This window comes from Methanohalophilus mahii DSM 5219 (assembly GCF_000025865.1).
Lineage (GTDB): Archaea > Halobacteriota > Methanosarcinia > Methanosarcinales > Methanosarcinaceae > Methanohalophilus > Methanohalophilus mahii.
Genome location: NC_014002.1, coordinates 1,785,573 through 1,842,258 on the forward strand (window position 1 = coordinate 1,785,573; position 56,686 = coordinate 1,842,258).

65 protein-coding genes and 2 tRNA genes (2 of these 67 only partly in view) are annotated in these 56,686 nt (G+C 44.5%); 35 read left to right on the top strand and 32 right to left on the bottom strand.

The window, feature by feature from the left end:
* The 11 genes from smc to MMAH_RS09085 all read left to right on the top strand — a co-directional run.
* Positions 1-167, top strand: the 3' end of a protein-coding gene (smc, locus tag MMAH_RS09035; RefSeq protein ID WP_013038247.1) for a chromosome segregation protein SMC. 3,355 nt of this gene lie to the left of the window's left edge; only the last 167 of its 3,522 coding nucleotides appear in the window; the start codon falls outside the window, past its left edge; its stop codon occupies positions 165-167.
* Positions 164-982, top strand: a complete 819-nt coding sequence (locus MMAH_RS09040) for a segregation and condensation protein A (protein WP_013038248.1) — start codon at positions 164-166, stop codon at positions 980-982. Before smc ends, MMAH_RS09040 begins: the two co-directional genes overlap by 4 nt.
* Before the next feature lie 17 nt (positions 983-999).
* On the top strand, positions 1,000-2,115 hold the full coding sequence (gene scpB / locus MMAH_RS09045; RefSeq protein ID WP_013038249.1) for an SMC-Scp complex subunit ScpB: 1,116 nt from the start codon (positions 1,000-1,002) through the stop codon (positions 2,113-2,115).
* A gap of 80 nt (positions 2,116-2,195) precedes the next feature.
* Positions 2,196-2,747: a TATA-box-binding protein gene (locus tag MMAH_RS09050; RefSeq protein ID WP_013038250.1), complete on the top strand. Its 552-nt coding sequence runs from the start codon at positions 2,196-2,198 to the stop codon at positions 2,745-2,747.
* A 10-nt stretch (positions 2,748-2,757) separates the two neighbouring features.
* The gene (gene aglJ, locus MMAH_RS09055) at positions 2,758-3,675 is read left to right on the top strand and encodes an S-layer glycoprotein N-glycosyltransferase AglJ (RefSeq protein WP_013038251.1); all 918 of its coding nucleotides are present in this window, start codon (positions 2,758-2,760) and stop codon (positions 3,673-3,675) included.
* 253 nt (positions 3,676-3,928) lie between these two features.
* The gene (thiC, locus tag MMAH_RS09060) at positions 3,929-5,212 is read left to right on the top strand and encodes a phosphomethylpyrimidine synthase ThiC (protein ID WP_013038252.1); all 1,284 of its coding nucleotides are present in this window, start codon (positions 3,929-3,931) and stop codon (positions 5,210-5,212) included.
* A 354-nt stretch (positions 5,213-5,566) separates the two neighbouring features.
* On the top strand, positions 5,567-5,992 hold the full coding sequence (locus MMAH_RS09065) for a peptidylprolyl isomerase (RefSeq protein ID WP_013038253.1): 426 nt from the start codon (positions 5,567-5,569) through the stop codon (positions 5,990-5,992).
* A gap of 258 nt (positions 5,993-6,250) precedes the next feature.
* Positions 6,251-7,015, top strand: coding sequence for a DUF166 domain-containing protein (locus tag MMAH_RS09070; protein ID WP_013038255.1), 765 nt, complete (start codon positions 6,251-6,253; stop codon positions 7,013-7,015).
* Positions 7,005-7,337: a CGGC domain-containing protein gene (locus MMAH_RS09075; RefSeq protein WP_013038256.1), complete on the top strand. Its 333-nt coding sequence runs from the start codon at positions 7,005-7,007 to the stop codon at positions 7,335-7,337. Before MMAH_RS09070 ends, MMAH_RS09075 begins: the two co-directional genes overlap by 11 nt.
* Positions 7,338-7,350: 13 nt before the next feature.
* Positions 7,351-7,734 carry an ATP-binding protein gene (locus MMAH_RS09080; protein ID WP_013038257.1) on the top strand — a complete coding sequence of 128 codons (384 nt, stop codon included), beginning with the start codon at positions 7,351-7,353 and terminating at the stop codon, positions 7,732-7,734.
* 10 nt (positions 7,735-7,744) lie between these two features.
* A complete protein-coding gene (locus MMAH_RS09085; protein WP_013038258.1) occupies positions 7,745-8,707 on the top strand; it encodes a formylmethanofuran dehydrogenase subunit C in 963 nt (320 codons plus the stop codon).
* 135 nt (positions 8,708-8,842) lie between these two features.
* Here MMAH_RS09085 and MMAH_RS09090 read toward each other — a convergent pair whose 3' ends face one another.
* Genes MMAH_RS09090 through MMAH_RS09110 form a run of 5 tightly spaced genes read right to left on the bottom strand, consistent with a single transcriptional unit; the run spans position 8,843 to position 12,078 of the window.
* Complete coding sequence (locus MMAH_RS09090; RefSeq protein WP_013038259.1) at positions 8,843-9,133, bottom strand: FeoC-like transcriptional regulator; 291 nt, start codon at positions 9,131-9,133, stop codon at positions 8,843-8,845.
* 1 nt (position 9,134) lies between these two features.
* Positions 9,135-9,587 carry a hypothetical protein gene (locus tag MMAH_RS09095; RefSeq protein WP_013038260.1) on the bottom strand — a complete coding sequence of 151 codons (453 nt, stop codon included), beginning with the start codon at positions 9,585-9,587 and terminating at the stop codon, positions 9,135-9,137.
* Positions 9,588-9,600: 13 nt separating this feature from the next.
* Complete coding sequence (feoB, locus tag MMAH_RS09100; RefSeq protein ID WP_048902190.1) at positions 9,601-11,607, bottom strand: ferrous iron transport protein B; 2,007 nt, start codon at positions 11,605-11,607, stop codon at positions 9,601-9,603.
* Complete coding sequence (locus MMAH_RS09105; protein WP_013038262.1) at positions 11,582-11,836, bottom strand: FeoA family protein; 255 nt, start codon at positions 11,834-11,836, stop codon at positions 11,582-11,584. The genes feoB and MMAH_RS09105 overlap by 26 nt, the downstream gene beginning before the upstream one ends.
* Entirely contained in the window at positions 11,833-12,078 is a 246-nt protein-coding gene (locus MMAH_RS09110; protein WP_013038263.1) for a FeoA family protein, read from the bottom strand. Before MMAH_RS09110 ends, MMAH_RS09105 begins: the two co-directional genes overlap by 4 nt.
* A gap of 140 nt (positions 12,079-12,218) precedes the next feature.
* Here MMAH_RS09110 and MMAH_RS09115 point away from each other — a divergent pair, with 140 nt between their 5' ends.
* Positions 12,219-12,632: an HIT family protein gene (locus tag MMAH_RS09115; RefSeq protein WP_013038264.1), complete on the top strand. Its 414-nt coding sequence runs from the start codon at positions 12,219-12,221 to the stop codon at positions 12,630-12,632.
* 44 nt (positions 12,633-12,676) lie between these two features.
* Positions 12,677-13,840, top strand: coding sequence for a S1C family serine protease (locus tag MMAH_RS09120; protein WP_013038265.1), 1,164 nt, complete (start codon positions 12,677-12,679; stop codon positions 13,838-13,840).
* Between the two features lie 106 nt (positions 13,841-13,946).
* On the opposite strand, the gene MMAH_RS09125 is transcribed toward MMAH_RS09120, so the two are convergent.
* Positions 13,947-14,522, bottom strand: a complete 576-nt coding sequence (locus tag MMAH_RS09125) for a flavodoxin family protein (protein WP_013038266.1) — start codon at positions 14,520-14,522, stop codon at positions 13,947-13,949.
* 182 nt (positions 14,523-14,704) lie between these two features.
* Between MMAH_RS09125 and MMAH_RS09130 the strand changes: the two genes are divergently transcribed.
* Genes MMAH_RS09130 through MMAH_RS09140 form a run of 3 tightly spaced genes read left to right on the top strand, consistent with a single transcriptional unit; the run spans position 14,705 to position 17,989 of the window.
* Positions 14,705-15,052 (top strand): ArsR/SmtB family transcription factor, encoded by a 348-nt coding sequence (locus tag MMAH_RS09130; RefSeq protein WP_013038267.1) that lies wholly within the window; start codon positions 14,705-14,707, stop codon positions 15,050-15,052.
* On the top strand, positions 15,049-16,158 hold the full coding sequence (locus MMAH_RS09135; RefSeq protein ID WP_013038268.1) for an SO_0444 family Cu/Zn efflux transporter: 1,110 nt from the start codon (positions 15,049-15,051) through the stop codon (positions 16,156-16,158). Before MMAH_RS09130 ends, MMAH_RS09135 begins: the two co-directional genes overlap by 4 nt.
* A 52-nt stretch (positions 16,159-16,210) precedes the next feature.
* Entirely contained in the window at positions 16,211-17,989 is a 1,779-nt protein-coding gene (locus MMAH_RS09140; protein ID WP_157198728.1) for an adenosylcobalamin-dependent ribonucleoside-diphosphate reductase, read from the top strand.
* A gap of 376 nt (positions 17,990-18,365) precedes the next feature.
* On the opposite strand, the gene MMAH_RS09145 is transcribed toward MMAH_RS09140, so the two are convergent.
* Both MMAH_RS09145 and MMAH_RS09150 read right to left on the bottom strand, forming a co-directional pair.
* Entirely contained in the window at positions 18,366-22,421 is a 4,056-nt protein-coding gene (locus MMAH_RS09145; RefSeq protein WP_013038270.1) for a beta strand repeat-containing protein, read from the bottom strand.
* A gap of 349 nt (positions 22,422-22,770) precedes the next feature.
* Positions 22,771-22,843, bottom strand: a tRNA-Gln gene (locus MMAH_RS09150).
* Positions 22,844-22,976: 133 nt separating this feature from the next.
* On the opposite strand from MMAH_RS09150, the gene MMAH_RS09155 reads away from it, so the two are divergent.
* Entirely contained in the window at positions 22,977-23,408 is a 432-nt protein-coding gene (locus MMAH_RS09155; protein WP_013038271.1) for a DUF61 family protein, read from the top strand.
* A gap of 10 nt (positions 23,409-23,418) precedes the next feature.
* Here the strand turns inward: MMAH_RS09155 and MMAH_RS09160 are convergent, their stop codons facing one another.
* From MMAH_RS09160 to ilvE, 6 genes are all read right to left on the bottom strand, one after another.
* Complete coding sequence (locus MMAH_RS09160; protein WP_013038272.1) at positions 23,419-24,510, bottom strand: OBG GTPase family GTP-binding protein; 1,092 nt, start codon at positions 24,508-24,510, stop codon at positions 23,419-23,421.
* Between the two features lie 98 nt (positions 24,511-24,608).
* Complete coding sequence (locus MMAH_RS09165) at positions 24,609-25,706, bottom strand: ABC transporter ATP-binding protein (protein ID WP_013038273.1); 1,098 nt, start codon at positions 25,704-25,706, stop codon at positions 24,609-24,611.
* A 3-nt stretch (positions 25,707-25,709) separates the two neighbouring features.
* A complete protein-coding gene (modB, locus tag MMAH_RS09170; RefSeq protein ID WP_013038274.1) occupies positions 25,710-26,378 on the bottom strand; it encodes a molybdate ABC transporter permease subunit in 669 nt (222 codons plus the stop codon).
* A 5-nt stretch (positions 26,379-26,383) separates the two neighbouring features.
* Entirely contained in the window at positions 26,384-27,181 is a 798-nt protein-coding gene (gene modA, locus MMAH_RS09175) for a molybdate ABC transporter substrate-binding protein (protein ID WP_013038275.1), read from the bottom strand.
* Positions 27,182-27,284: 103 nt separating this feature from the next.
* On the bottom strand, positions 27,285-28,481 hold the full coding sequence (locus MMAH_RS09180; RefSeq protein ID WP_013038276.1) for a molybdopterin molybdotransferase MoeA: 1,197 nt from the start codon (positions 28,479-28,481) through the stop codon (positions 27,285-27,287).
* 24 nt (positions 28,482-28,505) lie between these two features.
* Complete coding sequence (ilvE, locus tag MMAH_RS09185; protein WP_013038277.1) at positions 28,506-29,384, bottom strand: branched-chain-amino-acid transaminase; 879 nt, start codon at positions 29,382-29,384, stop codon at positions 28,506-28,508.
* A gap of 142 nt (positions 29,385-29,526) precedes the next feature.
* Between ilvE and MMAH_RS09190 the strand changes: the two genes are divergently transcribed.
* Both MMAH_RS09190 and MMAH_RS09195 read left to right on the top strand, forming a co-directional pair.
* Positions 29,527-29,601 (top strand) — tRNA-Arg (locus MMAH_RS09190).
* Positions 29,602-29,813: 212 nt separating this feature from the next.
* On the top strand, positions 29,814-30,218 hold the full coding sequence (locus tag MMAH_RS09195; protein WP_013038278.1) for a PaaI family thioesterase: 405 nt from the start codon (positions 29,814-29,816) through the stop codon (positions 30,216-30,218).
* Positions 30,219-30,220: 2 nt separating this feature from the next.
* On the opposite strand, the gene MMAH_RS09200 is transcribed toward MMAH_RS09195, so the two are convergent.
* Both MMAH_RS09200 and MMAH_RS09205 read right to left on the bottom strand, forming a co-directional pair.
* The gene (locus tag MMAH_RS09200; protein ID WP_013038279.1) at positions 30,221-30,862 is read right to left on the bottom strand and encodes an HAD family hydrolase; all 642 of its coding nucleotides are present in this window, start codon (positions 30,860-30,862) and stop codon (positions 30,221-30,223) included.
* A 20-nt stretch (positions 30,863-30,882) separates the two neighbouring features.
* Positions 30,883-31,272, bottom strand: coding sequence for a response regulator (locus MMAH_RS09205; RefSeq protein WP_048902309.1), 390 nt, complete (start codon positions 31,270-31,272; stop codon positions 30,883-30,885).
* 221 nt (positions 31,273-31,493) lie between these two features.
* On the opposite strand from MMAH_RS09205, the gene gpmI reads away from it, so the two are divergent.
* Positions 31,494-33,038 (top strand): 2,3-bisphosphoglycerate-independent phosphoglycerate mutase, encoded by a 1,545-nt coding sequence (gene gpmI, locus MMAH_RS09210; RefSeq protein ID WP_013038281.1) that lies wholly within the window; start codon positions 31,494-31,496, stop codon positions 33,036-33,038.
* Here the strand turns inward: gpmI and fen are convergent.
* The 3 genes from fen to MMAH_RS09225 all read right to left on the bottom strand — a co-directional run bounded on the left by fen (position 33,026) and on the right by MMAH_RS09225 (position 34,806).
* On the bottom strand, positions 33,026-34,045 hold the full coding sequence (fen, locus tag MMAH_RS09215; protein WP_013038282.1) for a flap endonuclease-1: 1,020 nt from the start codon (positions 34,043-34,045) through the stop codon (positions 33,026-33,028). The genes gpmI and fen overlap by 13 nt on opposite strands.
* Before the next feature lie 22 nt (positions 34,046-34,067).
* Positions 34,068-34,370 (bottom strand): hypothetical protein, encoded by a 303-nt coding sequence (locus MMAH_RS09220; RefSeq protein ID WP_013038283.1) that lies wholly within the window; start codon positions 34,368-34,370, stop codon positions 34,068-34,070.
* Between the two features lie 112 nt (positions 34,371-34,482).
* Positions 34,483-34,806 carry a hypothetical protein gene (locus MMAH_RS09225; RefSeq protein ID WP_013038284.1) on the bottom strand — a complete coding sequence of 108 codons (324 nt, stop codon included), beginning with the start codon at positions 34,804-34,806 and terminating at the stop codon, positions 34,483-34,485.
* A 107-nt stretch (positions 34,807-34,913) separates the two neighbouring features.
* Between MMAH_RS09225 and MMAH_RS09230 the strand changes: the two genes are divergently transcribed.
* Positions 34,914-35,813 carry a presenilin family intramembrane aspartyl protease PSH gene (locus MMAH_RS09230; protein WP_048902193.1) on the top strand — a complete coding sequence of 300 codons (900 nt, stop codon included), beginning with the start codon at positions 34,914-34,916 and terminating at the stop codon, positions 35,811-35,813.
* A gap of 2 nt (positions 35,814-35,815) precedes the next feature.
* On the opposite strand, the gene MMAH_RS09235 is transcribed toward MMAH_RS09230, so the two are convergent.
* From MMAH_RS09235 to MMAH_RS09280, 10 genes are all read right to left on the bottom strand, one after another.
* The gene (locus MMAH_RS09235; protein WP_013038286.1) at positions 35,816-36,268 is read right to left on the bottom strand and encodes a carboxymuconolactone decarboxylase family protein; all 453 of its coding nucleotides are present in this window, start codon (positions 36,266-36,268) and stop codon (positions 35,816-35,818) included.
* A gap of 15 nt (positions 36,269-36,283) precedes the next feature.
* The gene (locus tag MMAH_RS09240) at positions 36,284-37,225 is read right to left on the bottom strand and encodes a methanogenesis marker 7 protein (RefSeq protein WP_013038287.1); all 942 of its coding nucleotides are present in this window, start codon (positions 37,223-37,225) and stop codon (positions 36,284-36,286) included.
* A complete protein-coding gene (locus tag MMAH_RS09245; RefSeq protein WP_013038288.1) occupies positions 37,203-37,814 on the bottom strand; it encodes a methanogenesis marker 17 protein in 612 nt (203 codons plus the stop codon). The genes MMAH_RS09240 and MMAH_RS09245 overlap by 23 nt, the downstream gene beginning before the upstream one ends.
* 6 nt (positions 37,815-37,820) lie before the next feature.
* A complete protein-coding gene (locus MMAH_RS09250) occupies positions 37,821-39,065 on the bottom strand; it encodes a methanogenesis marker 15 protein (RefSeq protein ID WP_013038289.1) in 1,245 nt (414 codons plus the stop codon).
* Positions 39,062-39,517 carry a methanogenesis marker 5 protein gene (locus MMAH_RS09255; RefSeq protein WP_013038290.1) on the bottom strand — a complete coding sequence of 152 codons (456 nt, stop codon included), beginning with the start codon at positions 39,515-39,517 and terminating at the stop codon, positions 39,062-39,064. Before MMAH_RS09255 ends, MMAH_RS09250 begins: the two co-directional genes overlap by 4 nt.
* A 9-nt stretch (positions 39,518-39,526) precedes the next feature.
* A complete protein-coding gene (locus MMAH_RS09260; protein WP_013038291.1) occupies positions 39,527-39,961 on the bottom strand; it encodes a methanogenesis marker 6 protein in 435 nt (144 codons plus the stop codon).
* The gene (mmp3, locus tag MMAH_RS09265; RefSeq protein ID WP_013038292.1) at positions 39,958-41,520 is read right to left on the bottom strand and encodes a methyl-coenzyme M reductase-associated protein Mmp3; all 1,563 of its coding nucleotides are present in this window, start codon (positions 41,518-41,520) and stop codon (positions 39,958-39,960) included. The genes MMAH_RS09260 and mmp3 overlap by 4 nt, the downstream gene beginning before the upstream one ends.
* 36 nt (positions 41,521-41,556) lie before the next feature.
* On the bottom strand, positions 41,557-43,164 hold the full coding sequence (atwA, locus tag MMAH_RS09270) for a methyl coenzyme M reductase system, component A2 (RefSeq protein ID WP_013038293.1): 1,608 nt from the start codon (positions 43,162-43,164) through the stop codon (positions 41,557-41,559).
* Between the two features lie 222 nt (positions 43,165-43,386).
* A complete protein-coding gene (locus MMAH_RS09275) occupies positions 43,387-44,196 on the bottom strand; it encodes an HAD family hydrolase (protein ID WP_013038294.1) in 810 nt (269 codons plus the stop codon).
* A gap of 144 nt (positions 44,197-44,340) precedes the next feature.
* Complete coding sequence (locus tag MMAH_RS09280) at positions 44,341-45,024, bottom strand: thermonuclease family protein (protein ID WP_245526221.1); 684 nt, start codon at positions 45,022-45,024, stop codon at positions 44,341-44,343.
* 166 nt (positions 45,025-45,190) lie between these two features.
* Here MMAH_RS09280 and MMAH_RS09285 point away from each other — a divergent pair, with 166 nt between their 5' ends.
* From MMAH_RS09285 to MMAH_RS09340, 12 genes are all read left to right on the top strand, one after another.
* Complete coding sequence (locus MMAH_RS09285; RefSeq protein WP_013038296.1) at positions 45,191-45,886, top strand: matrixin family metalloprotease; 696 nt, start codon at positions 45,191-45,193, stop codon at positions 45,884-45,886.
* Positions 45,887-45,912: 26 nt separating this feature from the next.
* Positions 45,913-46,245 (top strand): methylated-DNA--[protein]-cysteine S-methyltransferase, encoded by a 333-nt coding sequence (locus tag MMAH_RS09290; RefSeq protein WP_245526222.1) that lies wholly within the window; start codon positions 45,913-45,915, stop codon positions 46,243-46,245.
* A gap of 73 nt (positions 46,246-46,318) precedes the next feature.
* A complete protein-coding gene (locus MMAH_RS09295) occupies positions 46,319-46,702 on the top strand; it encodes a translation initiation factor IF-5A (protein WP_013038298.1) in 384 nt (127 codons plus the stop codon).
* Between the two features lie 8 nt (positions 46,703-46,710).
* Positions 46,711-47,580 carry an agmatinase gene (gene speB / locus MMAH_RS09300; protein ID WP_013038299.1) on the top strand — a complete coding sequence of 290 codons (870 nt, stop codon included), beginning with the start codon at positions 46,711-46,713 and terminating at the stop codon, positions 47,578-47,580.
* Between the two features lie 40 nt (positions 47,581-47,620).
* Positions 47,621-48,274, top strand: coding sequence for an HVO_0476 family zinc finger protein (locus MMAH_RS09305; protein ID WP_013038300.1), 654 nt, complete (start codon positions 47,621-47,623; stop codon positions 48,272-48,274).
* Positions 48,241-48,894, top strand: a complete 654-nt coding sequence (locus MMAH_RS09310; protein WP_013038301.1) for a protein-L-isoaspartate O-methyltransferase — start codon at positions 48,241-48,243, stop codon at positions 48,892-48,894. The genes MMAH_RS09305 and MMAH_RS09310 overlap by 34 nt, the downstream gene beginning before the upstream one ends.
* Before the next feature lie 76 nt (positions 48,895-48,970).
* Positions 48,971-49,984 carry a phosphate uptake regulator PhoU gene (locus MMAH_RS09315; protein ID WP_013038302.1) on the top strand — a complete coding sequence of 338 codons (1,014 nt, stop codon included), beginning with the start codon at positions 48,971-48,973 and terminating at the stop codon, positions 49,982-49,984.
* 82 nt (positions 49,985-50,066) lie between these two features.
* Positions 50,067-50,702, top strand: coding sequence for an Era-like GTP-binding protein (locus MMAH_RS09320; protein ID WP_013038303.1), 636 nt, complete (start codon positions 50,067-50,069; stop codon positions 50,700-50,702).
* Between the two features lie 6 nt (positions 50,703-50,708).
* Positions 50,709-51,068: a DUF2073 domain-containing protein gene (locus MMAH_RS09325; RefSeq protein ID WP_048902195.1), complete on the top strand. Its 360-nt coding sequence runs from the start codon at positions 50,709-50,711 to the stop codon at positions 51,066-51,068.
* A 14-nt stretch (positions 51,069-51,082) separates the two neighbouring features.
* Positions 51,083-51,592, top strand: coding sequence for a hypothetical protein (locus tag MMAH_RS09330; protein WP_013038305.1), 510 nt, complete (start codon positions 51,083-51,085; stop codon positions 51,590-51,592).
* Between the two features lie 5 nt (positions 51,593-51,597).
* Positions 51,598-52,200 carry a 6-phospho-3-hexuloisomerase gene (gene hxlB, locus MMAH_RS09335; RefSeq protein ID WP_013038306.1) on the top strand — a complete coding sequence of 201 codons (603 nt, stop codon included), beginning with the start codon at positions 51,598-51,600 and terminating at the stop codon, positions 52,198-52,200.
* 3 nt (positions 52,201-52,203) lie between these two features.
* Positions 52,204-53,310 (top strand): pyridoxal phosphate-dependent aminotransferase, encoded by a 1,107-nt coding sequence (locus tag MMAH_RS09340; protein WP_013038307.1) that lies wholly within the window; start codon positions 52,204-52,206, stop codon positions 53,308-53,310.
* 1 nt (position 53,311) lies between these two features.
* Here MMAH_RS09340 and MMAH_RS09345 read toward each other — a convergent pair whose 3' ends face one another.
* Positions 53,312-54,262 (bottom strand): NOG1 family protein, encoded by a 951-nt coding sequence (locus tag MMAH_RS09345; protein WP_013038308.1) that lies wholly within the window; start codon positions 54,260-54,262, stop codon positions 53,312-53,314.
* Between the two features lie 117 nt (positions 54,263-54,379).
* On the opposite strand from MMAH_RS09345, the gene MMAH_RS09350 reads away from it, so the two are divergent.
* Entirely contained in the window at positions 54,380-55,255 is an 876-nt protein-coding gene (locus tag MMAH_RS09350; RefSeq protein WP_013038309.1) for a CBS domain-containing protein, read from the top strand.
* A gap of 4 nt (positions 55,256-55,259) precedes the next feature.
* Here the strand turns inward: MMAH_RS09350 and MMAH_RS09355 are convergent, their stop codons facing one another.
* Complete coding sequence (locus tag MMAH_RS09355) at positions 55,260-55,553, bottom strand: phosphoribosyl-ATP diphosphatase (RefSeq protein ID WP_013038310.1); 294 nt, start codon at positions 55,551-55,553, stop codon at positions 55,260-55,262.
* Between the two features lie 171 nt (positions 55,554-55,724).
* On the opposite strand from MMAH_RS09355, the gene MMAH_RS09360 reads away from it, so the two are divergent.
* On the top strand, positions 55,725-56,114 hold the full coding sequence (locus tag MMAH_RS09360) for a CBS domain-containing protein (protein ID WP_245526223.1): 390 nt from the start codon (positions 55,725-55,727) through the stop codon (positions 56,112-56,114).
* Between the two features lie 122 nt (positions 56,115-56,236).
* On the opposite strand, the gene MMAH_RS09365 is transcribed toward MMAH_RS09360, so the two are convergent.
* Positions 56,237-56,686, bottom strand: the final stretch of a protein-coding gene (locus MMAH_RS09365; RefSeq protein ID WP_013038312.1) for a 3-isopropylmalate dehydratase large subunit. It continues 837 nt past the right edge of the window; 450 of the gene's 1,287 nt are visible here — the last part of the coding sequence; its start codon lies off the right edge, out of view; the stop codon is at positions 56,237-56,239.

Genomic DNA, 56,686 nt, shown 5'->3' on the forward strand with positions numbered 1-56,686 from the left:
GAGTAAATGCTGAAAGGGTTGCCAGGCGTGTTAAAAAGGCAGCAGGCAATGCCCAGTTCATAGTTGTCTCTTTAAGGAAACCGATGATAGAAGCTGCCGAGCGCACAATCGGTGTAACAATGCAGCAGGATAATATCACAAGTATTACGGGGATGAAAATACGGTGAACAGTATATCGGTTAAAAACGATGATATCCCGTTGCTGGAAAATATGGGACAGGGTATTGACCCTGAATTCTTGAAAACGTTGAAGGAACTGGGTGTTGACGAAGACGAGCTGGAATTATCAGATGATGTGCTCTGTGAACCTGTAGAAATCCTCGTAAACCTTGCAAAAAGTGAAAGTATCAATCCCTGGGATATTGACATAGTAGAGATTACGGATAAGTTCCTGGAAAAAATAGAAGAAATGAAGATAATGGATCTGAGGATCTCAGGCAGAACACTGCTTTATGCCTCCATTCTCCTCAGGATGAAATCCACAGGTATCATACAGCAAGAAGATGAAGAAACTGATGAGGAAGAGCCTGATGATGATCTCGAATTTCAGGATGAAGAAGACTATCCCGTACCCAAATTGCCTATTCGCCGCGCTGCCACAAGACCTGTTACCCTGCAGGAACTTATAAATGAATTAAAAAAGGCAGAAAATGTTGAGTCCAGAAGAACCCAGAGACGACAAAAACGCGTCCTCCACATGGAAGAGGAGCCAACCACTGAGGATGTGCTCGGTATTGCTCATGAGGAAGATATAAAGGGGCGTGTTGAAGATCTGGAAGAAATAATTAAAGAGATTCTGCACGGGAAAGAAAAGGTCAGTTTTACTGAAATCGTAGATCCTATACCCTCTCGTTCAGAAAGGGTAATGACATACCTATCCCTCCTTTTCATGGCTTCCCAGAGGAAAATCTGTTTGAGACAGGATGAACTCTTCGGAGAATTATATATATACTCTTATGGGAATAAAGAGCAGCCGGTTTGAAGAGGTTGATTTGAAAAATGTCCGACAGGGAAATCGTTGAAGCTGCACTTTTTGCAGCAGGTAGTGCAGTCGAGATACAGAAACTGCAAAAAATACTTGCCAAAGACAAAAAGCAGGTCACAAAGGTTGTAGAAAGCCTCATTCAGGAATATGAAAAAAGGGAATCGGGACTGGAGATCGTGGACCTGGGTGAAAGATATGTCATGCAGGTCAGAACAAAATATTCTGATACCATACGCCCCTTTGCACCCCGGGAACTGAATTCCCCCATGCTACGCACCCTTTCCATGATAGCCTACCATCAGCCAGTAATACAATCGGATATTGTGGATATGCGCGGCAACAAGGCATATGATCATATCCGGGAATTGCAAAACCGGGGGTTTATCGAAACTACACCTCACGGCAGGACTAAACTACTCTCCACCACCCCTCTTTTTGCAGATTATTTCGGTCTTGAGGATAATAAGCCCGAACTTATACGCAACAAGATGATAGAACTTTCAAAACAACAAAGTGGCAAAGAGGGACTTGACCGCTGGCTTGGACGCAGGTTTGTCGGATTCACCTCCATGTATGAATCCCTGGCACAGATGTGTGGAATCAAAGATTACCGCATGGTAGATGCTTATAATCCCACCGAGGAAGAACTTCAGACCCTTGATACGGTTTACAAAATGGTTATTTCCCGGGGATATAAGGAAGAGGTGGAAAAACATTATTCAGGAGAGATTATCGAAGCCGGATCCACTACATTTGATGATCTTACTGAAGCCGTCAATATACTGAAAAGTGAAGGAGATCCGGTCAGGGTAGAGGAAACCCTGGAGATGCTCGAGGAACTTAAGAGTGAATACCGATCAAGAGCCATGACCATAAGTGTCAGGGTCACTCCGGAAACCGAGATGGTGGCACGCATTGTGAAAGACCTGCATATAGGTGTTTCAAAAGATGGAATACTGATCGCCCCGGATTACGAAACAAACACTGCAGGAGAGGAAATCGGCAGGGATGCGGATATCCTTGTCCCGACCCACCGTAACCTGGAAGGTGACCTCATAGAGAGAGTTAAAAGCAAGTATGATACTGTTATCAGGGGTCTGCGGAAGGCAGAAGAAGGTAAAGCTATTTAAATAGGTATTTAAATTAAGAAACAATAAGAATATATAAACTATCTGGAATTATTTGCTTCAATTTCCAAGGACCTGAGAATATGACAGATTATAACATTAAAATAGAAAATGTGGTAGCTTCCACCAAACTTGCCGAGGAATTCGACCTTACAAAGATCGAAGCTGAATTTGAAGGAGCAGAATATAACAAGCAGAAATTCCCCGGTCTCGTATACCGTGTATCAAACCCAAAAGCGGCATTTCTTGTTTTCACTTCCGGGAAAGTGGTCTGTACAGGTGCCAAAAACGTAGATGATGTACACACTGTAATTGCGGACATGGCCAAAAAACTCAACGGTATTGGCATAGATACCCTCGAAAAACCGGATATCACCGTACAGAACATTGTCGCCTCCGCTGACCTCAAAGCTGTACTCAACCTTAACGCAATCGCAATCGGACTGGGTCTTGAGAATATCGAGTATGAACCTGAGCAATTCCCGGGACTCGTTTACAGGATCGATGAGCCAAAAGTTGTCGTACTGATCTTCAGTTCCGGAAAACTTGTGGTTACCGGCGGCAAATCCCCGGAAAACTGCGAAGAAGGAGTAGAAGTAGTAAGACAACAGCTGGACAATATGGGCCTCCTGTAAAGGGAATAACGTGACAGAAGATTACAGGGAAGATGTTTGCATCCTCATACCCACATTGAATGAGGGTGCCACCATCGGCCAGCTTATTGAAGATTTCAATACCGAAGGTTTCGGGAATATTTTTGTTATTGATGGCAATAGCTCTGATGATACACAGGAAATCGCCAAAAATATGGGTGCAAGAGTTGTTGCCCAGACCGGGAAAGGAAAAGGTCAGGCTGTCCAGGATGCCCTTGCGATGATAGATGACCCCTATGTCATTATGATCGACGGGGACGGAACCTATCTTGCAAAAGACGTTCATGCAATGCTAGAACCACTGGAAACTGGAAGGGCAGACCATGTTATTGGCAACCGGTTTGCAGATTTTGATCCGGCTGCTTTTACAAAACTGAACCTGATCGGTAACAAGATGCTTAACAAATTTTTTAGTGTCATTTACAGGAAAAATCTTGTAGACATCCTGTCTGGCTACAGGGGTTTCACAAACCAGGCAATCCGGGAACTGGAACTTCATGAAACGGGTTTTGAGATAGAATCAGAGATTGCTGTTGACAGTATGAAAAAAGAGCACCTCGTAGAAGTTGTTCCAATCACCTACAGGCCTCGCCCTGATGAAGGAGATACGAAACTCAACCCCCTGACAGATGGTTTTGGGATTGGCAGCACGATCTATAAAATGGCCAAATTTCACAACCCGATGTTCTATTTCGGGATAATCGGTGCCATACTTACTTTTTGTGGAATATTACTGGGAATCTATGTCGTAAGCGAATGGATGATAGGTATTACCCATATACCAATGACCATCCTGACAGCATTGCTAATTATTTCGGGAATCCAGATGTTCATATTCGGAATGCTAAGTGATCTCGTGGTATCCCTCCACAGGGAAACAATGCGTACCCTTCGCCGCCAGCAAAGATGATTTTGCCAAAAGAGAGGACAAAACAACTTCACTTTACTTTTTAGAAGTAAAATTTTGTTACTTATATATGAATCTCTTGTTATGCATGTACACTCAAAAGCATTACCTGTTTGCTGCTAACTAATTATACATGTGCAGTCCAATCAGGACATGTATCAAACTCAAAATCACTTTACATCAACACAACTTGATTTTTTAATAAGGTTTAAATAAAATATGTACCCATTTCCCATCATTAAAACGAGGTTAAAACATGTCAATCGTAACAGATGCCAAGAACGGAATTATTACCGAAGAGATGAAAACGGTTGCAGAATTTGAGGGTGTGGAACCTGAATTTGTGCGCCGCGGAGTTGCAGCCGGCAGAATCGTTATACCTGTTACTCCCTACAGGGACATCAGAGTGTGCGGTATTGGAGAAGGTCTTACCACAAAAGTGAATGCTTCCATTGGAGCATCTTCCGACATTGTCGATGAAGAACTGGAAATCGAGAAGGCAAAGGCAGCACAGGCAGCCGGCGCAGATACTCTTATGGAACTGGGTACAGGAGGAGATTTCCTCGGAATCAGGAAAAAGGTCTGTGACGCAATCGACCTGTCCGTAGGCTCAGTACCACTCTACCAGGCTTTCATCACAGCAGCCAAAAGGGACGGTTCCATCGTCCACATGACAGAAGACGACCTGTGGAATGCAACCGAGGAACAGGCAAAACTGGGTACCAACTTCATGGCAATCCACACCGGTGTCAACAATATCGTACTGGACAGGCTTAAAGCCCATGGCCGCTATGGCGGACTTTGCTCCCGTGGCGGTGCTTTCATGAGCTCCTGGATGCTCCACAACGAAAAGGAAAACCCCCTTTATGCGGATTTCGACTATCTCTGTGAAATCCTCAAAGAACACGAAGTCACCCTTTCAACTGGTAACGGAATGCGTGCGGGTGCTATCCACGATGCAACAGACCGTGCACAGATACAGGAACTTATCATCAACTCAGAATGCGCCCAGAGGGCCCACGATAAATATGACCTCCAGGTTATTGTAGAAGGTCCTGGCCACGTGCCACTGGATGAGGTCGATATGAATGTAAAACTCATGAAATCCATGAGTGACCACAAGCCATTCTACATGCTTGGCCCACTTATCACCGATGTTGCCCCGGGACGTGACCACATCGTCACCGCAATCGGTGCATCCCAGTCCGCAGCAGCCGGCTGTGACTTCTTGTGCTATGTAACCCCTGCAGAACATCTTGCCCTGCCAAACAAGGAAGATGTCATAGAAGGTGTCAAGACATCCAAGATCGCAGCCCACGTAGGTGACATGGTCAAACTCAACAAACGTGACCAGGACCTTGCAATGGCAAGGGCACGCCGCGAACTTGACTGGGAGAAGATGTACAGCCTGGCGCTTGATCCGGAACTTGCACGTGATGTCAGGAATAGCCGTGCACCGGAAGACACAGATGCATGTACCATGTGCGGAAACTTCTGTGCCCTGAAGATCGTAAACCAGAACTACGATCTTGCAAAGTAATATCTCCGGATATTACTTTATCCACTCTCCTTTCCATTTTCTTTTTTAATTCCGGCTATTCTTTCAGACTCATTTTAATCTCTGCCATCTATTTTAATAATATCTTTAAATATAATAGATACTGATGTCGACAAAGGTATTCCGGAAGTGGAGCCAGACTACAAATTCATGATGAACCAGCGATATATCTATGAAAAGAGGCACCCACCTCCATTTCAGTAAAGAACATCAGTGAGTATGTCTGACTGAACATTGAAGATTCAAGTACCCGAAACTATCTTTCAGTTAAACCCAGCGAAATAATTATAAACTGATCATTCAAATCTCAAAACGAAGTTAAAATGGAGTTGCAAAATGAAAAAAGCCATTATCGAGACAGACAAGGGAGATATCGTCCTTGAATTATTCGTAAACGATGCCCCACGTACGGTTGCCAATTTTGAAAAACTTATCAAGCAGGGATTCTATAACGGTCTGGACTTTCACAGGGTTATTCCTGATTTTGTGATACAGGGAGGATGCCCTAAGGGTGATGGAACCGGTGGGCCGGGTTACACGATCAAATGCGAGATAAATCCACGCAAGCATACAAAGGGTGCCCTGTCGATGGCCCACGCCGGCAAGGATACCGGAGGAAGCCAGTTCTTCATAACCCATTCACCCCAATCCCACCTGGACGGTATGCACACGGTTTTTGGGAAGGTCATTGAAGGAATGGATGTTGTATATAAAATCAAACCAGGCGATGTAATGAACCGCCTGCGTGTAGTGGAAGAATAAAAACAATAGGTGGTATGGTGATGGAATGGATCTTATATTCAAGATAGGCAAATCTATCGGGTTTTTCTTTTGCAAAATGAAAAAACTGATTCTGCTGATAATATTGATTCTGATTCTCCTGTACATAATCAAGATTGCCTGGCTTCCTGAATTGGGCGGTATCTGAATGGATACTCCCCTATTTATATAGCAATATTACTAATATACCAGGTATATAAAGTATATCCCGGAGGTCGTACCTTAGCAGATCCGCAACCAATGAGAATAAGTATCCTGTACAGCGGGAAATTCGGGGAAAGGGTACTGGGAAATCTCATAAATTCCGATCAGTTCTGCACATCCTGCGGGGAAGCCTGCGATCACTGCCGACAGGGCCGCAAATCCTATTCCGGCTTCCTTACAGAAATCCATGAACTGCCTGCAGATCTGCCTGAATTTGTGGAGGACCCGGAAGAATACCTGCCTGCTGACCTGAAACCCTGTGACCTGCTCCTTGCAATGGATTTGCATCCGGACCTGTTTACCGCCCTGCCAACAGTTGCGAAAAAAGCACATGCAAAAGGCGTAATTGCACCTGTTGAAAATCCCAAACTTGCCCCGGCGGGTCTTATCCGTCAGGTTGCAGAAAAGCTTCAGAATGAGGAAGTAGAATATGCTTTTCCAAAGCCTTTCTGCAGCCTTGAAAAAACAGGTCAACCTATTATTGACAGATTCGTTGAAATGGGATTTGGGAAACCCAAAATCGACATAATACTTGATAATGGGGAAATTACAACTGCCCGTGTACTAAGAGATGCTCCCTGTGGATGCACATGGTTTGTTGCCCGTAAATTAGTCTATACCGAAGCTGCAGATTTCAAGGAAACGGTTTCCTCTGCCCATCATGCCTATCCCTGTACTGCAAGTATGGATAATGACACTGAAATCGGGGACACCATATTGCATAAAGCAGGATATATTGTCCGCGAAAGTGTGGGCTCTGCACTGGATAAAGCACAAAAGGATAATGCAAATGCCAGATAACAAGAAAATAGCGGTTGTTCGCTGTGCTATTGTTGCAGAAACCTGCCCGGGAATCGGATGTTTCAAAGCATTCAATGAAAAAACAGTCGCTTTTAGTGACTACTATAAAAATACAGAAATGGCAGCTTTTTTCACATGCGGGGGATGCCCGGGAAGGAGGGTTTTCAGGCTTGCACGCTCCCTGAAAAAACACGGAGTTAAAACAGTACATCTCAGTTCCTGTATGCAAATGGAAAACTATCCGGAATGTCCTCATGTCGATTCAATAAAGCAGACCCTGGAAAATGCAGGAATCGAAGTTGTAGAAGGTACACATCATTAAAGGAGGCTTGAAAATGGTAAATCGGATGATAGTCAAAATAGATGAGGAAAAGTGTAATGGTTGTGGCAAATGTGTCAGCCCTTGTGCCGAGGGTGCCATACAGATAATAAATGGTAAGGCTAAGGTCGTATCTGAAGAACTGTGCGATGGCATGGGATTCTGTATCGGAGTCTGTCCACAGGATGCAATATCCATTGAAGAAAGGCAGACCATGGATTTCAATCCACAGGCCGTCAAGGAAATGCAGGAGACAAAAGAGAAAGATACCGAAACCGGTTCAATACACTGCTTTAAGTGTGACAGGGATGAAAACGAGAGATACCTGATGCCCCTGAGACATGGAAAAGAAAGCATCTGGGTCTGTACCCGCTGTCTGCCTGCACTCATACATGGTTAAGGGCGGAAACATGATCACGATCGAACTATCAAATCCACCGGACAACCTCTGTGACTACACTTACAACTTTTGCTGGAATAGTGATTTCAATCCGGATTCTACCGTCCCCCACCAGCAAGGCACTGAATATACCTACAGGGACATAGTCGGTCATCTCAAAAAAGAAGACACTGTACAGATCATTGGCAATGTCGGAAAACGCCTTGCTCAGGGAATGGGAGCCAGCATATCCCACCTTGGAGGCAGCGGGAAGACAGAAAATGCCGGCAATATCATGATAGACGGTAATGTTGCCGCTGAAGCAGGTATGGGAATGATAGCCGGCGCCTTATACATAAAAGGAAATATCGAAAAGCCGCTGGGCAATATCGTGGAAGTGGAATCCGATAGAAAAGGATATCGCAAATTCGTGTCAATAACTGAATTGGTCTGCAGGGGATTGCAGGAAAAACTCCTGCAAAACAAACTTGAAGGAAACGACCTCCTGCTCAATGATAGCATCCTGCGCAACACCCTGGCAGCCCGTTGCGATTGTGAGGCCAGCATTACAGTAGAAGGAGATGCAGGCAACGGGAGCGGACTTCTGATGGAAAAGGGAATGTTGCTAATCAAAGGGAATAGTGGAATGAATACTGCTGCTCATCTTAACGGGGGGACAATAATCGTAAAGGGCAAATGTGAGGAATTTGCCGGTGCCTACATGAAAAAAGGAACACTGCTGGCAGAGGATCCGGGCGGCCACGTTGGTGCGGATATGAAGGGCGGGATCATATATTCAAAGGTAAAAGCCAATATTGATCCACCTGCAAAAAAAGGAAAAATCGGCCGGGAAGATATACGTACAATAAGGAAACTTACAGATGCCAAAAGATTCGATGTTTTGCGTTACAATAAATACGAAGCCGGTGAAGAAGGCAAATATATAACGATCAAGCTGCGTGACGGTTCTCTGGTAAGAAGGCCAGCGGATTGATACTTTTGATGCAGCTGCTCTAAAAAAGAGATGAGTGGTCCGGCCGGGAAATTGTTTGCCAAACGGAGAAATGGCATTGTTGCAAAAGGGAGTGATATCATACCATTAAGCTGCCGGCCGGAACAATCAAGGTAATCAGGTACTGCATACCCTCCGACCTTTATCGGTCAGCTGGTATGTAGTACCATAGGAAATTCCAGAGTTACAGCATCCACAGGATTTACAGGTGCCACAGGAAAGAATTTCGGGGTTACCATTGATATCCCCGATTTTCCTGACATGACCCATTTGTTCCATAATATCAAGCATGCCTTTTATCTGCCGAGTGTTCATATCCATTCCTTCAGAGAGGGCATTGAAGGAGATGCTGCCTCTCTGATCCATTTCTGCCATTTTTTTCAATACATACTTGTATCCCAGAACCATCTTAAAATCCTCCCTGATTTGCGGGGCTAAACCTTTTCTTCCAGAAAGCATATACAAACCCGCTCAAAATACCCAGATACAAGGCAGGCTTGAAACTGTCAATAAATGTCCATTTCTCGTAACCTTCCATGCCAAGTATATAGGCATTGATAAGATCTGCTACCATACTCAGGAGATAAAGGGCGCCGAATACCAGGCAGAGCAGTATTCCCACATAGGTATAGGCAGATCCTTCAAAGGAGTTATTTGAAAACTCAAAGGTTGCGACTAAAAATACCGCACCGATTACCACAAGCACAAGACCACCTGCAAGCTCAGCCGGTAACATGCTGGATGATAAAAAAGAAGAAGGCAAAATTCCCACTCCTTTAAATACCTGAACCAGGCCTGTGACCATATACAGTATTCCCCACAACAAGGAAAAGAACTTCAAACCACTGTAATTTTTTTCCATCAAATACACCTCATTAAAGAATCATTTTTCCGACAAGGACTGTCACCAGTGCCAATATCCAGGCCACTGCTGTTGAATACGCTGCCTGGAAGAACATCCATTTCCATGAACCCGTTTCTTTCTTGATAACCGCAACCGCTCCGATACAGGGGACATAGAGCAGAGTGAACACCATTAGCCCCAGAGCTATTGCAGGAGTGAAACCCGGATCTGCCATGAGGGCTGAGGATAATGCTTCACCTCCCCCGGTACCGTACAGAGTTCCTAGGGAACCTACTACAATTTCCTTTGCGACAAACCCGAAGACAAGTGCAACGGCTATCTTCCAGTCAAATCCAAGTGGGGCTACTAGAGGCTCGAGCAATTTACCCAGCGAACCTATCAGACTGCCAGCACTGCCATATTCCGCTCCTTGCGGGAAATAGGCAAGCAACCAGATCAGAACGACTCCACCGATAATTACTGTCCCGACTTTCCGGAGGTAAAGGTAGCCCTCATTCCACATATGCCGCAGGGAATCCTTCAATAAAGGTTTGGTATATGGAGGAAGTTCCATTATAAAGGGAGAAGGTTGACCCCTGGCGAGAAATGTCCTGAAGAGTTTGGCCGAAACAATAGCCACAAGTATCCCCAGTACGTACAGACCAAAAATTACAGAACCTGCCTGTCTGCCGAAAAATGTTCCTGCAAGCAGGATGTAGACCGGCAACCTTGCGCCACAGGACATGAAAGGCGTAACCAGCATCGTGATTAACCTGTCCTTTTCGTCCTCCAGCGTACGGGTGGCCATAATAGCCGGAACAGAGCAGCCAAAGCCCATGAGCATCGGGATGAAGGATTTACCCTGCAGTCCCATTGTATACATGAGTTTGTCCATAATAAACGCTGCACGCGCCATATAGCCACTGCTTTCAAGCAGGGCGATGGCGAAGAACAGGATGAAAATATTGGGCACAAAGAGCAGAACAGCACCGACACCGGCAATGATACCATCACCCAGAAGGGAAGCAAGCCAGGCGGTTTCAATGTTAGAGGTTACAGCTCCTGCCAGCCACCCGAAGAACATGTCGATCAGTTCCATGAAAGGAGTGGCAAAAGCAAAGGTCAGCTCGAACATGCCCCACATCAGGGTGAGGAATATTGGGATACCCAGATACTTGTTGGTGACGACTTTGTCCACCATATCCGAGGGAGATACATCTTCAGCACAGGTTGTGCAGACCTGGGGAAGCAAGGTACCTATAAACTCATACCTTTTATCTGCCATCTCAACTTCGTATTCTTCATTGTCAAAGTCCGAAAGATAATCATGCACCTTTCCTTTAATGTTGCTTGAAGATAATTTGGAGAGGGCATTCTCATCCCCTTCGAGCAATTTCACAGACAACCAGCGGAGTGGATAGTGTTTCGATAGTTCCTGATCATACCCCAGTATTTCTTCCAAGGCACATATCTTCTCTTCCACACCTTTACCATAACCGATTTCATGGGGTTTTGGAGGTTTGTTTTCTGTTTTGTTCACAATCGAATCCAGAAGCGCTTCGATACCTGTACCTTCATTTGCCACGGTTTTAATCGCAGAAACGCCTAAAAGGCTTTCCAGTCTCTGGATAGCAATATCGTCCCCCCGCATTTCGGCACGGTCCGACATATTCAGGGCAAGAATCAAATTGGTACCCATTTCAAGCAACTGGGAAGTCAGGTACAGATTCCTTTCAAGATTTGTGGAATCCAGGACCTGCATAACAACGTCTGGGTTTTCATCCAGGATGTAATCCCTGGCAACCACCTCATCTGCTGAGTAAGCCGTTAAACTGTAAGTGCCCGGCAGATCCACAATCTCCAGGACATGACCTTTGTGCTTTTTTGTACCTACTTTCTTTTCCACAGTTACACCCGGCCAGTTACCTACCTTCTGGCGCGCTCCGGTAAGGGCATTGAAGATTGTGGTTTTTCCCACATTGGGATTGCCGGCAACTGCTACTTTAATTTTTTCAGCCAAACCGTGACACCTCCTCATAAACAGGCTGAACCATGATTTTGCTAGCCATTCCCTTGCCCAGAGCATAACGTGTACCATTTATCGATACCAGAAAAGACCCCCTGTTACATCCCAGAGGCTGAATAATGGAAGCAGGGGTCAAACCCATCTCTACAAGCCTTCTTTTTAGCCCTTTTCCGGCACACACATCACAAATACGACAGGTTTGTCCGGATGGAAACATTGTAAGAGGCATCCGTGATGTCATTTTATTCCTCCCAACGCCTCAACAACAACCATCTGGGCTTCCTGCTTGCGCAGGGAAAGATTGTAGCCTTTCAATTTGAAATCCACCGGGTCACCCATTGGGGCTTTCTTGGTTACGCTAAGGATAACTCCCGGCACCATCCCCATTTCAAGTAGGCGCCGCCTGGAAGGGCCTTTGCCTTTGACCTGAATTACACGGGCATTCTGGCCCGCATCCAGCAAGTTCAATGTTTTATTGTTCATTTCATAACATCCTAATGTTTGGTCACCCTAACTTACAACCCTGCATGTTTTCCATGGGATATAAATATTTCGTATGCCCTAATATATGGACTCCAGAATTGTTATAAAATAAAAACAACCAGTAAAAGCAGGTGAAAATCATGGAATGTTTATTTTGCAGAATCATAAATGGAAAAATACCTTCACATAAAGTGTATGAAGACGAGCATGCCTATGCTTTTTTGGACATCTACCCCACATCCAGAGGACATACCGTCGTCCTGCCAAAGGAACACATAACAAGTTTCCTGGAAATGGACGAAGAAAGGGCAGCAGAATTATTTGCTTCTGTCAACAGGATAGCCAAGCAGGTGATCAAAGCTACAGAAGCCACCGGTACCAACATCGGGATCAATAACGGGCTTGTTGCCGGACAGACTGTACCACACGTACATGTGCATATAATACCCCGTTATGAAAACGATGGTGGAGGGTCAATGCATACCATTGTGGATTCCAACCCTGACAGGGAGGAACTCGAACATCTCGCAGCCAGTATATATTCCAGATTCTGAAAAACAAAGAGAAAAGGCAATAAACCAGCCCAACAGTATGTCTAATGATGCAATTTTCAACTTCATTGCTTGAGGAGGAAAGGGGCAGTACATTACCCCTGATAGCAATATTGTTCCTCCTGATTGGTTTTGTTCTCGGGATCAGCCTGACAACCGTGCTTTATGACGATGGAAGTCTGGAAATCACACAAATTAATGATCCTGAAAGTGGTGTTACCGGCATAATCAATATCAATGGCACCGCTGGTGAGACCTATGAGGAACTTTACAAACTTGTTTTTGATTCGGTTGTCTCCATAAGGACTGAAGGTGAAATCGACGGAGACCAATTCAGAAGTGGCGGATCGGGGTTTCTTTATGATGCAGAGGGACATATCATAACGAACCAGCATGTCGTGGAAAGTGCTGATTCCGTAGAAGTATATTTCAGCAACGGGGTTGCAATGGATGCTGAGATCACGGGCACTGATGTATATTCTGATATTGCTGTATTAAAGGTCGATGAAGTTCCCTGCGATGAAAACTGCCAGCCCTATCCCCTGCCAATGGCCAACTCATCCAGGATAAATCCTGCCCAGATGGTGATGGCAATCGGTACACCTTTCGGACTTGAGGGAAGTGTAACACATGGAATCGTCAGTGCCACGGGCAGGACAATGCCCACAACGAACGGATTTTCCATCCCCAATGTGATACAGACCGATGCGCCGTTAAACCCAGGGAATTCAGGAGGCCCGCTAATTGATCTTTCGGGTGAGGTGATCGGGGTCAACCGTGCACGTAGCGGGGATAATCTGGGTTTTGCCATTCCTTCAAACAAAGCCCGGATGGTTGCCGATGCCATAATTGAGAAGGGGGAATATGAGCATTCCTGGATAGGTATACAGATGTTACCTGTAAGCCCCAAGGCAGCCGATTTCATGGACCTTAATGATGAGGCGGCCAGAGGAGTAATGGTCGTGGCTGTTGTGGAAGACGGACCTGCCGAGGATGCCGGGCTGAAAAGTGCCGAAGAAGTAAGGATCAATGATAAAATAATATTCATCAACGGGGATATCATTGTAGGAGTAGACGGGGTTGAAGTCTTCAACAGTGACCAGATCATAGCACATATAAGTGAAAAACAGCCCGGGGACAAGATCGAACTTGAGTATTACAGGAACGGGGAAAAACTGACAACACAACTTGAACTTGGTGTGCGCCCTTAATGTATTGTTAAATAATACCTGATGAAACTGGAAAAGAAGAGAGTTGATGGATACGCATTTTCATACGCAGGAAATGCACATCCAAAAAAAGGAACAAAAGGGCTACTCAGCCATTGATCTTTTTCATAAGCCAGGCCATGTTCTGCCCGAGGTTTTGCATCGTCTGCAATCCTTCTTTATCAGATTCTACATCCCCGGGTGCAGCTCCCATTCCTATATTCCAGTAGCTTGAACCCGGTATTATCATCTGGGAGATCAGGAAAAAGTGGTTGATGGAATCAAATGCATGGAGTGCGCCTGCTCTCCTGACAGCTACAACCGCTGCTGCGACCTTATGTTTGAAAAGTTCATCGTTTGCTTTGCCCACAAACCCCGCCCTGTCAATCAGAGCCTTTGTTTCCGTAGTCAGATCGGCAAAGTATGTAGGACTTGCAATAATGATCCCGTCGGCCTCGATCATCTTCCCGATACATTCATTGATCAGGTCACTGGATATGACACATCGACGGTCCCTGTTCTCAAAACACTTCATGCAGGCAGTACATCCCATGACAGGGATACCTCCCAGCTGAATCATTTCGGTCTCAATTCCTTGCCTTTCAAGTTCTGAAAATACGTTTTTGACGAGCTTTGCAGTGTTCCCGTCTTCCCTGGGACTCCCATTGAATGCTACAACCTTCATTTTAGTACCTTCCATTTATTTTTAGACAACATGTTTCCAATAATTGCATTATTAACTCCCCTATATAACAACTATACTACTATTGACCCGAATCATTTAGATAATTACTGGAAAAAGGAACTTTACTTTTTCCATGTAGCAAAGAAACAGATTCATATATATGAAAGATTGATCATGTGTTCATGGATGATTTGCCTTGCGAACGTGTGGATAAGAACCAGATAAAAAAACTCACAATCCCCCCACCTGAAACAATTACCCGCATGTCTGCCATATTTCAGGCATTGCAATCACCTGCACGCCTGAATATCCTGTTCTTACTCAAAGAAAGGGATATGTGTGTATGTGAACTCAGTGAAGCACTTGAAGCCTCACAGTCTGCAATATCCCATAATATGCGGACACTACGCCAGCTAGATCTTGTGAGGGTCAGGAAAGAGGGGCGTTTTGCGGTCTACTACATTGCAGATGAGCATGTCAGGCTGCTGATCGAAATGTGCAGACAGCATATTATAGAGGAATACCGATGAGCATTGCACAAATTTTTATAGAAATTCTGGCAGGAATTATATATGAGACCTGGTACCTTTTCGAAGAGGCAGCACCCTATCTTTTCCTCGGTTTCGGGATTGCCGGATTGCTGGAACTTGTGGTTTCCAATGAGAAGATCATTGGACATCTCGGCAGCGGTGCAGGCAAATTTAAATCTGTGCTTAAGGCCTCTATTGCCGGAATTCCCCTGCCCCTGTGTTCCTGTGGTGTGATACCTGCGGCAATGTCCCTGAAAAAAAGAGGGGCAAATAATGGTGCCACCCTGTCCTTTTTGATATCGACACCCCAGACCGGAGCTGACTCAATCGCAATCACCTATGCCCTGCTTGATCCCATCATGACAGTATTCAGGCCCATCGCAACCTTCATAACCGCAGTTGGAGCAGGAATTACAAGCAATATAATGGAAAAGGACGTGACAGATACACCCCTTTCAAATCCCATTATGCTCTCAAAAAGGGAAGACACAACAAATCAGGGCTGTGATTGTGGCGGTGATGATTGCGAGCAAAAAGGCCTGAAAAAACGCGCCATTGATGCCATAAAATATGCTTACGTGGAACTGCTGGGAGATATTGCAAAGTGGCTTATTGTGGGATTGCTGATAGCAGGAGTTATTTCCTATATCGTACCGGAGGAAATTGTGGGAGGCTACCTTGGAGGCGGGATCGGTTCAATGATCTTAATGCTCTTTGTCGGGATTCCGCTATACATATGTGCCACCGCCTCCACACCTCTTGCAGCCGCCCTTATCGCCAAGGGCATGAGCCCGGGTACTGCCTTTGTGTTCCTGCTTGCAGGGCCGGCCACCAATGCTGCAACCATTACAATGGTCACGAAATTTATGGGCAGAAAGGCTGTTACCATTTATCTTGCAATCATAGCCCTCTTTGCGCTGATATTCGGGATATTGCTCGATCTAATATACATTCGAATGGGAATTGAGGCAACGGCCATTGTGGGAAGTGCAAGTGATCTGCTTCCCGCAGAAGTGAAAACTTTCTTTGCTTTGCTTCTGGCAGTAATGATAGCCTATTCCTTCATACAGAAAAGAAAAAGTGACGAGTGCCAGGATTGCTCCTGAAAAGGAGGTAACTATAAAACATCTTAACCCAATTTCCAGAATGGGGTTTTGTATGGATAAAGGCAATAGCACGATCGAATCCAGATTGTCCGCCAACGGGAAAACGTTGCTGGAAAAACGCTATCTTTTAAGGGATGCAGAAGGGAAAGTCGCAGAAGAGCCCGGTGAGTTATTCGCCAGAGTTGCAAAGACTATTGCCAGAGTTGACAGCAGATACGGATACGATGTAGAAAAAACTGAAGATGATTTTTACCAGGTAATGGCAGACCTGGAATTTCTTCCCAATTCCCCCACCCTCATGAATGCGGGCACCGAGCTGGGGCAATTGAGTGCGTGTTTTGTTTTGCCTGTGGAAGATTCCCTGAAAAGTATTTTCAAATCCCTGCAGGATATGAGCCTCATCCACCAATCCGGCGGTGGCACAGGATTCTCCTTTTCAAACCTGCGCCCCAAAGGAGATATCGTGGGCTCCACAAATGGCGTAGCTTCAGGACCCCTTTCCTTTATGACCATCTTTGATAAGGCAACGGATGTGATCAAGCAGGGTGGCAGACGCAGGGGAGCCAATATGGGTGTGCTCAGGGTGGACCATCCGGATATCATTGAGTTTATCAGGGCCAAGGAAGATGAGGAACTGCTGCGCAATTTCAATCTCTCGGTGGGTGTTACAGATGAATTTATGGAGGCTGTCAGCCAGGACAGGGATTATGCACTCATAAATCCCCGAACCGGTAAAATTGAGAAGAGATTAAAAGCAAAGGATGTTTTTGATCGGATAGTGACCTGTGCCTGCCGGACAGGAGATCCCGGCCTGCTTTTTCTGGATGAGATAAACCGCAGGCATCCCCTGAGTACAATCGGCACTATCGAGAGTACAAATCCCTGCGGAGAGGTACCACTTTTACCCTATGAATCATGCAACCTGGGCTCGATCAACCTTGCGCAAATGGTAAAGGAGGGGGCTATCGACTGGGAGAAGTTGAAACAAACTGTCCATACAGGAGTGCATTTCCTGGATAATGTGATCGATGCCAACAAATACCCTCTCCCGCAGATCGGGCAGAGGACAAAACAAAACCGCAAGATCGGCCTGGGTGTTATGGGATTTGCCGCTATGCTGGCACGCCTGGGGATTCCTTACGATTGCCGGGAAGGAATCGCGACAGCGGAAAAAGTAATGAAGTTCACCCAGGACGAATCTGTGCAAAAATCTGTGGAACTCGGTGAGCAGCGGGGCAGTTTCCCGAACTTCCACAGGAGTGCTCTTGCAAGGGATTATCCGGCAATGCGCAATGCAACGGTGAATACCGTGGCCCCCACAGGCAGCCTGAGCATAATTGCAAATACCACTTCAGGAATTGAACCGATGTTCGCCCTGACCTACAGGCGCAATGTGATGGGAACACGGCTGACAGAGATCGATCCTGTTTTTGAGGAGATCGCAAGGAAACACGGATTCTACAGCAGCCAGCTGATGGAGGAAATCGCAGGTACTGGTTCCCTGCAAACCAGCCCGAACATACCGGAACAGACCAGACGAATCTTTGCCACCGCACTGGAAATCCAGCCCCGATGGCATGTGAGGATGCAGGCGGCTTTCCAGAAGCATGTGGATAATGCCGTTGCCAAGACCGTGAACCTGCCCCATGAGGCTACCGTAGAGGATTTCCGGGAGGTGTATATGCTGGCCTACCGGTTGAAGTGCAAGGGAATCGCTGCTTACCGTTATGGAAGCAAAGCTGAACAGGTGCTGGAGATCGGCAATGCCGGTGACAAAAAGGCTGGCAGCACCGGCACAGTAAAAGCCTGCACGAAAAACGGGTGTGAGTGAGGCAAATCGTGGTTAGCCGGTTTTGAGAAGTCGAATACTTCGTATATACAGATTTAATATCTGGTTTACAGAAAAATAAAAAAAGAGTGCAGCAAAGATTTGCTGCATTCAGGAATTCTTTTTCTTCATTGAATAAACCACACCGATACCCACGAGTGCAATCAGGCCGATTATGCAAATGGTTGACAGTGATGGCACACCAGTGGAATCATCCTCTGCACCAGTGGATGCTTCCTGCCGGGTGTCTGTGGACTCACCGGTATCTTCAGCAAGGAGTGAATAATATCAAACCTGGATTTTAAATAAGAATTCTAAAAAATGTAGGGAGATTTATCCCTACAAACATTGACTTTTTATCTTACATTCATTCACTCACTTAAGGGTATTCAATCAGGCTTTCAAACACTTCCTTATCTCCCGTATCGAACTCTACCTCCTTATCGAGATCCCATGCTTGCTCTCCATGTCCACCGGTCAGGTTCAGCACTATATGAGTTGGTGCTCCTTGCCATTCACTGAAACTGGCATTGAATGCATTTCCAACTTCAGTTAGGTTTTGGTAAGTTATGTTTCCGTCACCTTCGAATTCACCAATATCTTGAAGAGAGATTTTATCTGTTTCATCTGAACCATTCGTATCGTTGTAAAGCATTACAGTCGAAGCCGTAGTGTTGAGATCATATGGCGATCCAGTTGCATCAGAATATGAGATTGGTTCTCCAGATTCATTGAAGAACGTATAGTTAAATACAATACTGCCTTCTTCAATGCTTACGTTGGCATCTGAGATGTTTTGATCTTCTACAGTAGTCAAGAGGCTTTCAAACACTTCCTTATCTCCCGTATCGAACTCTACCTCAATGTTGGAAGAGTATGAATACTCATCATCCCCGCCGGCCAGATTCAGCACTATATGAGTTGGTGCTCCTTCCCATTCACTGAAACTGACATTGAATGCATTTCCAACTTCGGTTAGGTTTTGGTAAGTTACTTTTCCGTCATCTCCGAATTCACCAATATCTTGGAGAGAGATGTTATCTGTTTTAGCTGAATCATTAGTGTCGTTGTAAAGCATTACAGTCGAATCCGTAATGTTGAGATCATACGGCGATCCAGTTGCAGCAGAATACGAGATTGGTTCTCCAGACTCATTGAAGAACGTATAGTTAAATACAATACTGCCTTCTTCAATCTTTACATCGGCATCTGATATGCTTGCAGTCTCTTTTTCGAAGAGCTCCAGAATGCTTTCCCAGTCATCCTCATCACTGGACTCCAGGTTAACAGTTAGTTCTTCACCATCTATAGTGAAATTATATGGACTAAACTCAAAGTCACTATAATCTCCGTCAGCACCAATAATTTCAGATTCAGCATCCTCTACAGCTGCACTTACAAGAGTGCTAAGATCCCCGGTTTCTTCAAAATGACCCTTACTCTCATTCCATGTATAATCAGTCTCATTGTACTGGATGGTACTTACACCTGCTGCATTATTCAATGACTTGAAGTATCTGGCAAAGTCATCCCTGACTCCTCCAAGAATATCGAGGTCTGCGCCGGTTTCATTGTTTATAGAATCGCGGTAGTCCTTTAAATTCGACTGATTATAGGTGGCTGTAAGAGTATTGCTATCAAAAGAATATGCCAATGGTTCAGCTACTGGAGATTCTTCACCTACCATCCCAACAACGGCATAGTGAGCTTTAAGGTCCAAAGGATCATGAATTCTAACCGTAAGATTTTCTGTCGTTAGATTTTGTGTACCTTTTGATACATTAAAGACTACATCTGAAGAGCCTGTATCATTAGCAAATCCATTTAGGGCTATTACAGATGGATTACTGGTAGAAGCGATAGAGATGTTTACACTCAAATTTCCTTCAGCAGAGAACATACCTTCCAATTTCTCAGTTATAGTATCACCTTTTGCAAAGAGTATAACTTCTTCCCCAGGTATTTCCTCTTCATCAGTATCAATATGCGTTTCAGTGACAAATTTACCAATACCCACATCTACAGACGTATTAATTGCTTCCATATTGGTGAATTCCATATGATCAGATGGTTCAATAGAGAACTCAAGTCCATCATATGTTCCAGAAAGTTGGCCAGTAAAATTCTTATCAATTTTATCTTTCAAAAATCCATCAATGAAAGCTTCATACGCTGTACCACCATCTACTGCCCTATCTTCCAATATCATATCTTCCACAGTGAAATTCCTTGGTTGTTTAGGTTCATCGATACCTAACATGCTAAAATTGAATGTTGTCAATTCATCGTCTGAAGTATTCAAGAAAGTAATTTTTGAATTGTCTCCATCAATCTCTAACTTACTGAGATCAACAGGTTCATTTGCACTATTATTGATTTCACTTAGTTCAAACTGGATGGAACCTTGGCGAATATCAAATTCAAATGATTCAGGAGTATCAACAACCATTAATACTGAAGTTGCATCAATACTAGTTCCTTCTTCAGCTTTTGTGGCGTTTGCACTGAAACTGAATACATGGTTGCCTGTAACTTCGGTTAAGTTAGATAAACTCAACTCGATGGTTTCGGTTCCATTAGCAACGTTACTTATATTAAACACACCACTACCAAATGAAACATTGCCATCATCCACGTTTATTGAATAATTCTCAGCGCTGTGCACATATATATCGCCTGGAATAGAAATGTTTACATTACCGTTGCTTAAATTCTCACCCAAAGTATAAGTGATCTTCAAACTACTCAGTTCATCATTGCTAACTAATGTTTCATTCAATTCAAGATTGCCACGTGCAGTTCTAGAATCTACTGTTCCTTCACCGTCCACGTCACTTGCATTAATGGATCCAGCCACACTTATATTTACAGAAGTGCTTACAGTTACATTTGGTCTATCACTTTCTATATGTGCCCCATCAGCACCGTCAGTTACAGAAACGGAAGTCCCTGTTGAACCAGAAGATACCAAGTTAGATCTTACATTAATTGTAACACTTGGTACATTAGTATTGTTCAAATTGACAGTTGCACCTTCTGCATTCACATTGATATTGTTTGCACTTCCACCATTCTGATTCCATGTGTTCGTTGAAACAGCATCAATATCAATATCCCCGTCTACTGTTGCCTCATTATTTACAGTAGCATTTGGAGTATTTACAGTAAGATCACCTTCAATGGTAACATCATCATTAATATCCACGGTTGTAATATTTTTCATGTCTATATCGAGGTTACCTTCAAAAATTACATCTTCTATGGTGAGTGTACCATCAGATTCACCTGTAATACTACCATCAGCATATGTTCCTGATGCAATCGTTTCATCCCCTGATTCAACTTTGATGTTTAAATCGTCGGGAGTGTCATCTGGAGTTGAACTGTCACTACTACCACCACTACTACCAAGTCCTGGTTTTGCTTTTATTGTTTCTAAAGCTTCACTGGCCTTACCCTTGTCACTGGCATTCACCAGGCCTTCTACAGTGATTTCTACACCGTCATTATTTACATCGACTTCAACTTCACTGCTTACATGAGAGCCTTCAGCACCAGCTGTTATCGTAATTGACGGGATGCTGGCATTCTCTGAAGCTACTACAGTAGCCCTTTGTGTAACAGTAACTTCCTGGTTAATAGTTCCAGATATCAGATTGACAGTTGCATTTTCTGCATTGGCATTGATCTGGTTTGCATCACCATACTGGTTCCATGTATTAGGTGCAACTGCATCGATGTTTATTGTACCATCAACCTGTGCATGATTATCCACGGTTGCATGTGGTGTATTGACAGTAAGGTCTCCCTCAATGACAACATCAGAACCTAATGTAATGAGACCGTCAGTATCCCCGTTAATGTTCAAATCGCCGCCATAAGTACCACCTATATGAGAGCCTTCAGCACCAGCTGTTATCGTAATTGACGGGATGCTAGCATTCTCTGAAGCTACTATAGTAGCCCTTTGTGTAACAGTAACCTCCTGGTTAATAGTTCCAGATATCAGATTGACAGTTGCATTTTCTGCATTGACATTGATCTGGTTTGCATCACCATACTGGTTCCATGTATTAGGTGCAACTGCATCGATGTTTATTGTACCATCAACCTGTGCATGATTATCCACGGTTGCATGTGGTGTATTGACAGTAAGGTCTCCCTCAATGACAACATCAGAACCTAATGTAATGAGACCGTCAGTATCCCCATCAATGGTCACATCACCATATGTACCACCCGGCACTGTAAAATCACCTGAATCAACTGTCTCTGTCATGTCAGTTGCGGACTCAGGTTCAGTCTCCGGAATTATATCTTCATCATCTGTACCATTATCTAAACAACCTGTTGGCATCACTACGATTGCTGAGATTAGGAAAATCAAAACAACCAATAAAAATGGCCTAATATTCGTATCACGATTTGTTTGCATGAGTATCCCCCATTGAAATTCAAATTTGGATTAGAGAATGAACGTGTTGCAATTTATGGAACTCCATTTATATAAATTTAAGGGATTGGAAACAAGTGGTAGTATACACAAAAGAGCCGTTGTGCATAGCATGTCAACGATTAATTAAAAATCTAATTTAGTAAAAATGATACGTGACCTGAAATTAGCTAGCAAGCAAAGGATTGGTTGACCCAAAAACTCAAAAGGTAATTGAGTGGTAATTCATGTATATACCTCTGGTTTGAATCCATTATTGTATTTATATTATAATATTTGCAAAAAAACGTATTTTTATTATTGAATGTATACTATTTTTAAAATATTTTAGTAGTCCCGCCCGGATTCGAACCAGGGTCTTCGGCTCCAAAGGCCGAAAGGATTGACCACTACCCTACGGGACTGCTCACTGTGATAATCGCATAATCCTACTTAATTTTTATGTAAGAGGACCTGCTTATTTCCTGACACAAGGTTATAATTTCCGGCTATTCTGCCCGGCCGGTTGACAACAGATCATTGTGTGGGAGGGAATACATGACAGGAAGATTGCCCGACTCGGATAACCCGGTGTTTGCCCGCTGGATGAAAGGGGAAATGAGCAGGATCAACAGGGCGATAGTGGCACAGAGAAAGACACTGGCCCAGTTGCTTGAAGAAGAGGTGCCACAATCCAGAACCCGGGTGGAGAGAAGGTACGTATTCGACAAGCAGGTTATCAGGATGCTGGGAGATAAACTGCCTGCAGAATTGCGTGACAGACTGAAACTTCCCATCCTCTTTTTCTTTGATTTCCGTGTGGAAGACAGTTGTTTCCTTAATGACAGACATGCTCTTGAGGCACTGCAAATGCTCTCAGAATTGGGACATATGTACCGTATGCGTCAGGGCAAGGTATGGGTTGGCAAAAGTATGGCCTACTCGATCATGCGCAAATACCCGACTGCCATACAGATCACAATGGGCTGAAAAAATAAGTTCACGTCTGTATAATTACAGTCAAGATATCCTCATCCTCAAGCACATGGTCCAGCCCTGCACGCTGGCCCGGGTGTTTGGCCGATTCACCCCATACCTGGGCATACCTGAACTTATCCCGGAAATCGCGATGCAGGTGATCACATACATCTCCCACCGTGCTTCTTTTACGGATAATAAGCGGCTCCTCCATATCCGCAGCCTCGCCCTGGGGTTTGAGGTATATCCGTATGAAATCCAGGGAATTGAAGATCATGTCCTTTACCTCTTCCAGATGAGTGCCCTTATTGGCAGAGATCAGCAGGGAATCCGGGAACTTCTCCCTTACTTTAGGCAGGATGCTTTCGTCCGCCAGGTCCACCTTATTGATGACAGTCACATCGGGAATATAGACACGGTTGCCCATTACCACATCGATCAGCTGGTCCACATCTATATCATCCCTGATAAGCACATGGGCATTGTTTATCTTATAATCATCCAGGATTGCTTTGATAAGGTCCTCCGAAAGATCAAGGTCAAGGGTGCTGCTCACAGTGATCCCACCGCGATCTTTCCTCTTGATCACGACATCAGGCGGACGCTGGCCCAGCCGGATACCGGCATCATAAAGCTCCTTTTTCAGAACCTCGAAGTGTTCTGTCTGGAAAACGTCAAGCATGAAAACTACCAGGTCACTGTTACGCACAACTGCGATAACTTCCTTACCCCGGCCACGTCCGCTGGCCGCACCCCTGACAAGACCCGGTACATCCAGAATCTGTATGGCTGCACCTTTGTGTTCCATTACACCGGGAATAACATCCAGGGTTGTGAATTCATAAGCACCGATTTCGGAATTTGCCCCGGTAAGCCGGTTCAGAAGAGTGGATTTACCAACTGAAGGAAAACCTACCAGTGTAACCGTAGCATTTCCTGATTTACGTACTCCATAACCTTCACCGCCGGATTTGGCAGAAGCTTTCTTCTGGAGTTCCTCACGCAACCGGGCAATCTTGGCCTTCAGTTTACCTACATGATGAGATGTTGCTTTGTTATAAGGAGTGTCTCGAATCTCTTTTTCAATATTGGCAATATCGTCCTCGACGCTCATCGCCACCTAACACCACTTCAACGTTAAAAAGACTTTCCCGTTGCTGCAATCCCATAAATTTTTATTGATTTTACCAGTTGTATTCAACCGACAGGCTCCTACCGGGCAAAAACAAGTACATCCCGGGGATCGATTTCTACCAGGCATTGCGAACCTAGTCCGATATCCAGTTTCCCGAAGGTGCGGTTATCCATTTCCGACAGCAGCACTGATCCGCCACCCGGAATATCCACAGCCACAACCCTGCTTGCCCCCCTGTTGACAACACTGCGCACAATCGTGGAAAAAACATTGCAGCCGCTAATATCTTCCCCGCCAGGATGAAGATGGACATTCTCCGGCCTGACACCCCAGGAATACCTGCTACCCTCTTCAACATCCATTGTGGTGGTAATTGTGATAGAACCAGCATCCAGAACAAAGCCATTCTCAGCCTTACCTGCAGTATCGGCATCGAAAATATTCGATACACCCACAAGTTCTGCCACATGCCTGTTGCAAGGATTGTAGAAAACGTCCTCTGGCCTGCCCTCCTGCTGCACCGAGCCCTCATGCAATACCACTACTTTGTCGGCCAGCGTGAAGGCTTCAACCGGATTGTGAGTGATGAACAACACAGGGATATCCAGTGTCTCCTGGATACTGTGTATCCTCTCCCTCAGGCGCATCCGGACCACCATATCAAGTGCTGAAAAAGGTTCATCCAGAAGTAGTATGTCAGGATTGGGAGCCAGGGCACGGGCCAGGGCAACTCGCTGTTTCTGGCCTCCCGAAAGCCGGGAAGGATACTGGTCCTGCAGGCCCGTTATGTGCAGAAGATCCAGCATCTCATGCAACCTTTGCTTTTTTGCAGCATCCGATTTGCCTTTTAACCCGTAAGTGATGTTTTTGGCCACGCTCATATGCGGAAAAAGGGCATAATTCTGGAAAACATAACCTGGCCTGCGGTCCTGGGGAGATAGGTTCTTTTTTGACTCACTGTCAAAGTATACCTTCCCGTTAACTTCAATAAAACCCTCATCAGGTTTCCCCAGCCCTGCAATACATCTCAGGGTTGTGGTTTTCCCTGACCCCGAACGCCCAAAAAGGACAACCAGTTCGTTTGAAGCAGTAAAATTAACATCCAGATTAAAATCCGGTGCATCCTCCTGGCCTGAATATCGCTTTTTTATATCAACCCGAATATTACCAGTCATGTCTCACACCTTCCACCGGTTAACAAGTTTTGCCGTTGCAGCCATGGAAACAAGCGACATTATTACAAGGATTACAACAAGAATATTGGCAAGACTGTCATTGCCTGACTGGAAGGCAGTGTAAATAGAAAGTGACATGGTATTTGTTTTTCCCGGAATGTTACCCGCCACCATAAGGGTTGCACCGAATTCCCCCACAGCCCTTGCAAAACTCAACACCAGCCCTGCTATAATTCCTTTCTTTGCAAGGGGCAGGGTCACAAAAAGGGCAGTTTCCAGCTCGCTGTGACCCAGCGTATAAGCCACATATTCCAGTTCCCGATCCACACTTCCTATCGCGGCGGATGTAGTTTTAACCATCAATGGCAGGGATACCACAAAAGCAGCGATAACGGCTGCCTGCCATGTGAAAAGAATACCAATCCCCGTCATTTCAAAAAGCGGTTGACCCAGCACACCATTCTTCCCGAGTAATATGACAAGCAAGTAACCGGTTACCGTTGGGGGCAACACAAGGGGCAGGGTTACCAGAATATCCACAAGGTTTTTGCCCGTAAAATCGCGGCGTGCCAGCAGGTATGAAATGAGCAGGCCCACCAGGACCACAAGTATCGTTGAGATAGTGGCTATCTTCAGGGTTATATACAGAGGATAAATGGCCTGCTCAAGCACAAAACTCACTCTACCTTAAATCCATATTCTTCCAGAGTACGCTTACCCTCTGGCCCTGTTACAAAATCAATGAATTTCCGGGATGCTTTCTTGTCCTCAGAATCTGTCAGGATTGCCACCGGATAACTTATATCGGCATTTACCGGCACCTCTCCTACAATCCTTATTTTGTTGCTCTCAGAAGTTTGTGCATCGGTCATGTATACAAATCCTGCATCCACTTCCCCGCGTTCCACATAAACAAGGACCTGTTTCACATTTTCCGCAAATATCGTCTTGCCTTCAATCGCCTTCCAGAGCCCTGCCTCTTCAAGCCCCTGTTTTGCATAAAGTCCTACGGGCGCAGTTTCGGGATTACCCAGGGCGATCTTTGTGATTCCCTCAGAGTCCAGATCCTCAATATTCTCGATCTGGTTTATACCTGCGGGCACTATCATAACAAGACAATTACGGGCAAAATCCCGTCTTGAATCGGTATCTATCATACCCTTCGTATCCAGAATATCCATGTGTTTCCGGGAGGCTGAAGCAAAAACATCAATAGGTGCACCCCCCTCAATCTGCATCCTCAGGGAACCTGAACTTGCAAGATTGAGATTGACATCAATATCAGGATTAGCAGCCTCGAACTGTTTTACGATCTCACGGTAGCTTTGCGTCAAACTGGCAGCAGCAGATACCGTGATTTCGTCACGGTCAGCCTCCTGTACAGATGATGCAGTGGAATTGGCCAGATAGGCACCGACCACAGCTAAGAATGCTATTGTTGCTACCAGAAGAATAATTTGATTATTTCTTTTCATTCAACAACCTTCTGCTTCAAACGATATGTTCAGACGAGCATAACGGTGAAATGGTATATATTTACCTAAATAGGTTTCTAAAAAAGGCTAATAAAGAAGGAGATCAATTCTCAAAAAAAGTGACTTCAACCTCATTTCCTGCTTTAACAAAAGTAATTTCCGGTTCTATTACAATGAAACCATCGGCCTTTGCCAGTGTGGTTATTGAGGCAGAGGTTTTATCCACCGAATAAGCACACTCATCAATTACTTCCACACAGTGATATTCCAGCCTGTTATCTGAATAAACATCATCCATAAGGGTTGCTTTCATCCTTTGCCTGGCAGGAGCAGTGATTCCCAGCCCCTTTCTTACAAGAGAGGATACAATCTCACTGAATACCATCAGGGATGCTGTAGGATTACCGGGCAATCCGATTACAGGAATATTGCTTATAGATGCGATAATTACCGGTTTGCCGGGTTTGAACTTTAAGCCATGCATCCGGATTTGGCCTTCTTCTTCCATTAGCCGATACATGAAATCATCCGAACCTGCCGATGTGCTGCCGGTTGTCAATACGATATCACATTCAGAAACTGCCTCTAAAAGAAGAGAACGGGCTTTTTCAGGCTCATCCCTGACTATACCGTAGGCTACAGGAATTGCCGAAAGACGCCTGATAGCAGCTGAGAGGGTATAGGAATTGGCATCATATATCCTGCCCGGACCGAGAGGATTGCCAGGTTCGGTCAATTCATTCCCGGTAGATATAATTCCCACTTTAAGATTTTTGACAATTGTATCATTGATGCCCAGCGCTGCAAGGATACCAATCTTTGCAGGAGATACCATTTGCCCTGCTTCAAGAACAGTCTCACCTCTGGAAATATCAGTGCCGGCGGGAAGGATGTGCTGGCCTTGCCGGACATTACTGTGAATACACACGTTGTCGTCTGCAAGAGTGGTGTCTTCCACCATGACAACAGAATCACTTTCCTGTGGAATAGGGGCGCCGGTGGAAATTTCCACAGCTTCACCTTTTCCAAGGGATAAAGTATCCTCTCTACCCGCAGGGACATAACTTTTCAGCAAAAGACATGTACCCGGCGTAGGTGCATCTCTGGCACGGATAGCATAACCATCCTTGAGTGCCTTGGAAAAGGGTGGAACATTGATGGCAGATACTATTTTTTCTGCAAGTATACGACCATCGGCATGATCAAGTGAAACATGTTCCACTCCGCAACTTACGAGCAGAGAGTCCAGAATTTGCCTGGCCTCATCCAGCGAGGTTAGATCTTTGAGTATTTTGCGCATCTTAATTTCTGCAACCTTCAATACTTATTCATATATCGGAGTACCGGTAGTACCTGTTATATCCTCGAAAGCCTTTACCATTTCCCCGGTAATGGGCCCGGGTTTTCCGTCTCCGATAAGCCTTCCATCAACCTTTGTAATGGGGGCGGCTTCTGCAGCAGTGCCGGTTACAAAAACCTCGTCTGCTGTGAATAAGTCAAAAAGGCCCACATTTTCCTCAAATAACTCATAACCCCTTTCCACAAGTAACTCAATAGCTGTTGCACGGGTAATACCTTTCAGATTGGAAATTGTTGGCGGAGTATAAACTTTGCCATTCTTTATTATGAATATATTATCCCCTGAACCTTCGCAGATATAGCCATTGCTGTCCAGGAATATCGCTTCGTCGCCACCCTTGGCATTGGCTTCGATCTTGGCCAGAATATTATTCAGATAGTTCAGGGATTTGATATTCGGGGAGAGGGCATCGGGAGCATTGCGCCGGGTTGCGACCATGACCGCTTTTAAACCAACCTCATAGAGGTCCCCATACATTGCCCCCCATTCCTGGGTAATGATGAATATATTGGGAGTTTTGCATTTGCGAGGATCAAGACCGAGGTCCCCTACACCACGGGATACGATTGGTCTTATGTATGCATCACTGAGATCGTTTTTCCTCAGGGTTTCCAGGATTGCCTGACTCATCTCTTCCCTGCTGATGGGAATTTCCATTGCGATGGCCTTTGCAGAATCAAATAAACGATCGACGTGCTCTTTTAACTTGAATACCCTGCCATTGTATGCCCGGATTCCTTCAAAGACACCGTCTCCATAGAGGAAACCATGGTCATAGACAGAAGTGGTTGCTTCGGATTTTGGGACATAGTCGCCGTTGTAATAAACCAGAATTTCACTCATTTTCAGCCCTCTTAATATGACTTATCGGTATTAAGGTGGACAAATGTAATCATAATATATATGAATATTTGCAAACTCATATTCAGCAGTTGACAAAAGGCTTTTATGCACCAAATCCTATTTCATGTCGCTTCACTGTCCTGGGCCCGTGGCTTAGCCAGGATATAGCACCGGGCTTCTAACCCGGTGGTCGTGGGTTCAAATCCCACCGGGTCCGCATCAACTTTTTTATATTACTGTCACCGATTGAGATATTAATCCCCCAGTTATAGTCTATAATTGCTGACACCGTAAAATGGCTACAAAAAGAAGCTTCTGGGTTACATACATTTATTGCTGACATGGAATTTACAAATGCCAGGGAATATATCATCGAAGAGGGAACACTGAAAGTCTGGACCCAGTTAAAATTCAAGGGTAGTGTGAAATATGAAAGAAGCAGAAGAATTGCTAAAAAAGGACCTGTTTGCCCGGTATATCGGAATAGAGTTGCTGGAAATTTCAGAAGGATATGCAAAAGCTTCCATGAAAATAGAAGACTGGCACAAAAACGGCCTTGGTACAGTACAGGGAGGTGCCATATTCACCCTTGCAGATTTCACATTTGCCGCAGCAGCAAACTCTCATGGACAAGTGGCTGTTGCCATCAATGCCAACATAAGCTATCCAAAAGCGGCAACTGAAGGTACTCTAAAGGCAGAAGCTTTCGAAACATCCCTGAATCCCAAAATCGCAACCTATACAGTAACGGTCACAGATGATACGGCAGGCACTGTTGCCCGCTTCGAAGGTCTTGCATACCGGAAAAGAAACAGAATTGAAGATATTACCTGAACTTATTCCAGGGATAAAAGGTACTGTGCAAGTTCGCCGTGGTTTTCAAATATCCTATCCGCACTCTCCAGTTTATCAGGGGACACATAAGTAGGAACAGCCACACAGTACATCCCTGCCCTTTTGGCCGCTTCTACACCTTTTGTTGCATTCTCCACCACAACACAATCCGCAGGATTTACTTCAAGCATACGGGCAGCTTTTAAGAATGGCTCCGGTTCGGGTTTGCCTTTGCTGACATCCTCCCCACTGACGACAGCATCGAAGATGCCGGGGAAAAAATCATCCACTATAGTTTTAACAATTGATCTGTCGGCACCTGAAACCATGGATAACAGAAAATGACCCTTTAGCTGTGGCAAAATCGAGCTTATTTGGTCAAAGGGCCTGAAACTGGCCGTCCGTTTGAATTCCTCTTGGTATTGCGCAAGGAGCCCTTCAATGTCCAGAGATGCGATATCGATATTTTTGCTTTTTAATATGTGAGTTACAATGTCAACAGTTCTGGAACCTTCCATTTCATAGATGGTTTGCTCATCGAGATGTATTCCCACAGAGCCGAATACCCGGTTAATTGTTTTGACATGATGGGGCATTGAGTCTATGAGAATGCCATCCATATCGAAAATCAAAGCCCTGACCATGTATAAAATACTCCCTGATATCAGGAATCATCAGATATCTCGTGTTTGTGCAGAGCAATCTCAATATTGGTATGTAGGTCCTCGATTTTGAAAGGTTTGGAGATATAACCGGCAGGGTGTGTTAATTTTGCCCTTTCAAGGGTTTCTTCATCAGTATAAGCGGTCAGATATATTACAGGAATGTTGAAATTTTTCCTTATATAATCTCCTGCCCCTATCCCGTCACCTTCTCCTTTCAGCAAGATATCCATCAAAACCAGATCAGGATAAAAAAGATCGGCTTTGCGTATAGCATCCTCTGCAGAAGATGCCGTACAGGGGATGGAATAGCCTAAAGATTCAAGTTTGTTTTTAATTGCCATAGCAACTATATTTTCATCTTCGACTATCATTATTTGTGCTTTTTTCATCAACGGACCTTCATAAATTTCAGCATCAATATACAATAAATCCTTACCGATAACACTTGCACATAAGAATTATAGGTGTTGTTATGAGGGAATAATTATTCATCAAATACCACTTAATATAAATTTATTGTTGTCATTCATATCAAGCTTGATGGTTCATATATTACAAATAAATAATACATTCCTGATCCCTTATATAGCATAAAAGCGTGAGTAAAAGCATGAAACTGGCCCGAAAACCTCTCTTGTTGATGATACTGGACGGATGGGGATACTCACCCATCAGGAAAGGAAATGCTGTGGCACAGGCCAACACCCCTGTTCTTGACAGGCTCGAAAAAGAGAATCCAACCTGTCTTCTGCAGGCTGCCGGGGAATCAGTGGGCCTTCCAAAGGGACAGATGGGAAACTCCGAAGTAGGCCATCTCAATATCGGCGCAGGCAGAATTGTCTACCAGGATCTGACCCGCATAAACCTGGCAATCAAAAATGGGGAGGTCTACAAAAACCGGGTCCTGCTTGATGCCATCAGGAATGTGAAGGAAAAGGATTCAAAACTGCACATCATGGGACTTTTTTCCCGCGGAGGAGTCCACAGTCATATAGACCATATGCGTGCCCTGATAGAGATGGCTAAAAGGGAAGCCTTAAGTGAAGTATTCATTCATGCTTTTTTGGATGGCAGGGATGTACCCCCCAGGACTGCCCTTGAGGATATGAAACAGCATGAATTATTCTGCAGGGAAACCGGTATCGCAAAGACTGCCAGTGTATCCGGCAGATACTATGCGATGGACCGTGACAAACGGTGGGAACGTACCCGGCTTGCCTATGATGCCCTGACACTGGGAGAAGGAATAAATGCTGAAGATCCTGTGGAAGCGGTACAGCTTGCCTACGACAGAGGAGAAAATGACGAATTTGTCAAGCCCACTGTTATCCAGGAGAAGGGCAAACCTGTAGCCACAATTGAAGATAACGATTCTGTGATCATGTTCAATTTCCGCCCGGACAGGGCAAGGCAGCTTACCTATGCATTGGTGGAAGATGGATTCGAAGGATTCGAGAGGAAAAAGTATCCACAGGTACACTATGTCTGCATGACACAATATGATGAAAAACTGGATGTGCCTGTTGCTTATCCGCCCAAAGAGATAAAAAATACACTTGGTGAAGTGTTGAGCAGGGAAAATATACCCCAGTTACGTATCGCTGAAACTGAAAAATATGCCCATGTTACCTTTTTCTTCAACGGTGGAGTGGAAAAGAAATTCAAAGGAGAAGAAAGATGCCTCATACCCTCACCCAGGATTGCGACCTATGACCTCAAACCCGAAATGAGTGCCTATGAAGTTGCTGAAGAACTCACCAACAGGATTGAATCAGCAAATTATGATGTGATCATACTCAATTTTGCCAACATGGATATGGTGGGACATACCGGTTTCTTTGAGCCGACTATCAAAGCCGTAGAGGCTGTGGATGAATGTGTGGGAAAAGTTATCGCAAAGATACGCCAAAAGGATGGTGAAGCATTGATAATCGCTGACCACGGGAATGCAGAACAAATGGAAGAAATTCATGGAGACCAGCCCCATACCGCCCACACAAGCAATCCGGTTAAATGCATATGTATCTCAGAGAGACAAAATATCAAAATGAGAAATGGGATACTTGCCGATGTTGCACCGACTGTCCTGCAAATGCTTGCAATAAAACAACCAGAAGAAATGACAGGTAAATCCCTGATTGTTCAAAACCATTGATCCAGGGTTTGCTGGCTTTGCTGTTTGCCGGCTTTTTCAAGCCGATCTACAGCTTTGAGAACTCGCTCCTCAGAGAAATCGTGCTGTTTGCAGAGGAAATCCACTATCTTTTCCTTTTGCGGAGATTTCCATTTCAGTTCATAAGCATCCGTCACAGGTGGATTCAGGAAAAAATCGATCTTTGCATCAAGCTCGTCAATGACTTCACCCCTGTGTTCCAGAATCTTATGGATGCTGCCATACTGTTTAATTAATTTAAGGGCTGTTTTGGGGCCGACTTTTTCCAGCCCTTTATTGTAATCAGTACCCACACACAGGGCAATACCGATCAGTTGCCGACGATCTATATCCAGTAACTTTATATTTTGCATAAGGTCAATAGATTCGGGTTCTACATCAATGTAAACATTCTTACCCGGCAGTTTGCGTTTACCCGTAATTGTAAGATTGCGTATTACCCTTGGAGCTCCGAAAAGCAGGGAATCGTAGTCCTGGGAGGCACTATAATCTGCATCGCCTTTGTTCACCATATAGGCTGCCTGTGCTTCACCCTCAGAAGGAGCCTGTACACAGGGAATTCCCATGTAATCCAGAAGTTGCATGGAATCTTCCACTATCAGGGCATCTACCTTTGAAGAGGCCTGTGCATATTTGTAAACATCTTCTGACAGGCCTTTTTCTTTTGCTTCATCCCATTTTGTAAGGGCCTCTTCCCTGGACTTTTTACGCTGGCTAATTGTATCTGCCTTGAAATCAGGGGGTTTGCCATCAAAAACAAAAACCGGTTTTATACCAGCTTCAAAGAGGTTGGTCATCCTGTACAGGATACCGGAGAGATGGGATGTGATATTGCCTCTGGAATCCTTCAGGGGAGTACCGTCACGTTGTCTGATGATACTCAAAAACTGGTAAAGGGTATTATATCCGTCAATCGCCACTGTCCTGTGAGCAAGATCACCAAACCCCACCTGTCTTTTTTCCAGTATGTCACCTATATCTACACCCATTGCAGTGTCCTCTTAAATTGGTTTAATGAAGTTGGATATCAGTATCAAGGCGTATATCCAGTACCGAGTCATAATCGACCTTCATCCGCCCTACCTTCAATATATTACCTGCCCTCTCAAAGAGAGTAGTTCTGGAAACCTGTAACTGATGCCCGTCCTTTTTCTCACCTTTATGGACCACCAGCACATTATTTCCTTCAAACTCAGTCTTACCGGTCCTGGAGAGCATATTCCTGATTACCTGCTCAAATTCCGAATATATCAGAATTTCTGAATTCTTCCCGGATTTTTTTATGACACCAATTGGTTTAAGATTAATTTGCATTGAGCCAGCCCCACCATTCTGAAATATGTTGATAAATGCCCATACAGCCCATCACATTAATATTGTTTTCGGCAGATGTCGATAATGAAAAATAATGGGGAATTAAAAAAGATTAACGATAATTTCTTCTGTTGAAGGTTTCCATAGCATCATCCACCACATTTGTGACGGTATCTATTTTTTTACCCATATTATCCTCAACACTCTGAATATTAATCCGAAGAGAGCGTTCCCTTAGATCGAGCTGCTCCTCAATTTTACGCATCCGCATATCCAGGGAAAGGAGCATCGCCGCAAGAGCTCCTACCATTACAATGGCAGCAAGAACGATCAATGAGTTAGCAGGACTGTATTTGAACCTTCCCAGCCATACGTATGTCAACACAAAAGCTGATACGACCATAACGATAGAAAAAACAATGTCCCTTGTTTCCATGGTAAGACCTCCAGTATACTTAATTCATGTTACTACTTAAGTATTACATAAACTTAATTAATGGATATTGCATTAGGTCCTGTAACATACAAACAGGATGAGAAATTTTGAGCGAGAATGAAAACGGAATCAAGGAATACTTCCCGATGATTGTAATGGCCGGTTTTATACTGGTCATCCAGATCATTGCACTTACCCTTGCACAACCAATGAACGATCTGGGAATGCAGGCAGTAGATAACCCTCAATCCGCGAGCAATTCCATATACTACATAATCGCAATCCTCATATTCACCCTGTTTTTACTTTTCGCTATCAAGAAAGAAATACAATGGGTAATCCAGATAATCATCCTTGTTGCTGTTGCCTCTACCATGTATTACGGATTCTATCCCCTTCTCCACCTTACAGGATTGGGAGGAGAAGGACCGGTTATCGGGGGTTTATTAATGGCAACTGTTTTCACAATCCTGCTTTATGTCCATCCTGAATGGTACATAATAGACTTTGTGGGTATCATTGTAGGAGCAGCTGCAAGTTCTATTTTTGGAATATCATTTGGCATCTTACCTGCAATCGTGCTGCTGGGCCTGCTTGCAGCATACGATGCAATCTCAGTGTATAAGACAAAACATATGATTGCCCTTGCAGAGGGCGTGATGGACCTGAAGCTGCCAATCCTGTTTGTTATACCCAAAAAAAGGAATTACTCATTTATTGAGGACACACCCTCAACAGAAGGAGAAAAAGAAGCCTTCTACATGGGATTGGGTGATGCCATAATGCCAACAATAATAGTCGTTTCTGCAAATGTATTCCTTCCCCATGAAGGTTTCATAGGAATCCCCGCCATCGGAGCAATGGTCGGTACCCTTATCGGATTTTTTGCCCTGACAATCCTGGTCATGAAGGGAAAACCCCAGGCAGGCCTCCCATTTTTAAACAGCGGGGCAATTCTTGGCTACGCGGCTGGTGCCTTAATAACCGGGATGCCCCTTCTGGGATAAAATTACCTATCCGAACCTGTGATGTTGCATGAATCACAGTCACTGTCACAGGAAGGGGAACTACCATTTACCTCGTCATCAAGGGCACGTGTGCCTTCTGCAAGCACCGAGGCATTGGAGATAGCCCCACCTATAAGAATAGCATCGAATATCTGTTCCCTTGTCAAACCAAGCCTGCGGGCAACCCTGATATGCATCTTGAGACAATGATCACATCTCAGTGCAGAAGCAACACCCACGCAGATAAGTTCGATTGTTTCGGGATCAAGTCTTTCAAACTCCCGCATTATAGAATTATCATACATTACTTTAGGGATTAGCAGCTCCGGCATATCTTTCATGAAATTGAGAATATAGGGCACTTCCCCATATCGTTCCTCAACTGTTGAAAGCACATCGGAAACCGCTTCGTCTTCATCCTTTTCAAGAATTTTCCTGATATTGTCCAGATCCATTACACACCCTCTTAATCATATAGTAAATCCAGTTTCTGAGCGGCGGCGAATTTTTATGAGAATATAGTCCTTCATTTTTGAAGGAGTGATATTTGCCACATCCGAGAGGGAGATATTTTCATCCAATTCCAGCTGTTCCAGTTTTTCATGGAATTGTCCAAAGGGAAGTTTCACTCTCATGCCATCCAGTTGAAGGGTTATGGGGGCAGGGGTTAGCACATCATTAATTTCAGGCACCTGCTCTTTAATCTCCTTCATCACTCTTGCAGGCAATACTGCAAGAGGATCCCGGGATATTTCTTCACGCAGTTTATCCACAACTTCCCCGACAGTTTTATTCAATACATCAAGGCTGTCCATTTCACCTTCATTACGCAGCCTGTGAGATACACGTCCAATGCCTCCAACATAAACATCGGCACCCTCTACATCCTCAGTCTTAAGCTCGGGGCCTCCTGTAGCCACAATGGGAACATTAACACCCGAGAAAAGTTTGGGTTTCTTATTCATTATACAGTCACTGAAATTCCCAAAACTGTAAACTGCAATGTCATGTTCGTTGATTAGCCGTCTTTCATAATCCTGAGAGAGAGCCACTCTTCGGCCCATACCACGTGCAAGGCCCAGCATATTGGTGTTAGCACCATCCCTGCGCAGATGTTCGGCAACATCACATGCCGAATGAGGAAGATGATGGTAGGCAAGGGTTGGGGATACTACAGCTATTTCAGTACCTGTTAAAGGAGCTCGCGTGAGTTTGCCCAGTATTTTCTTTGCAAGTTCTTCCATCAGGGGGACATCTTTACGGGGAATCAACATCACAAGATTAATTTCCGTTGCAGCCGGTGTACTCTGTACAAGATAACCCCCAAGGTCTTCCAGGAGTTCAATAATCAGGCCGTGTTTGTGCACACCGCCTTCGTAGACATAGGGTTCAAGCACTGCTGCCACTGGCATCATCTCCCTTTAGTTCTTCCAGCATCGTGTGTGCTTCATCAATCCATTCTTTTTGCATCGTATCCTCGGATGCCACAAATATGAAATCATTACCGTTCAATGAATGATAACGTACCCTGAATCCTTCAGGAGCAACCCTGATAGCCATATCCGCCAGATTGGACTTGAGTGTGCGCCGCGGGTCATCCACAACAAGATTTTCGAGAGACACCATCTCCTCCTCCGGATTATCCACAAACAGGGAAATAGTCCACCTGTCCGGTTGCTCAAGGCTGTCACGCCCATACCGATCCCAGAGAATCTGCAACAGGCGCGGAAGATGTTTTTCTACAGAGATAGTGATCAAAATTTCTCCTTCACTGCCCCCTTTTTGTATTTCAGCAAAATCTTTCAAGATCAACTGTGGAAGAACACCACGTACAACTGCTGCCAGCTGGAAAAGAGAATCTTCGGGCCTTATTTTTACTTTGATTTTTGCAATTCTGCCCGCCATCCCCAGATCGGAGATTACATCTGATACAACCTTTCGATAGGGAGCAGCTTCCTCTTCAACGGTGGTTTCAACCACGAACTTTTCAAGGGTTGCCAATTTTAATCACTCCTTATCAACAAAACCGGAAACAAGCAACGCAGCACCCACTGCACCGATATCCTGGGCATGTGGAGGAACAACAACATCGATCTTGAGCAGTTCTTCCAGAGCTTTTGGTACACCTGCGATCAGGGATGAACCACCCACCAGGACAAGGGGTTCTTTAACTTCAATTTCCTGGAGCTGCTGTTCAAATATTTGTTCCACAACACTGTGGCAGGCAGCAGCAGCCACGTCTTCGGGTGTAGCTCCCTTGGCAAGGGAATTTACAAGGGACTGGATTCCGAAAACAATACAATAACTGTTCATTTCTACATTTTTCTGCATTCCCTTGATTGCAAGATCCCCGAGTTCCGTTATATCCACATTCAGTCTTTTGGCTGTCATTTCGAGGAATCGACCCGAAGCACCGGCACAAACGCCTCCCATGGTGAACATCCCGGGAATGCCGTCCTGTACGGAAATGGCTTTGTTATCCATACCCCCAATATCAATTACAGTGGCATTACCCTGCTGTGTCTTTGCAAGGTAGACTGCACCCTTGGAGTTTACCGTAATTTCTTCCTGCATAAGGTCGGCGTTGAAGTGATCACCTATAAGGAAACGTCCATATCCTGTTGTACCGATTGCCTGCAGGTCCTCTCTCTTGACATCGGCCTGGTCCAGTGCCTGCTGAAGGGCTTTTTTGGCACTTTCAAGCACTTTGATGGTGGGCACCCAGCCTTCACCGATTATCTCATTATCCCTCATAACTACAGCTTTGGTAGTTGTTGAACCTGAGTCAATACCTGCTGTCAATCCTTCCTGATATTCCCTTGCAAGTAAATGTTTGCTCTTTGCAATGGTTGTCAGGGCTTCCATGCGTGTCAGCAGGGTAGCCGCGGTCGTTCGTTCGGTAAAGGAATAACTTATAACCGGCAGACCTGAATCTTCAAAAATATAACGGCGCACTTCATTACGAACTAGTGCAGCTTCAGCACATCGGAAACAGGTAGCAACAAACACAGCGTCCACCTGAGCCGCACCTTCTACTACAGCTTTTGCCCTGGCCATCATAAGACGCAGATCAGGACTTGCGACTTCCAGCCCGAATTCCTGACCTATGGTGTCCAGTGATGCCACATCCATCTCCGGATAGACAAGTTCCGCATTCAAGGAAGATGCTGCCGATTCCAGTTCCTTCTGGATACCGGCATATTCAGAACCGCATGAAACCAGTGCTATCGTTACCTTATCAGAATTACTCATTCTCCATCCTCCTCTTTGGGCAGGGATTTCAGGAATTCAGCAATCTGGTATACAAAATCTTTACCTTCTTCATCGGTGCGGGGATATTTGACTTCAAGACGGGGAATGTCCCTTTGGCGTGCAAGGAACTTTGTAAGTTCATTGGTACGTGCACAACCCATGCAACCAAAAGCAGATGCCGAATCCAGCACGATGATCGCAGCGTCGGCTTCATCAACCAGGGGACCCACTATGGACATGCGGCCCCTCACACCGGCAGGAACTTCTACTGAAGCATATTTCAAGCCAAGTTTGGGATCTTCGGGAGTAATATTGAGCGGCGGGGAATCCACACCTACTGTAGTGATTTTTTCCCGGATCTTCTCCATCATTGCAAGGGGTTTATGGCCAAACCTTTCCACAAGATCAGAAAGGATAAGGCTGTTAGTGGGGTAGATGAAAATTTTTGCCAAGGTGTCACCTCATAATTCGGATTCAATAATATCTTTAAGTTTGGATGGTGAAATTTTGTCAGGAGATTCTTTCTTTTCAGCCGGATTATATGTCTCATACTCATCAAGAGCTCTGCTGATGATGGGCAATGTTGCTACTTCGTTTCTCAGGTAATGAAACCCCGGCCTTGGTCCTCCGCCTCTGGAAGCCCTGCAGCGACGTTTATCACCTGGTGGAAAACCCCTCTGTTTCACAAAAACATGATTCGGATCAAGCGCCCTTACTTCGGCTACTACCTTTTCCACCGACTCACGCGGACCTGTCACCATTGTCCCGAAACAGGTTTCCTTAATGGTAATATCTACATCGGACTCATAGATTTTCATCGCAGCATCAGAAGGGAGCACACTTTCTGAGTCGATCACCACAATCTTTGTAATCTCATCAACATCCTCCCCGCTCATTCAACCTCCTCCTTCTTACTTTCCAGCACGTACATGGTATCCTTTTCGGTCAATGCCCTGAATTTCTCGGGCTCAAGGATTTTTCCTATTATATTGGTACTTGAAAATTTCTCTCCGGTGGGACCAAACAAATCGTCATCCTCTGTTTTAACTCCCACAATGCCCATTCTTTTGGCGGCCTGGTTAGTAATTCCGATCTCAAAAGCTTTGGTTTTGTCCACAAGCACGTTTTCGGGCAATATTTCCTTATATTTTTCAGCGGACTTTGCGGCTTTAAATAAGTATGTATTCTCATATATCATCATAACAGGCAGTGTACCTATCGGCCTGAAAGTAAGACCCACTGCATGCCTGAAGAAATCCAGGGTTTTCGGAGCGAGTTCATCATACAGTTCAACACGGATAACCAGGGAATCCGGTGCACCGGTTGCAATTACTTTTTTTGCCAGCAGGATATCGATAGTACTTGAGGGGTTTAGTTTCACAATATTGGCATCATCCTCTTTATACCCTTCACGTACCAGTTCAACCCCCAGTCCTTCAAGATGTTTTGCAGCTTCATTAAAGCCCATACCAAGTATATTGATGGGAGCAGGATCCGTCTTTACAAATATAGAGTGACCCTTACCTGCCATGTGGATGAGTTCAATACCCTGTTCTACATGGCCAATTACAGAATGGACAACGCTGGCAGTTCTTTCATCACGGGAAATGAAAACTTTACCGGTGCCATAACCTGCAGTTCGTACCCATACCGCTCCATCCTTTCGTGTTTCAAAGTTTTCAAAGGAGCAAATTTCACCTTTCAAACTGCTGTCACTTATAAAAGAACTGGATTCATAGTCAACTTCAAAGAGGCCATCCTTGGTCAGACCAAAGAAAAATTCAGCTCCTTCAGGGGATTCAAGAGCAAGTTTTACCTTTATAAAGGTGAAGAGACCATCGCCATCCTCTAGGGTTGTATTTGTATCATATGTGACATGATGATCTGCAGATTCCTGCCATTCTATTACGGGTTCAATTTCAAGAATGCGATCAGAGCGCTCAAAACTGGTCAGAAGTTTCTTGCCACCCACAACCCTGGCAAAGGGACCATCTGCAGGTGCACCGTAATCTGCAGAATGTTCTGCAAGGGAAAAAAGAAGATGGAAATTAGAAGGGTTATACCCCCCGGCTGAAAATAATACATCATATTTATCCAGCTTTGTGGGATTTCTTTCCGGTTTCAGAGATTCCGGGAAGGGGCCAAATACTGTGGCATCCTTGCTATCCCAGCGCAGGGAAATTCCTTCATATTGCTTGAAACCTTCCATCCATCTGCGGGCAGAAGCCGAAGAAGAATCAATTATTTCAAGACGTAATTCTCCTTTTGTGGTCTTGACACGATACTCTTTTACACTTTCAGAACGGACACTTTCCGACTTTTTAAGAATGCCCACGGATGCACCTTTTTTGTATGGCGCATCTGCTGCATCGATGGCTTTCTGTACGGTAGCACCATCCGGGAGAGAGAACTTCTCACCGTTGACAAGTACTTGAATCGTCCCTAATTCCTCCAATCACTACATAGAGAGCACTTAGCAATAAAGTTACTGTTAAGGAACTTCTTCAAGTTCCTTTTCAGTAAGCTGGGAAAGAACGGTTTCCGGTTCTCCGATATCAACTATCTTTGAGTCCCTCATTAGTGCTACACGGTCACAGATATCAGTCAGGAAATCCATATCATGAGACACGATCACAAATGTATTACCCATCTCTTCCCTTGCCTTCAGGATAGATTTGGTTACCTCGGTCCTTGTGATCGGATCCATTGTACCGGTAGGCTCATCCATTAAAATGATATTTGGTTCTTTCATTAAAATCTGGGCCAGAGCAACCCTGTGCCTCTCCCCTTCACTTATCTCATCGGCCATCTTAGGAAGAATGGATTTGGCCTTATTTTCAGTAAAGCCGGTTGTCACAAGAGTGTTGATAGCCTTCCTGGTAGCAAGTTCGTAGGGAAGATCAATCCCGATGGATTCGGTCAGGTTATCGATGATTGTCCTGTGTGTGTACAGACCATATTCCTGATGCAGTATACCCATGTAGCGAACTGCACGACCTCTGTTGTCAGCTCCGGGTTCCCTCATATTCACCCACTCATCACCAACGCGAACATGCACTGCCCCGCTTGTTGGTTGCACATTGCCCATGAGCATTTCAGAAGTAGTTGTCTTCCCTGCACCACTGGTACCTGCAAGCCCGAATATCTCACCTTCCTTCACATTAAAACTCACACCGCCTACAGCATAGACCACACCCCTTGAAACGGAGATGTATTTTTTCACAAGGTCCTCCACTCTGATGATATCCTCGCCTACATTGCCTTTTTCCCATTCACCAATGTCAGTGACCATTTTCATAAAGTCGCGGGAGACATCACATGCATCACCCTCACATACAATTTCCCCTTCCTCAAGGATAATTGCCCTGTCAGCGAGGTCTTCAATGACATCTGACCAGTGGGAGGTGATTATCATTGTCATGTTGTGGGAGGAAACCGTATCCTCTACAACATCATGTACCACTTTTGCTGTCCTGGGGTCCAGGGTTCCTGTCGGTTCGTCGGCAAGCAGCAGCATGGGATTTCTCACAAGCTGGCGCGCAAGAACTACCCTCTGTTTCTCCCCACCGCTTAAATCACGGGCCACATGCATCATCCTGTGGGAGAGACGAACCTCCTCCAGCAGTTCTACGGCACGTTCCATTGCATCGGGGCCACTATAACCAATTTCTGTCAGGGAATTTACTACATTGGCAATTACCCTGTCATCTCCATAAAGGGCAAAGGTCCTCTGGAGCATAATCGCAACCCTTCGGGATACTGCTCTGCGTTCGTTATTATGAATGCCAAGTTTTGCAAAATCCGCTTCGAACGCTTCAAAGTTACTGTTTTCGCAGTGTGAACAGGCCTTCCCCACCATACTGGGCGGCTCTATATAACCACATTTTGCACAGCGTGCAACGTGATAAATTATTGAACCTGTGATTTCATTTAATTCCTCGGCACCACGAAGCGCATGCATCAATACCGTTTTACCGGAACCGCTTTTTCCCAGGATTCCGACAACTTCACCTTCATTTATGTTGAGATTGATATTCTTTAAGACCGCTGCACCATTGAAAGAGATGGTAAGGTCTTTGATCTCGATGAATAATGACATTTGAGTACCTCCAAAATGGATAATATCAGACCTGTTTAGAGGTTATACAGTAAATGTACTTAACGTTTTGCACGGTATGCACAAAACCATAAACCTGAGAGCAGGCCCAACATAACCAAAAATTTAAATCTGGTATTTTATATCTGGATTACATTGAACACTACATAAACGTAACGCATAATTATTTCGCTGTTAACTTTTTAAAACCGGCTTACGCTAGTGTTAAGATGAAATTATCTCATCTGCAAACCTGACAACCTCGGCAATATTACCTACCACAACATCGGCAGATTCCTGCAATCTGGAAGGTCGGGAGTCACCCTGTTGAACTGTAAGAATTCCTAAATCGGCCGATCTTAATGCCAGCATATCGTTCATTCCATCCCCTACCATAATGACTTTATTGTACTTCTTTTTTAGATCCTGAACTATTCTTTCCTTGTCAAATGTAGAGGCGATATCAAAAACCCCATCAATAGGAACACCAATGCAGTGAGAGAGCCTGCTGAGGTTTTTCATGCTATCTCCTGAGGCAATATAGAGCCCCGCTCCCCTTTGATGAAGAGTTTGCAAAGTGTCCCTGCTTTCAGGATAAAGGCGGCCCCCAGTACTAACCACATAGGTTACTGACTGCTCAACAATATCTACTATCAAGCCACACGCCAGGTAAAATATATTGGGACAACGGGTCTTTACCCTGCAAAATACTTCCTGAACATCCCCGAGCACCACATCGCTTTGCTTTACTATTTTAGAAATATCGGACGGGGAAACCTCCCCGTTGGAACAACTCACATCCAGCTCTACGTGTTCTTTTTCCATGAAATCCGAAAGTAACCGGCGGGGTTGTGACTCCAGTATCCTCTCCATATCGGCATGGATCACTACAAGTGCCCTGCCTTTGCGACCTGCCACAAGCATCGTGCTTTCTACATCTTCCAGCATCATCCCGTTGGACATATCCCTGGCAACACGATACATATGTAACAATGTTCCCGCACTGTCAAAGACCACTGCCAGTTTGTTTTCCATACTGGATAAAGCGAGAGAAGCCGATTAATATTTTTCGTCCGAAATTGCAGTCTGGCTATGTTAATAGCATGAAGGATAATTATGATGCTACATTCTCAACGATAAATCAATCCTAATTCCAACGACAAACAGCAATCTTAGAATTCATCCCACAATTTCAATCTGTGAACCATCACTCACCTCAATCTCTGGTGTACCCTTGTAATCTATGATCTTGCCTGTCACAAGCACATTTTTACCGTCATAGTAAGCATCAGGAGATTGGGGAAAGTTTGACCAGCTGTCCTGCCATATAATTACAGTGAAGTAGCCTTTATAAGGGTCATGGAAATTTAGATAGATTATACCATCCTCTTCATTTTTGGCCGTTGATAACACTGTACCCTCGACAGTTCTCACCTGGCCTACATAGTTATCTGCTTCCAGGTAAAAGATTACTGCTGTGTCACTATTTGCCAGATAGGACCAGATTCCCACCTGCTCATTTCTTGCCCGTTGTTGTGCATCGTTGAAAATATGCTGATATTTTATATCGGGCTCATAGGTTTTGGACAGAGCCAGACCTTCTTCCACAAGCTCCCTGTTTACCAGTTCACCGTCAAGCCAAACATATCTCAATAAACGGTCATAAGTATCCCGGTTACTGCTATCCCCTTCCAGCAAAACCTGCTTACCTTCCACCCGGGTGGACAAATAATCTTTTGCCTCGGCATAATAGGATTCATCTATCTCCGGTGAATCTATCCCGATAAGTCTCACTTTCTCCCCGGAATCCGTCACGAAAGTATCCCCATCTATCACTTTGACAACCGTTGTAGTCGAGTTCACAATCCGGTTCTCATCCGAAGAAAGACACCCACACGAAATGAGTATAAGAAGGGTAACGATCAAGATCAATGACTTTTTAAACATAGGAAGAAAATAATTCTGCTCCTATTAAAATATAATTGTACCCCGGGCAATCTTTATTTTTGATGGAGGATTATTGATTGGCATGAAAAAGCCGGCTAAAAAAATCCTTTTTGTACTACTTGCCATTATGATATTATTCACCGGTACCTCCCTTGCAAATATTGAAAAAATATCAGACGACCCCTGGGAACACAGCCCCATAACAGTATATATAGATGATAAGGATACGCCTGAACACTACAGCCCCACCTACAGAGAACAGGTAGAAATTGCCCTGGATTACTGGGAAAAGGGTGGCAACGGAGCCCTCAGTTACCAGCCTGTGTTCAGAATCATCGACAATCCTGACGCTGACATAAATGTTCGGTGGGTGGAAAATCTTGAAAAGGTCGAAGGAGCCGATGAAGGAGTGGCCGGATACTGTAGACCCACCATTACCGGGAACAAATACCTGCATGCTGAAATCGTGCTGGAGGTCGGAAATTACCAGGGGTTTTCATGGGTACAATATGGCGATGCAAACATGCAGGAGGTATCCAAGCATGAGGTAGGACATGCCCTGGGACTGGGCCACAGTACTGACCGCTCGGATATCATGTATCCCAGTTATGAACAACGTGACAACATCAATCCCCTTCTCCTGAAATCAACTTTACCCTACCTGATAGGTGCACTCATAGTAATCGTAACCATAATCGGATACCACGGCATCGGCTGGAGAAAAATGCGCAAGCAGCGCAAACAAATCGAGAAGGATGTTTTTGAAAGCAAAAAATGAATATGCAAAACCTTTGCTATGATATAATGAGATATCTCGCAGGCGAGTATGTGGATTTCATGAAATACGATCTGGACCTTACGCATCTTACAAAGTTCCAGAGGGAAGTCCTGGAAGCCACCCGTAAAATCCCTTACGGACAAACACGCACCTATGGGCAACTGGCAGAAGACATTGGTAAAAGCAAAGCAAGCCGGGCAGTCGGCCGTGTGCTTAATAAAAATCCCTATCCACTGGTAATTCCCTGCCACAGAGTAGTTGCTAAAAATAGCATAGGTGGCTATGCCGGTGGCAAAGAATTAAAGAAAAAATTACTGGAAATGGAAAAAGCCATTGATTACGATGAATCAGTTCGTTAAGTTGATATAAGGGAACCGAAAATTATACCCCTGACTATCAAATGTTCATAATTTATCAAAGGAGTATAATCACATGAAACAACAGGTTGAAGTAAAGGAACTCAAGGAAGGTAAATACGTAATTATCGATGACGAACCATGCATTATCAAGGGCCTGTCAAAATCCAAACCCGGAAAACACGGTTCTGCTAAAGCAAGAATTGATGCAGTTGGTATTTTTGATGGACAAAAACGTTCAATCGTAAGCTCTGTTTCCTCAAAAACCTTTGTGCCTATTGTCGAAAGGAAAAGTGCACAGGTTCTTTCCGTTTCAGGAGACATCGCCCAGCTCATGGACATGGAAGACTACTCCACCTTCGAAATGCAGATCCCTGATGAATACAAGGATAGGGTGAACGAAGGAGGAGATATTTCATACATAACCGCAATGGGCAAAATGAAGATTGACCTTCGTTAAATAATAAAATGTTCTACCAGCCCCTTATGATGGATGCCCTGCGGGATTACGGGGCTGCAAAATATGTTATATTCGGAGTCCCTTTTGACGGGACTTCCTCTTACAGGCCGGGAAGCCGCAGGGCTCCGGACGCTATGAGACAGGCATCTGAAAATTTTGAAAGTTACAATTCTTTTTTTGATATTGACCTTGCATCCATCCCGATTCATGATGCAGGCAATCTTGAAGTTTATTCTTCCGTTGATGAAACTCTCAGGGACCTTTACTATGATACCAGAGACATAGTAAAAAATAAAAAGATTCCTATAATGATGGGCGGGGAACACTCCCTTACCCTTTCCACTGTTAAAGCCTGTGCAAAAGACACTGATAACATTGGTGTGATCGTATTGGATGCACATTTTGACCTGCGGGAAGAGTTTGGTGGAGTGAAAAACAACCATGCGTGCGTCAGCCGGCATATCTTAGAAGAGGCCACCGACAGGTATGCATGCATTGGAACAAGAAGCGGACCCCGGGAAGAATGGGATTTTGCAAAAGATAATAACATATCCTATTACACTCCGGAAAATGTAAAAGAATACTCTGCCAAAAAACTTGCTACAAAGGTTATGAAAGAAATAGGAACCTCACAGTTCTACCTTTCCCTGGACATGGACTGTCTGGACCCTGCTTATGCCCCGGCAACAGGTACTCCTGAACCCTTTGGTCTTGATCCCTGGCAGGTCAGGGACCTGATACATGCTTTTGCCCCACACACAGTTGGTTTTGATATTATGGAAATTGCTCCGGACTATGACAGGGGACAGACATCCCTACTCGGTGCAAAACTACTGAGGGAATTCATAGCCGCCCATGCAGCCGGCAATATCCAATAAGCATCAATTAGATATATACCCTCAAACCTAACTGGCGATTATGAGTGAAGAGATCGAGACCACATGCCCTGCATGCTCACCACAGGAATTCGTGTGGCACGACATACTGAAGGATGGACAGAATATGCTTGTCCGGTGCCAGATTTGCGGTGATGTACATCCCACAGAGATAGAGACAGAGAAGACCATCCCGGTAAGAATAATTATCAGTAGAGGGGATGAATCTTTCAAGACAAATGCACTTTTTGAAGAGACACAGGTTGTCACAACAAACGAAGAATTGGTTGTGGAAGACCAAAACGGTGAAGACGTATATCCCATACAGATCACTTCCATCGAAACACCCACAAAACGTGAAGAATACGCAAAGATTGCAGATGTTGAAACCATCTGGGCACGTGCAATTGATGAAGTCGATGTAAAAATATCCGTACAATCCATAGGAAATACCAACCCCTACACAAAAAGAGTATCAGGAGAAGAACTATTTGAAGTCGGCCTGGAATACGAAGCGGGAGGAGAACGCTTCAGGATCACAAGAATAAAGATACGTGGGGGAAAATTCAGGTTTAAAAGGGGAGACAAAGTTGAGGCCAAATATATAAAAAGAATCTTCGGCAGGGTGGCCTATAAGAAAGGATGGGGAGGGGGCAGGACCGCTTGGAGTATGAAGAGAAACGTAAGGAACTGGTAAAACAGATCAGAGAAGAAGGAATCGGAAATCAGGTGCTTGAAGCTATGGGGAAAGTTCCCAGGCACCTTTTTGTTTCCGAAGATCTTAAGAATTCTGCATATATTGACTCCCCCTTACCCATAGGGAACAGGCAAACGATTTCAGCACCACATATGGTAGCCATAATGTGTGATGTCCTGAATATAGAGAAAGGCATGAAGATACTTGAAATCGGGGCCGGTTCCGGATACAATGCTGCTGTGATGGCCGAAATGGTAGGCAAAGAGGGGCATATATACAGCATTGAAAGAATCTCTTTTTTAAAGCAGTTTGCCGAAATTAACCTTAAAAACGCGGGTTACGCAAATGTTACGGTCATCGAAGGCGACGGCACCCTCGGTTATCCCCCACAGGCCCCATATGAACGTATATGCGTAACCTCTGCAGCTCCATCAATTCCTCAACCTCTCAAAGAGCAACTTTCAGCTGGCGGAATCATGGTTATTCCTGTTGGCAAATACATGCAAAACCTGATTCTTGTCCACAAACTTGATGGCGGGACTTTCACAGAGGGAAACCTTGGCAGCGTCATTTTTGTACCTCTTATTGGAAAATACGGGTACAGAGAATCTATTGAATGAAAAATATATACGATGGACATATATACAATGAATCCATCTATATACGCATATATAGTGATGACGAATAAATAGAGGGATGGATATAGAAACAAGAAAAGTACAGCAAACCGGAGGTTCTACATACATTATCTCCCTCCCAAAACCCTGGGCACAGAGAATGGGAGTTGAAGCCGGCTCCAGAGTATCCGTCAGAAACCAACCTGATGGGTCCCTTAATATAGCCACTCTGGATACCACAACAAAACCCAAAAAACGTAAGATGGAAATCACCAATTACAAGGGAGAAGGCCTGATACGTAACATAATTGCCGCCTATGTTGCCGGTTATGATCTTATCGAACTTGTTTCCCCAAGAATACTTGCCGAACAGAAAAAAATAATACGTGAAGTTTGCCACAAATTGATCGGCCCTGAAATCATCGAGGAAACTTCCAAAAGTGTCCTCATACAGGATTTACTCAACCCTGAAGAAGTTTCCATCAAAAAAAGTATCCGCAGGATGTACCTTATTTCCACTTCTATGCACAAGGACGCCATCCAGTCCCTCAGGACCGGTGAAAAAGACCTTGCACTTGATGTAATGCTCAGGGATGATGAAGTGGACAGATTGTTTTTGCTTATCTCAAAGCAGTTCCGCTCCCTGTTCAGAGGTACACGTCTTGCCGATACCACAGAGACATCCATTGATGAATATCATGATTTCCGACTTGTTGCAAGTTCCCTGGAAAGGATTGCAGACCATGCCCACAGAATCGCAGGAGTTACCAGAAAACTGCAAGGGCCTGTTCCCGAAGAAATAATGGAACCTATAGAAAAGGCGAGCGAGGATGCACGCAGCACTGTGGAAGCGGCAATTGATGCCCTTTATGGTTGTGATGTGAAACTGGCGAATAAAACCATTGATAACATACAGCACATAAAAACCGATATTGACAAACTCAATGCATCCTTTATGAAACTAAAAGATGTAGGGACTGTGGTCGGGCTGGGAACCGTGGCCGATAGTATAGAGAGGACAGCAGAATATGGGACAAATATTGCTGAGACTGCTATAAATATGTCCATCGCCACTACAGAGGAAAGTGCCTGAATTGAAAAACAGACGCTTATTTATATAATGATAATATCAGAAACCAAGAGGACAATTCCCACATTATAAATGGAGGAAATAGATGGGAGTAATAAGATCATTGAAAAGAAACTTCACAGGTTTCCTGAAGAAAATGCTCAATAAAAAAAGTGCAAGGATTGGCATTTATGGACCCCCAAATGCAGGCAAGACCACCCTTGCAAACCGCATACTTCGTGACTGGACAGGAGATGCTATGGGATCAGTATCCAATGTCGCACACGAAACACGTCGTGCCAGGAGGAGAGAAGGAGTAACTATCAAAGGCAATGGTAATTCACTGTCACTTGATATTATAGATACTCCCGGTCTTGCCACAAAGATAGATTTCCATGAATTCATGGAGCAGGGGATGAGTGAAGCAGAATCTAAACGCAGAGCAAAAGAAGCCACCGAAGGAGTTATTGAAGCGGTCAAATGGCTGGAAAACCTTGACGGTATAATCCTTGTAATGGATGCAACCGAGGACCCGTTTACACAGGTAAATGTCACTGTCATAGGAAATATGGAAGCTCGTGGTCTTCCGCTCTTAATCGCTGCCAACAAGATCGATCGTGAAGATTCATCGCCTTCAACAATAAGGGAAGCGTTCCCCCAGCATCCACTCGTTGCCATATCTGCCCTTGAAGGAAAGAACATTGATACTCTTTATGAGGAAATTGCAAAGAGATTTGGGTGATTTGAAATGCAGGGTATTCAAATGGATTTACTTTCAGAGGATCGTCTTGCAAGGATGAGCCCTGTGGAAAAGGTTCGTTTCATCATTGATGAAGTCAAAAACGGCAAAATCCTTGTACTTGAAAGAGGACTCAGTCCTGAAGAGGAAGCCAACCTTATCGAGATGACAATGACACAAATAGCACCTGATGAATTCTCAGGTATCGAAATGGAGACATATCCAGCCCATGAAACAAAGTCTTTTTTGGGAAAACTTTTCAACAAAGGTCCAAAAGGCAGACTGACCCTTATTGGTCCGGCCGATCAGCTCAAGACCCTTAAGAAAGACAGGGATATGATTACAGCATTGGTTTCCTCAAACAGATAAGCGTTGTTTAAACTATGGAATCCATAGAAAGAGACATAAAGGGAAATACCATCAACCAATCCATTTCATCTTATGAAATGGGAAGAGATGACGTCAATGTCATTTGTACCTATGGAAAAATATCGGTGTGGTTTGGCAGGCAGACTCCTGAAGTAGTGGTTGGGAGAATCCTTATTTCTATTTCCCGGATTGATAAATCCGCTGTCCATGAAGTGGAGATCGTTTGTCCTTTTGAGAAAATAACAGAATATGAAAGTCACGGCTATATATTGGTATCCTATGCTAAATGTGAAGGTGGTTACAGAGCTACATTCCACATCCCCTTCTATAACAAAAAAGCCCTTTTCTTTTTTGCAGAACATATCGTCAGAAAATTGCAGCAGAGAGATGTAAAAATAGATATATACTGGAACGGGGACGATTCCGACATCACCCGATTAACAGAGAATCTCAAAGAAATTGATGACTGGAAAGTAAAAAACATAAATTACAAGGATAACAGTAAAGAAAAACAGGAGAAATAAGGAATATGAATACCTGTAATGAATGTGAACACCTCACATTATCCATGGAATTGATGGCCGACCACATAAAGAACATAGCACAGAGGCTTGACAAGGAAAGTATCAAAAAAACCATTGAGTATATAATGGATGCAGATTCCATTTTTATAATGGGAGCGGGGAGATCCGGCCTTGTTGGGAAAGCTTTTGCCATGCGCCTTATGCACCTGGGATTTAAAAGTTATGTCGTAGGAGAATCCACAACCCCTGCGGTACACAAAAACGATGTAGTAATTGCCATATCCGGATCAGGTGAAACACGTTCAGTATCCGACCTGGGAAGAATTGCAAAGGATATAGGAGCAACCCTGATAACAGTAACCTCCAACAGGGATTCCACACTTGGCCATATATCAGATGCAACCCTGGAAATACATGGACGCAGCAAGGAAGATGCCGGTGGCTACCTTGAAAGACATATGAGAGGAGAATATTCCCACCTCACACCCCTGGGCACCTCTTTTGAAATTTCTTCCCTTGTATTCCTTGATGCCCTTGTTGCAGAATTGATCTTTATCACAGGTGCATCAGAAGCTGACCTTAAATCGCGCCACACCAAACTGGAGTGAAACATGTTTGCCGGGAAATTCTCGCAGAGAGTACATGAAATTGATATATCCGGCATCCGCAAGATATTCGAAGCGGCCGGATCGGATGCCATCAATCTGGGATTGGGCCAGCCGGATTTCGACACACCCGAACATGTCAAAAAGGGTGCAATCGATGCCATAAACGAAGGATTTACAGGCTATACCCTTGGACCCGGCACCATAGAACTCAGGGAGGCACTGAGCAAAAAGTTCCGGGAAGAAAATTCAATTGCAACCACACCAGATGATATAATCGTAACATCCGGTGCCTCAGAGGGCCTGGAAATCGCACTTGCATCATTGGTAAACCAGGGTGATGAAGTTCTTCTTGCAGATCCTGGTTTCGTATCATATTCATCCCTTACAGGAATCATGGGAGGGAAAAGTATCGGTGTGCCCCTGTCCGATGACCTGAGAATGCAACCTGAAGATGTGATGGAAAAGATCACATCAAAAACCAAAGCTTTTATCGTGAATTCCCCCTCCAACCCCACAGGAGCGGTCCAGACGGAAAAGGACATGAAAGGTTTTGCCGAGATTGCAGATGATTACAACCTGGCACTGATTTCTGATGAGGTCTATGAACATTTCATCTATGAAGGAGAACATGTCAGTCCTGCCCGGTATTCTGATAATGTAATTACCGTGAATGCAACTTCAAAGACCTATGCGATGACCGGCTGGAGACTGGGATACGTAACCGCTTCTTCAGAATATATCCAGCAAATGTTAAAAGTTCATCAATATGTACAGGCATGTGCATGTTCCATATCCCAGAGGGCTGCCCTTGAGGCCATTCAGGGACCACTTGACCCGGTTGTACATATGCGCGAAGAATTCAAAAAGCGCAGGGATGTTCTCCTAGAAGGGCTCAATGATATGGGTATCAAATGCCACAAGCCCGCGGGTGCATTTTATGCATTCCCCGAAGTCGAACCTGAATACGCCCAGCAACTTATCTCAAAAGGAGTGGTGGTTGTGCCGGGTGAAGCATTCGGCGAAGGTGGTACAGGGCATATGCGAATATCATATGCCACCTCCATGCAAAACATAAAAAAAGCAATGGAAATTATGAAAGAGACACTTTAAATTATTCTTCCAGGCGCTCGAGTAACAATGAAAGCGCCTCATCTATTCCTTCACCGGAGAGTGTGGACATTTCAATATCCACTTTAACCGTATTGTTTTCAAAAAGATCCAATTTATTTGCAGCTACCAGCACAGGCAATCCAAAATTATTCCGTACATCATCAAGCAATTTTACCTGCTGGGATATTTCATAGCCACAGGTTTCACTGGGATCAAGGATGAAAATTACCACTGCATCAAGATATTTCAGAGCAGTAATAGCCTGCATTTCCACTTCGTTGCGATCCGACATCGGGCGATCGAGCAGACCGGGAGTGTCAATTACCTGATAGCGGTTATACCCTCGCATAAAGTGACCAATCGTAACACCCTTGGTTGTAAAGGGATACGAAGCAACCTCCGGTCTTGCATCGGTGACAGCAGCCACAAAACTCGACTTACCCACATTGGGATACCCGGCCACAACTATTGTGGGTTCTTCCCTCACATCCGGCAACTTGCGAAGCTTGTTTCGGGCTTCATTCAGATATAAAAGGTCCTTCTTTATGGATGAAATGACAGAAGCCATCCTGCCAAAAGCTTCTTTTCTCACCTGTGGTGATGAAGAGGCACCCCTCATTTTCTGGACATATTCCCTGGAGAGATCATGGATCTTATAGGATGCCCAGTCAAGCCGCGATAAGGATTGCCTCATCCTGTCGACATCCACAAGAATCTGGGCCAGTTCATAATAAAAAGGAGGGATGGTTTCAAAACTGGGAAACCTCCTCACAATGTTGGAGAGATTATCAGTCAGGATGTTACCTGCAGTAAGTACCATTGATTCATCTGCTTTCAGAGCAGCCTCCCTACCTTTTCTCTCCTTACCTGCATTTGCACGACTGGCCCGCCTGAAAGCCTTGTCCACAAGTTCATCTTCTGTAGGTACTGTACTAATCTTCTCAAATATCATGATGTGATTACCTTCCGATTGCGACAAACACAAGTAAGATATATAGTCTTTATTCTGCAAAAACACTATTTATAAATACAGCTTTTGATTATTTCTTATTATAAAACGGTGGTCATCATGGAACTTACTCCAATTCAGAAAGAAATACTAATTGCATTGATAAACTTACAACGTCAGAAAGATTCGGCTGTTAAAGGGGAAGAGATCGCCGATCTGATTGACCGTAATCCAGGAACTGTCCGCAACCAGATGCAGTCTCTGAAAATGCTCGGACTCGTAGAAGGAGTACCTGGTCCAAAAGGAGGGTACCGTGCCACAGGTACCGCCTATGAAGCTCTTTGTGTCACATCCATGGAACATGAAGCAATTGTGCCCATCTATCGTAACGGGGAACTTGTACAGGGAGCTACAGCTGCTGAGATTATATTCACAACTGTCAGGCATCCCGAACTTTGCAATGGCAGAATCAAAGTAATAGGCAATGTACGCAATTTCCTCGAAGGAGATCAGGTACAGGTAGGCCCGACACCTGTAAACAGGCTGACAGTCCGCGGGGAAATTGTAGGCAGGGATGATACTGAAAATTCCCTTCTTTTCTCAATAAACGAAATGGTTTCACTACCCAAAAAATCCGTCAAACATTACATAACTCACCAGCCAATTTATGTGAGTGTTAATTCAACCATCCAGGAGGCTGCTCGTATACTGGTAAGCAACAATATACATGGTGCACCTGTGGAAGATAACGGTAAGATGGTCGGGATTGTGACGTTCACAGACATCGGAGAAGCTCTTGCGAGCGGAAAAATGACCCTTAAAGTCAAAGACATTATGACAAAGGAACTGATCACCATTAACGGAAATTCTTCTCTCAGTGATGCAGTCCAGATTTTCAATAAGTACGATATCGGAAGACTTGTGGTAACACTCAACGACGAGCCAGCAGGCCTGTTATCAAAAACCGATGTACTCCACGAACTTGCCGTTTACTGAGATGTCAGTGCCGTCTGCCTTTCATCTCAGCAGATATCTCATCCAGGGTAATATTGTTGGCTGAAAGCATGACCAGCATGTGGAAAAACAAATCGCAGGATTCCTCAATAATCCTGTCCTTCTGTCCATTTTTTGCTGCAAGGATTACTTCGGTGGACTCTTCGCCTATTTTTTCCAGAATCTTATCCATTCCCTTGTTGTGTTTCAGGAGAGAACATACATAAGAACCCTCAACTGCGTTTTCTTTGCGATCTTCTATAACATCATATACATCTTCTAGAACTGAAATTGAACTCATTGATAATCACTCCCTGAAGAAAGGAATACAAGTTTTCCAAAGGATATATGGTATTATATGATTTTCCCTCCTTAAACAGCCAATGCCTATATATGCTTGCAAAAAATAAATTAAATGAGGAAGAGGTAAATGATACCTTTCCAAGGAGTCAGAAAAATGATAGGGGAAAATATGCAGGTAAAAGATGCAATGAGCAGAGGAGTGGTTACAGTGCCAATGGATGCAACCGCAGCAGAGGTTGCAGAAACAATGGCAAATCGTGATGTTTCTGCTGTTGTAGCAGTTGACGAAAATGGTGAAACCTTTGGATTTGTTTCCGAAATGGATATTCTCTCCAGACTCGGAGACAAAAACTGGGAGATTGCTTCAATAGAGGACCTTATGGCATCATCTGTTGAAACCGTGAATCCGGGTATGAAACTAAAGGATGCGGCAAAACAGATGGCTGAAAAACACATACATCGCCTGATAGTAATGTCAGAGGATAAAGTCGGTGCGTCCTACAGGCCAATTGGGATACTGAGCCCGATAGACGTCATAAAATATCTTTTCAGAAAATAAATAGGATGACGTTGGAAGAAAAACCAATATGACGGGATACCTTTTTAGCTTTTCAGCCAACGTCTTATCATCCAATTAACATTGGCAAATATATTTTTTGTGGTCTCCCGTCTACTGCTTACTTATATTTTTCTTGGATCGGTTATTTCACCTGTCAATGCAGCAGCTGCGGCTGTAGCAGGGGAACCCAGATATACAAAGGATTCAGCACTTCCTTCCCTGCCACGGAAATTCCTGTTGGAAGTTGCCAGTCCAACTTCACCGTCACCCAGAAGACCAAACGAGCCACCCATGCACGGTCCACAACATGCAGACTCCACAATTGCACCGGCTTCCATGAACTGTTCTATATAGCCGGCCCTGAGGGCTTTCATGTATTCAGTCCTTGAAGCAGGGATGATCAGAAGCCTTACACCCTCTGCAACAGGTTCATCACCCATCATATTGGCAACAATTTCAAGGTCTTCGAACCTGCCGTTGGTACAGGAGCCCACAAATACCTGATCCACTTTTGTTCCTTCTACTTCGGAAACGGGCTTTACATTATCAACATTGTGAGGACAGGCAAGCTG

What these genes read in the sequence shown, in the direction of transcription:
- feoB (WP_048902190.1), bottom strand. Translation starts at nt 11,607, where the DNA reads ATGAGGAGGTGTCACGGTTTGGCTGAAAAAATTAAAGTAGCAGTTGCC.
- fen (WP_013038282.1), bottom strand. Translation starts at nt 34,045, where the DNA reads ATGGGTGTAGATATAGGTGACATACTGGAAAAAAGACAGGTGGGGTTT.
- MMAH_RS09115 (WP_013038264.1), top strand. Translation starts at nt 12,219, where the DNA reads ATGGAATGTTTATTTTGCAGAATCATAAATGGAAAAATACCTTCACAT.
- thiC (WP_013038252.1), top strand. Translation starts at nt 3,929, where the DNA reads ATGTCAATCGTAACAGATGCCAAGAACGGAATTATTACCGAAGAGATG.
- MMAH_RS09070 (WP_013038255.1), top strand. Translation starts at nt 6,251, where the DNA reads ATGAGAATAAGTATCCTGTACAGCGGGAAATTCGGGGAAAGGGTACTG.
- modA (WP_013038275.1), bottom strand. Translation starts at nt 27,181, where the DNA reads ATGAAAAGAAATAATCAAATTATTCTTCTGGTAGCAACAATAGCATTC.
- MMAH_RS09085 (WP_013038258.1), top strand. Translation starts at nt 7,745, where the DNA reads ATGATCACGATCGAACTATCAAATCCACCGGACAACCTCTGTGACTAC.
- MMAH_RS09135 (WP_013038268.1), top strand. Translation starts at nt 15,049, where the DNA reads ATGAGCATTGCACAAATTTTTATAGAAATTCTGGCAGGAATTATATAT.
- ilvE (WP_013038277.1), bottom strand. Translation starts at nt 29,384, where the DNA reads ATGAGTGAAATTCTGGTTTATTACAACGGCGACTATGTCCCAAAATCC.
- atwA (WP_013038293.1), bottom strand. Translation starts at nt 43,164, where the DNA reads ATGTCATTATTCATCGAGATCAAAGACCTTACCATCTCTTTCAATGGT.
- MMAH_RS09240 (WP_013038287.1), bottom strand. Translation starts at nt 37,225, where the DNA reads ATGCCAGTGGCAGCAGTGCTTGAACCCTATGTCTACGAAGGCGGTGTG.
- MMAH_RS09180 (WP_013038276.1), bottom strand. Translation starts at nt 28,481, where the DNA reads ATGCGCAAAATACTCAAAGATCTAACCTCGCTGGATGAGGCCAGGCAA.
- MMAH_RS09120 (WP_013038265.1), top strand. Translation starts at nt 12,677, where the DNA reads ATGATGCAATTTTCAACTTCATTGCTTGAGGAGGAAAGGGGCAGTACA.
- MMAH_RS09095 (WP_013038260.1), bottom strand. Translation starts at nt 9,587, where the DNA reads ATGGAAAAAAATTACAGTGGTTTGAAGTTCTTTTCCTTGTTGTGGGGA.
- MMAH_RS09350 (WP_013038309.1), top strand. Translation starts at nt 54,380, where the DNA reads ATGGAACTTACTCCAATTCAGAAAGAAATACTAATTGCATTGATAAAC.
- MMAH_RS09260 (WP_013038291.1), bottom strand. Translation starts at nt 39,961, where the DNA reads ATGAGCGGGGAGGATGTTGATGAGATTACAAAGATTGTGGTGATCGAC.
- MMAH_RS09140 (WP_157198728.1), top strand. Translation starts at nt 16,211, where the DNA reads ATGGATAAAGGCAATAGCACGATCGAATCCAGATTGTCCGCCAACGGG.
- MMAH_RS09360 (WP_245526223.1), top strand. Translation starts at nt 55,725, where the DNA reads ATGCAGGTAAAAGATGCAATGAGCAGAGGAGTGGTTACAGTGCCAATG.
- MMAH_RS09320 (WP_013038303.1), top strand. Translation starts at nt 50,067, where the DNA reads ATGGGAGTAATAAGATCATTGAAAAGAAACTTCACAGGTTTCCTGAAG.
- MMAH_RS09090 (WP_013038259.1), bottom strand. Translation starts at nt 9,133, where the DNA reads ATGGTTCTGGGATACAAGTATGTATTGAAAAAAATGGCAGAAATGGAT.
- MMAH_RS09305 (WP_013038300.1), top strand. Translation starts at nt 47,621, where the DNA reads ATGAGTGAAGAGATCGAGACCACATGCCCTGCATGCTCACCACAGGAA.
- MMAH_RS09130 (WP_013038267.1), top strand. Translation starts at nt 14,705, where the DNA reads ATGGATGATTTGCCTTGCGAACGTGTGGATAAGAACCAGATAAAAAAA.
- MMAH_RS09295 (WP_013038298.1), top strand. Translation starts at nt 46,319, where the DNA reads ATGAAACAACAGGTTGAAGTAAAGGAACTCAAGGAAGGTAAATACGTA.
- MMAH_RS09290 (WP_245526222.1), top strand. Translation starts at nt 45,913, where the DNA reads ATGAGATATCTCGCAGGCGAGTATGTGGATTTCATGAAATACGATCTG.
- speB (WP_013038299.1), top strand. Translation starts at nt 46,711, where the DNA reads ATGTTCTACCAGCCCCTTATGATGGATGCCCTGCGGGATTACGGGGCT.
- MMAH_RS09125 (WP_013038266.1), bottom strand. Translation starts at nt 14,522, where the DNA reads ATGAAGGTTGTAGCATTCAATGGGAGTCCCAGGGAAGACGGGAACACT.
- MMAH_RS09105 (WP_013038262.1), bottom strand. Translation starts at nt 11,836, where the DNA reads ATGACATCACGGATGCCTCTTACAATGTTTCCATCCGGACAAACCTGT.
- scpB (WP_013038249.1), top strand. Translation starts at nt 1,000, where the DNA reads ATGTCCGACAGGGAAATCGTTGAAGCTGCACTTTTTGCAGCAGGTAGT.
- MMAH_RS09205 (WP_048902309.1), bottom strand. Translation starts at nt 31,272, where the DNA reads ATGAAAAAAGCACAAATAATGATAGTCGAAGATGAAAATATAGTTGCT.
- MMAH_RS09250 (WP_013038289.1), bottom strand. Translation starts at nt 39,065, where the DNA reads ATGAGTAATTCTGATAAGGTAACGATAGCACTGGTTTCATGCGGTTCT.
- MMAH_RS09110 (WP_013038263.1), bottom strand. Translation starts at nt 12,078, where the DNA reads ATGAACAATAAAACATTGAACTTGCTGGATGCGGGCCAGAATGCCCGT.
- hxlB (WP_013038306.1), top strand. Translation starts at nt 51,598, where the DNA reads ATGAATACCTGTAATGAATGTGAACACCTCACATTATCCATGGAATTG.
- MMAH_RS09325 (WP_048902195.1), top strand. Translation starts at nt 50,709, where the DNA reads ATGCAGGGTATTCAAATGGATTTACTTTCAGAGGATCGTCTTGCAAGG.
- MMAH_RS09200 (WP_013038279.1), bottom strand. Translation starts at nt 30,862, where the DNA reads ATGGTCAGGGCTTTGATTTTCGATATGGATGGCATTCTCATAGACTCA.
- MMAH_RS09050 (WP_013038250.1), top strand. Translation starts at nt 2,196, where the DNA reads ATGACAGATTATAACATTAAAATAGAAAATGTGGTAGCTTCCACCAAA.
- MMAH_RS09315 (WP_013038302.1), top strand. Translation starts at nt 48,971, where the DNA reads ATGGATATAGAAACAAGAAAAGTACAGCAAACCGGAGGTTCTACATAC.
- MMAH_RS09285 (WP_013038296.1), top strand. Translation starts at nt 45,191, where the DNA reads ATGAAAAAGCCGGCTAAAAAAATCCTTTTTGTACTACTTGCCATTATG.
- MMAH_RS09275 (WP_013038294.1), bottom strand. Translation starts at nt 44,196, where the DNA reads ATGGAAAACAAACTGGCAGTGGTCTTTGACAGTGCGGGAACATTGTTA.
- MMAH_RS09225 (WP_013038284.1), bottom strand. Translation starts at nt 34,806, where the DNA reads ATGGAAACAAGGGACATTGTTTTTTCTATCGTTATGGTCGTATCAGCT.
- MMAH_RS09160 (WP_013038272.1), bottom strand. Translation starts at nt 24,510, where the DNA reads ATGAGCGTCGAGGACGATATTGCCAATATTGAAAAAGAGATTCGAGAC.
- MMAH_RS09075 (WP_013038256.1), top strand. Translation starts at nt 7,005, where the DNA reads ATGCCAGATAACAAGAAAATAGCGGTTGTTCGCTGTGCTATTGTTGCA.
- MMAH_RS09165 (WP_013038273.1), bottom strand. Translation starts at nt 25,706, where the DNA reads ATGACTGGTAATATTCGGGTTGATATAAAAAAGCGATATTCAGGCCAG.
- MMAH_RS09330 (WP_013038305.1), top strand. Translation starts at nt 51,083, where the DNA reads ATGGAATCCATAGAAAGAGACATAAAGGGAAATACCATCAACCAATCC.
- gpmI (WP_013038281.1), top strand. Translation starts at nt 31,494, where the DNA reads ATGAAACTGGCCCGAAAACCTCTCTTGTTGATGATACTGGACGGATGG.
- MMAH_RS09145 (WP_013038270.1), bottom strand. Translation starts at nt 22,421, where the DNA reads ATGCAAACAAATCGTGATACGAATATTAGGCCATTTTTATTGGTTGTT.
- MMAH_RS09080 (WP_013038257.1), top strand. Translation starts at nt 7,351, where the DNA reads ATGGTAAATCGGATGATAGTCAAAATAGATGAGGAAAAGTGTAATGGT.
- MMAH_RS09065 (WP_013038253.1), top strand. Translation starts at nt 5,567, where the DNA reads ATGAAAAAAGCCATTATCGAGACAGACAAGGGAGATATCGTCCTTGAA.
- MMAH_RS09355 (WP_013038310.1), bottom strand. Translation starts at nt 55,553, where the DNA reads ATGAGTTCAATTTCAGTTCTAGAAGATGTATATGATGTTATAGAAGAT.
- MMAH_RS09220 (WP_013038283.1), bottom strand. Translation starts at nt 34,370, where the DNA reads ATGCAAATTAATCTTAAACCAATTGGTGTCATAAAAAAATCCGGGAAG.
- MMAH_RS09195 (WP_013038278.1), top strand. Translation starts at nt 29,814, where the DNA reads ATGAAAGAAGCAGAAGAATTGCTAAAAAAGGACCTGTTTGCCCGGTAT.
- MMAH_RS09155 (WP_013038271.1), top strand. Translation starts at nt 22,977, where the DNA reads ATGACAGGAAGATTGCCCGACTCGGATAACCCGGTGTTTGCCCGCTGG.
- MMAH_RS09345 (WP_013038308.1), bottom strand. Translation starts at nt 54,262, where the DNA reads ATGATATTTGAGAAGATTAGTACAGTACCTACAGAAGATGAACTTGTG.
- MMAH_RS09340 (WP_013038307.1), top strand. Translation starts at nt 52,204, where the DNA reads ATGTTTGCCGGGAAATTCTCGCAGAGAGTACATGAAATTGATATATCC.
- MMAH_RS09235 (WP_013038286.1), bottom strand. Translation starts at nt 36,268, where the DNA reads ATGGATCTGGACAATATCAGGAAAATTCTTGAAAAGGATGAAGACGAA.